At 58.4% G+C, this 51,085-nt stretch carries 55 protein-coding genes and 2 pseudogenes (1 of these 57 running past the window's edge); 24 read left to right on the plus strand and 33 right to left on the minus strand.

The features are described from left to right. The 11 genes in view from virB9 to ASD36_RS31360 are tightly spaced (at most 7 nt apart) and all read right to left on the minus strand, a layout consistent with a single transcriptional unit that may run on beyond the window. Positions 1–505, minus strand: partial view of a P-type conjugative transfer protein VirB9 gene (gene virB9, locus ASD36_RS11755; protein ID WP_060510504.1) — the 5' portion only. 353 nt of this gene lie to the left of the window's left edge; the window shows 505 of its 858 coding nt (coding positions 1–505); the start codon lies at positions 503–505; its stop codon lies beyond the left edge, outside the window. Then, positions 502–1,173, minus strand: a complete 672-nt coding sequence (locus ASD36_RS11760) for a virB8 family protein (protein WP_060510507.1) — start codon at positions 1,171–1,173, stop codon at positions 502–504. Before ASD36_RS11760 ends, virB9 begins: the two co-directional genes overlap by 4 nt. A 1-nt stretch (position 1,174) precedes the next feature. Beyond that, positions 1,175–1,459: a hypothetical protein gene (locus tag ASD36_RS31355; protein WP_082562755.1), complete on the minus strand. Its 285-nt coding sequence runs from the start codon at positions 1,457–1,459 to the stop codon at positions 1,175–1,177. 7 nt (positions 1,460–1,466) lie between these two features. Beyond that, positions 1,467–2,426, minus strand: coding sequence for a type IV secretion system protein (locus ASD36_RS11765; protein ID WP_060510508.1), 960 nt, complete (start codon positions 2,424–2,426; stop codon positions 1,467–1,469). A gap of 3 nt (positions 2,427–2,429) precedes the next feature. After that, positions 2,430–2,663, minus strand: coding sequence for an EexN family lipoprotein (locus ASD36_RS11770; protein WP_060510510.1), 234 nt, complete (start codon positions 2,661–2,663; stop codon positions 2,430–2,432). Beyond that, positions 2,660–3,358, minus strand: coding sequence for a P-type DNA transfer protein VirB5 (gene virB5 / locus ASD36_RS11775; RefSeq protein WP_060510512.1), 699 nt, complete (start codon positions 3,356–3,358; stop codon positions 2,660–2,662). Before virB5 ends, ASD36_RS11770 begins: the two co-directional genes overlap by 4 nt. Continuing rightward, the gene (locus ASD36_RS11780) at positions 3,358–5,724 is read right to left on the minus strand and encodes a VirB4 family type IV secretion system protein (RefSeq protein WP_060510514.1); all 2,367 of its coding nucleotides are present in this window, start codon (positions 5,722–5,724) and stop codon (positions 3,358–3,360) included. The genes virB5 and ASD36_RS11780 overlap by 1 nt, the downstream gene beginning before the upstream one ends. Next, entirely contained in the window at positions 5,717–6,055 is a 339-nt protein-coding gene (locus tag ASD36_RS11785; RefSeq protein ID WP_060510516.1) for a type IV secretion system protein VirB3, read from the minus strand. The genes ASD36_RS11780 and ASD36_RS11785 overlap by 8 nt, the downstream gene beginning before the upstream one ends. Positions 6,056–6,060: 5 nt before the next feature. Next, on the minus strand, positions 6,061–6,360 hold the full coding sequence (locus ASD36_RS11790) for a TrbC/VirB2 family protein (RefSeq protein WP_060510518.1): 300 nt from the start codon (positions 6,358–6,360) through the stop codon (positions 6,061–6,063). Beyond that, complete coding sequence (locus ASD36_RS11795; RefSeq protein ID WP_060510520.1) at positions 6,357–7,019, minus strand: transglycosylase SLT domain-containing protein; 663 nt, start codon at positions 7,017–7,019, stop codon at positions 6,357–6,359. The genes ASD36_RS11790 and ASD36_RS11795 overlap by 4 nt, the downstream gene beginning before the upstream one ends. A 2-nt stretch (positions 7,020–7,021) precedes the next feature. Further along, complete coding sequence (locus ASD36_RS31360) at positions 7,022–7,561, minus strand: hypothetical protein (RefSeq protein ID WP_082562756.1); 540 nt, start codon at positions 7,559–7,561, stop codon at positions 7,022–7,024. 94 nt (positions 7,562–7,655) lie between these two features. Between ASD36_RS31360 and ASD36_RS11800 the strand changes: the two genes are divergently transcribed. Next, positions 7,656–8,012 (plus strand): hypothetical protein, encoded by a 357-nt coding sequence (locus ASD36_RS11800; RefSeq protein ID WP_060510522.1) that lies wholly within the window; start codon positions 7,656–7,658, stop codon positions 8,010–8,012. A 268-nt stretch (positions 8,013–8,280) separates the two neighbouring features. Here ASD36_RS11800 and ASD36_RS11805 read toward each other — a convergent pair whose 3' ends face one another. The 10 genes from ASD36_RS11805 to ASD36_RS11850 form a co-directional block, all read right to left on the minus strand. Then, positions 8,281–8,772 (minus strand): type II toxin-antitoxin system YhaV family toxin, encoded by a 492-nt coding sequence (locus ASD36_RS11805; protein WP_060510524.1) that lies wholly within the window; start codon positions 8,770–8,772, stop codon positions 8,281–8,283. A 1-nt stretch (position 8,773) separates the two neighbouring features. Beyond that, positions 8,774–9,109, minus strand: a complete 336-nt coding sequence (locus ASD36_RS11810) for a type II toxin-antitoxin system PrlF family antitoxin (RefSeq protein WP_060510526.1) — start codon at positions 9,107–9,109, stop codon at positions 8,774–8,776. A 260-nt stretch (positions 9,110–9,369) separates the two neighbouring features. After that, positions 9,370–11,082 carry a dihydroxyacetone kinase family protein gene (locus ASD36_RS11815; RefSeq protein WP_060510712.1) on the minus strand — a complete coding sequence of 571 codons (1,713 nt, stop codon included), beginning with the start codon at positions 11,080–11,082 and terminating at the stop codon, positions 9,370–9,372. Between the two features lie 71 nt (positions 11,083–11,153). Then, on the minus strand, positions 11,154–11,870 hold the full coding sequence (locus ASD36_RS11820) for an amino acid ABC transporter permease (RefSeq protein WP_060510528.1): 717 nt from the start codon (positions 11,868–11,870) through the stop codon (positions 11,154–11,156). Beyond that, on the minus strand, positions 11,867–12,517 hold the full coding sequence (locus ASD36_RS11825; RefSeq protein WP_060510529.1) for an amino acid ABC transporter permease: 651 nt from the start codon (positions 12,515–12,517) through the stop codon (positions 11,867–11,869). Before ASD36_RS11825 ends, ASD36_RS11820 begins: the two co-directional genes overlap by 4 nt. Beyond that, positions 12,510–13,289 (minus strand): amino acid ABC transporter ATP-binding protein, encoded by a 780-nt coding sequence (locus ASD36_RS11830; RefSeq protein ID WP_060510531.1) that lies wholly within the window; start codon positions 13,287–13,289, stop codon positions 12,510–12,512. Before ASD36_RS11830 ends, ASD36_RS11825 begins: the two co-directional genes overlap by 8 nt. Positions 13,290–13,346: 57 nt before the next feature. After that, positions 13,347–14,228 (minus strand): ABC transporter substrate-binding protein, encoded by an 882-nt coding sequence (locus ASD36_RS11835; protein WP_060510533.1) that lies wholly within the window; start codon positions 14,226–14,228, stop codon positions 13,347–13,349. A 46-nt stretch (positions 14,229–14,274) separates the two neighbouring features. Continuing rightward, positions 14,275–15,405, minus strand: a complete 1,131-nt coding sequence (locus ASD36_RS11840) for an FAD-dependent oxidoreductase (protein WP_060510535.1) — start codon at positions 15,403–15,405, stop codon at positions 14,275–14,277. After that, positions 15,402–16,778 (minus strand): FAD/NAD(P)-binding oxidoreductase, encoded by a 1,377-nt coding sequence (locus ASD36_RS11845; protein WP_060510538.1) that lies wholly within the window; start codon positions 16,776–16,778, stop codon positions 15,402–15,404. The genes ASD36_RS11840 and ASD36_RS11845 overlap by 4 nt, the downstream gene beginning before the upstream one ends. Then, positions 16,775–17,080, minus strand: a complete 306-nt coding sequence (locus ASD36_RS11850) for a (2Fe-2S)-binding protein (RefSeq protein ID WP_060510540.1) — start codon at positions 17,078–17,080, stop codon at positions 16,775–16,777. Before ASD36_RS11850 ends, ASD36_RS11845 begins: the two co-directional genes overlap by 4 nt. Positions 17,081–17,191: 111 nt before the next feature. On the opposite strand from ASD36_RS11850, the gene ASD36_RS11855 reads away from it, so the two are divergent. Next, positions 17,192–18,562: an MmgE/PrpD family protein gene (locus ASD36_RS11855; RefSeq protein ID WP_060510542.1), complete on the plus strand. Its 1,371-nt coding sequence runs from the start codon at positions 17,192–17,194 to the stop codon at positions 18,560–18,562. A gap of 61 nt (positions 18,563–18,623) precedes the next feature. Beyond that, the gene (locus ASD36_RS11860) at positions 18,624–19,454 is read left to right on the plus strand and encodes an IclR family transcriptional regulator (RefSeq protein ID WP_060510544.1); all 831 of its coding nucleotides are present in this window, start codon (positions 18,624–18,626) and stop codon (positions 19,452–19,454) included. A gap of 11 nt (positions 19,455–19,465) precedes the next feature. Here the strand turns inward: ASD36_RS11860 and ASD36_RS11865 are convergent, their stop codons facing one another. The 3 genes from ASD36_RS11865 to alr are packed head-to-tail and all read right to left on the minus strand — an operon-like array spanning position 19,466 to position 22,300. After that, a complete protein-coding gene (locus tag ASD36_RS11865) occupies positions 19,466–20,332 on the minus strand; it encodes a TIGR01459 family HAD-type hydrolase (RefSeq protein WP_060510545.1) in 867 nt (288 codons plus the stop codon). A 4-nt stretch (positions 20,333–20,336) separates the two neighbouring features. Further along, complete coding sequence (locus ASD36_RS11870; RefSeq protein ID WP_060510547.1) at positions 20,337–21,206, minus strand: DMT family transporter; 870 nt, start codon at positions 21,204–21,206, stop codon at positions 20,337–20,339. Beyond that, a complete protein-coding gene (gene alr, locus ASD36_RS11875) occupies positions 21,203–22,300 on the minus strand; it encodes an alanine racemase (RefSeq protein WP_060510549.1) in 1,098 nt (365 codons plus the stop codon). Before alr ends, ASD36_RS11870 begins: the two co-directional genes overlap by 4 nt. 137 nt (positions 22,301–22,437) lie before the next feature. Here alr and ASD36_RS11880 point away from each other — a divergent pair, with 137 nt between their 5' ends. Next, complete coding sequence (locus ASD36_RS11880; protein ID WP_060510551.1) at positions 22,438–23,601, plus strand: hypothetical protein; 1,164 nt, start codon at positions 22,438–22,440, stop codon at positions 23,599–23,601. On the opposite strand, the gene ASD36_RS11885 is transcribed toward ASD36_RS11880, so the two are convergent. Further along, complete coding sequence (locus ASD36_RS11885) at positions 23,598–24,659, minus strand: C45 family peptidase (protein ID WP_244489798.1); 1,062 nt, start codon at positions 24,657–24,659, stop codon at positions 23,598–23,600. The two genes, ASD36_RS11880 and ASD36_RS11885, sit on opposite strands and share 4 nt — an antisense overlap. A gap of 129 nt (positions 24,660–24,788) precedes the next feature. On the opposite strand from ASD36_RS11885, the gene ASD36_RS11890 reads away from it, so the two are divergent. The 5 genes from ASD36_RS11890 (at position 24,789) to ASD36_RS11910 (ending at position 28,167) form a co-directional block, all read left to right on the plus strand. After that, on the plus strand, positions 24,789–25,688 hold the full coding sequence (locus ASD36_RS11890; protein ID WP_060510553.1) for a HEPN domain-containing protein: 900 nt from the start codon (positions 24,789–24,791) through the stop codon (positions 25,686–25,688). Between the two features lie 87 nt (positions 25,689–25,775). Beyond that, positions 25,776–26,504, plus strand: a complete 729-nt coding sequence (locus ASD36_RS11895; RefSeq protein WP_060510716.1) for a LuxR family transcriptional regulator — start codon at positions 25,776–25,778, stop codon at positions 26,502–26,504. Between the two features lie 75 nt (positions 26,505–26,579). After that, complete coding sequence (locus ASD36_RS11900; RefSeq protein WP_060510555.1) at positions 26,580–27,206, plus strand: acyl-homoserine-lactone synthase; 627 nt, start codon at positions 26,580–26,582, stop codon at positions 27,204–27,206. Positions 27,207–27,221: 15 nt separating this feature from the next. Further along, the gene (locus ASD36_RS11905) at positions 27,222–27,431 is read left to right on the plus strand and encodes a hypothetical protein (protein WP_244489799.1); all 210 of its coding nucleotides are present in this window, start codon (positions 27,222–27,224) and stop codon (positions 27,429–27,431) included. A gap of 292 nt (positions 27,432–27,723) precedes the next feature. Then, positions 27,724–28,167, plus strand: coding sequence for a helix-turn-helix transcriptional regulator (locus ASD36_RS11910; RefSeq protein ID WP_082562757.1), 444 nt, complete (start codon positions 27,724–27,726; stop codon positions 28,165–28,167). A 279-nt stretch (positions 28,168–28,446) separates the two neighbouring features. On the opposite strand, the gene ASD36_RS30575 is transcribed toward ASD36_RS11910, so the two are convergent. Then, positions 28,447–28,635 carry a hypothetical protein gene (locus ASD36_RS30575; RefSeq protein ID WP_156393837.1) on the minus strand — a complete coding sequence of 63 codons (189 nt, stop codon included), beginning with the start codon at positions 28,633–28,635 and terminating at the stop codon, positions 28,447–28,449. Positions 28,636–28,786: 151 nt separating this feature from the next. Between ASD36_RS30575 and ASD36_RS11915 the strand changes: the two genes are divergently transcribed. Continuing rightward, positions 28,787–29,146, plus strand: a complete 360-nt coding sequence (locus ASD36_RS11915) for a hypothetical protein (protein ID WP_060510560.1) — start codon at positions 28,787–28,789, stop codon at positions 29,144–29,146. Positions 29,147–29,401: 255 nt separating this feature from the next. On the opposite strand, the gene ASD36_RS11920 is transcribed toward ASD36_RS11915, so the two are convergent. Beyond that, on the minus strand, positions 29,402–30,088 hold the full coding sequence (locus ASD36_RS11920) for an ankyrin repeat domain-containing protein (RefSeq protein ID WP_060510562.1): 687 nt from the start codon (positions 30,086–30,088) through the stop codon (positions 29,402–29,404). 173 nt (positions 30,089–30,261) lie between these two features. Between ASD36_RS11920 and ASD36_RS31680 the strand changes: the two genes are divergently transcribed. The 4 genes from ASD36_RS31680 (at position 30,262) to ASD36_RS11935 (ending at position 34,037) form a co-directional block, all read left to right on the plus strand. Beyond that, positions 30,262–30,396 (plus strand): hypothetical protein, encoded by a 135-nt coding sequence (locus tag ASD36_RS31680; RefSeq protein WP_277995996.1) that lies wholly within the window; start codon positions 30,262–30,264, stop codon positions 30,394–30,396. A 382-nt stretch (positions 30,397–30,778) separates the two neighbouring features. Next, the gene (locus tag ASD36_RS11925; RefSeq protein WP_156393838.1) at positions 30,779–31,570 is read left to right on the plus strand and encodes a hypothetical protein; all 792 of its coding nucleotides are present in this window, start codon (positions 30,779–30,781) and stop codon (positions 31,568–31,570) included. A gap of 90 nt (positions 31,571–31,660) precedes the next feature. Then, the gene (gene nspC, locus ASD36_RS11930; RefSeq protein ID WP_060510565.1) at positions 31,661–32,758 is read left to right on the plus strand and encodes a carboxynorspermidine decarboxylase; all 1,098 of its coding nucleotides are present in this window, start codon (positions 31,661–31,663) and stop codon (positions 32,756–32,758) included. A 37-nt stretch (positions 32,759–32,795) separates the two neighbouring features. Further along, positions 32,796–34,037, plus strand: a complete 1,242-nt coding sequence (locus tag ASD36_RS11935; protein WP_060510566.1) for a saccharopine dehydrogenase family protein — start codon at positions 32,796–32,798, stop codon at positions 34,035–34,037. 183 nt (positions 34,038–34,220) lie between these two features. Here ASD36_RS11935 and ASD36_RS11940 read toward each other — a convergent pair whose 3' ends face one another. Both ASD36_RS11940 and ASD36_RS11945 read right to left on the minus strand, forming a co-directional pair. Then, positions 34,221–35,387, minus strand: a complete 1,167-nt coding sequence (locus tag ASD36_RS11940) for an N-acetylneuraminate epimerase (RefSeq protein ID WP_060510568.1) — start codon at positions 35,385–35,387, stop codon at positions 34,221–34,223. Positions 35,388–35,441: 54 nt separating this feature from the next. Beyond that, positions 35,442–36,983 carry a putative N-acetylmannosamine-6-phosphate 2-epimerase gene (locus ASD36_RS11945; protein ID WP_060510570.1) on the minus strand — a complete coding sequence of 514 codons (1,542 nt, stop codon included), beginning with the start codon at positions 36,981–36,983 and terminating at the stop codon, positions 35,442–35,444. Between the two features lie 241 nt (positions 36,984–37,224). Between ASD36_RS11945 and ASD36_RS11950 the strand changes: the two genes are divergently transcribed. The 9 genes and pseudogenes from ASD36_RS11950 to ASD36_RS31365 all read left to right on the plus strand — a co-directional run. Further along, positions 37,225–37,956, plus strand: a complete 732-nt coding sequence (locus ASD36_RS11950; RefSeq protein WP_060510571.1) for a FadR/GntR family transcriptional regulator — start codon at positions 37,225–37,227, stop codon at positions 37,954–37,956. Beyond that, positions 37,953–39,539: an ABC transporter substrate-binding protein gene (locus ASD36_RS11955; RefSeq protein WP_060510573.1), complete on the plus strand. Its 1,587-nt coding sequence runs from the start codon at positions 37,953–37,955 to the stop codon at positions 39,537–39,539. The genes ASD36_RS11950 and ASD36_RS11955 overlap by 4 nt, the downstream gene beginning before the upstream one ends. Before the next feature lie 88 nt (positions 39,540–39,627). Continuing rightward, entirely contained in the window at positions 39,628–40,587 is a 960-nt protein-coding gene (locus ASD36_RS11960) for an ABC transporter permease (protein ID WP_060510575.1), read from the plus strand. 1 nt (position 40,588) lies between these two features. Then, positions 40,589–41,461 (plus strand): ABC transporter permease, encoded by an 873-nt coding sequence (locus ASD36_RS11965; RefSeq protein WP_060510586.1) that lies wholly within the window; start codon positions 40,589–40,591, stop codon positions 41,459–41,461. A gap of 19 nt (positions 41,462–41,480) precedes the next feature. Continuing rightward, a complete protein-coding gene (locus ASD36_RS11970; protein WP_060510588.1) occupies positions 41,481–42,398 on the plus strand; it encodes a dihydrodipicolinate synthase family protein in 918 nt (305 codons plus the stop codon). A gap of 8 nt (positions 42,399–42,406) precedes the next feature. After that, positions 42,407–43,423 (plus strand): ABC transporter ATP-binding protein, encoded by a 1,017-nt coding sequence (locus ASD36_RS11975; RefSeq protein WP_060510590.1) that lies wholly within the window; start codon positions 42,407–42,409, stop codon positions 43,421–43,423. After that, positions 43,420–44,379: an ABC transporter ATP-binding protein gene (locus ASD36_RS11980; protein WP_060510592.1), complete on the plus strand. Its 960-nt coding sequence runs from the start codon at positions 43,420–43,422 to the stop codon at positions 44,377–44,379. Before ASD36_RS11975 ends, ASD36_RS11980 begins: the two co-directional genes overlap by 4 nt. 591 nt (positions 44,380–44,970) lie before the next feature. Continuing rightward, complete coding sequence (locus tag ASD36_RS11985; protein WP_060510593.1) at positions 44,971–45,885, plus strand: HEPN domain-containing protein; 915 nt, start codon at positions 44,971–44,973, stop codon at positions 45,883–45,885. A gap of 98 nt (positions 45,886–45,983) precedes the next feature. Further along, positions 45,984–46,939, plus strand: a pseudogene (locus ASD36_RS31365) (IS630 family transposase); the annotation flags it as partial. A 330-nt stretch (positions 46,940–47,269) separates the two neighbouring features. On the opposite strand, the gene ASD36_RS12000 reads toward ASD36_RS31365, so the two are convergent. From ASD36_RS12000 to ASD36_RS29945, 3 genes are all read right to left on the minus strand, one after another. Further along, a complete protein-coding gene (locus ASD36_RS12000) occupies positions 47,270–48,382 on the minus strand; it encodes an IS110 family transposase (protein WP_060510720.1) in 1,113 nt (370 codons plus the stop codon). 217 nt (positions 48,383–48,599) lie between these two features. Continuing rightward, positions 48,600–49,064, minus strand: a complete 465-nt coding sequence (locus tag ASD36_RS31115) for a hypothetical protein (protein WP_244489800.1) — start codon at positions 49,062–49,064, stop codon at positions 48,600–48,602. Beyond that, complete coding sequence (locus tag ASD36_RS29945; protein WP_082562759.1) at positions 49,061–50,299, minus strand: site-specific integrase; 1,239 nt, start codon at positions 50,297–50,299, stop codon at positions 49,061–49,063. Before ASD36_RS29945 ends, ASD36_RS31115 begins: the two co-directional genes overlap by 4 nt. A 380-nt stretch (positions 50,300–50,679) precedes the next feature. On the opposite strand from ASD36_RS29945, the gene ASD36_RS31370 reads away from it, so the two are divergent. Continuing rightward, the gene (locus ASD36_RS31370; protein WP_244489801.1) at positions 50,680–50,826 is read left to right on the plus strand and encodes a hypothetical protein; all 147 of its coding nucleotides are present in this window, start codon (positions 50,680–50,682) and stop codon (positions 50,824–50,826) included. Here the strand turns inward: ASD36_RS31370 and ASD36_RS31375 are convergent. After that, positions 50,826–51,029: pseudogene (locus ASD36_RS31375) on the minus strand (transposase); the annotation flags it as partial. The gene ASD36_RS31370 and the pseudogene ASD36_RS31375 sit on opposite strands and share 1 nt — an antisense overlap. Between the last annotated feature and the right edge of the window lie 56 nt (positions 51,030–51,085).

The raw sequence follows: 51,085 nt of genomic DNA on the forward strand, positions 1-51,085 counted from the left end.
CGTGGAGGGCAAGCACCTGGTCCGCTTCACCTGCGTGAGCGGCCTGGGCGCGGGCAGCGGACTCAAGCCGCCGGCGCTCTGCCTCGTCGGCCGGATAACGGTACTTCACATAAAAATAGGTGTTCTGTCCCGCCTCAACCGTTCCGTCGCGAACCGTTAGTTCCATCTGATAGCTTCGCGTCGATCCATCGCGTCTGGCCGTCACGACCGATATATTGGTCAATGGCTGATGTTCGCGCGGTTTCAGGAACAGGATATTGCCGGCAGGAGCGACCTCCCACGCTACACTGTTGCCGAGCGCGACATGGACAATCTCCTCGCCGGCGGCGAATTCGACCTGCACCGATGATCGCAATGTGCCGACGATCCTTGTGATGTTGTATGGCTGATAATCCACGAAGCGGACACGGCTGTCCTGTGACGCGCCGCGGGGAATTTGAAGGGCCCGCGCTGCCGAGGAAAGGCCAAGGCTGACGACCAGGGCAATCAGGGCTATTTGTCTCAATGGATGGCCTCCGGATCGGCTCGATATTCACTAACGGCAAAGCCCAGGGGATTGGTCAGGCGGTCGGTGGAAGACAACGGCGCATTGACGTAGGAAAAGGTGAGCGTGGCGACCCAGTGCGTCGTGCGCACATCATCTGCGCGGGTGATCGTGCGCATGTAGCGCACCGAGACCACATGGGCATTGATCAGGGAGATGGACAAAATATTGACGCGGGAGGTAGCGCTGCGGCCATAAACATTTTGCGGAGAGTCCGGATTACTGCCTCGGTAGACGGTCGCAAAGCGAGTCTGCTCCGCCTGTGTTGAGAGGAGTGCCACCGATCGAAAATTCTCCTCGGCCTCGCTCCACACATAGCCTTCTCTGGCACGCACATATTTGGCCGCAAAATACTTCGTTACGGCCTCATCGTATGTGCCAGCGGTTGAGGTTAGCGCAGAAACGACATCGACAATACCGGTCGAATTGTCGACCCGCACGACGAATGGTTCTACCGTTTTCAAGGGAGCAAGCCCGGCAACCGCGAACACGGAAACGACAGCTATGATGCTGGCCGAGATCGCGAGAAACCAAGCAATGCGGGCGGAGCGTTCCACCTGGATCAGCCGATCCTGATCGAACCGGCGCGCCTTGTCAAAATAGCTTTTGAGATTATCGGAGGTCATCACGTCAATTTGCCTCACACCGGGTAGCATGCCCTTTTGCGTCGAAATGTGCGAAAGCAGCCGGGGTGACCGAGGCCGGCTGCTCCGCATAGGACGCGGCATGGCGGGCCGGCTCCGCGGGCGCAACCGCTGGGGCTCGCCGCTTTAGCATCCTGTTGTCCTGCGGCTGCCACATCGACCGGTTCAGAGGCCGCCGGGAATAGCCATCACATTTGGGAAGCGGCTGTGTCATCGCACTGCAGGCGCACAATGCCCCAGCGATAAGAAACAATGAAACGATACGTAGCATTTAGAAACTACCTGTCCATTTTATTGAGGGAAACACTGTCTTTCGGTCTTCCCGATCCGGTGCGGCCTAAGGCGCTGGCTCCTCGCCCGAACGCTCTGGCTGTGCGCGAGGTCACCCGGGTGAGCGTGCTTTCATGGGCATCGCGAGCGGCGCCATATCCGTAGGTCAGGGAAGCCCCGCCTGCCGCGAGCGCCGATGCGATACCGGGCAACTGGTAAAAGACGTAGAATGCAGCAAGGCAGATGGCGCAGAGCGCGATCGGGCGCATCAGAAGGTCGGCGTAGCTTTCGATTGCCGTGAAGGTCGTGTCGATACACGTAATCAGGAGCGACCCGATCGCAACGACCAGAACCTGCAGAATGACGAAATTGACAAGTTGGCCGATCCACGACTCGGTGAAACGGCGGGTCGATTGAAACATCGCCAGCGCGATAAAGATCGGGCCGATCGCAAGCATGATGGCGAGTGCCAGCCGCGCATAGAGGGAAACGATGTAACCGATCGTAGCCACGAGGACGCTCGCGCCAATGACCATCAACCCGCCAAAGCCGGTGACGATATCGGCCGGCCATGAGGCGCGCGACCAGATCTCGAGGGCACATTTCTGGCCTTTATCGAGCAGGCTGTCGAACGTGGATGCGCTCGGTACCATCCCCAAGTTCAGCGCCTGGGAAATTTCGCGGGGCAGCATTTCGAAGAAGACGCTGGCTACATAGGTCTGGTAATCGCTGGCGTTTCTTACCAGCATCACGATGATGGCAAGCTTGATGGCCCGAAATGCAAACTCAAGGATCGGTTCCTGAACGGAACCGCGCAGGACAAGGTAGCCGTAGAGTATGACGTAAAGAGTCAGCGCTGCAGCGAGTGGACCGCTCACCCAGTTGGCGATGTTAGAGGTTCCGGAGGCGATGAAGTTTTCCAGGGGCGCCTTGAACTGGCCATCGACGAAGCTGAAAACCTGATACATGGTTTAGCCTCCAAGCGACTTGCCGATGCGCTCGCGACGCACCTTCCGATCTGCGGCTGCCGGATTTTGGGAATTGGGTTTATCACGTAACGTACCGGGATTGTTGCGGCATTCTCCCATTATTCTCACAAGCAGCGGTTCGTCGGCCATGAGCTCATCGCCGGTGTAGGTTTTTTCGAAGGGGCCGGAGCAAGCCGACGGTGCCGATACGACCAATCCAAAAAGGGCCTGTTTCATTTGAACGCCGCTCCCATAGTATCCATGCGCTTGCGCCAATCTTCGGCTTTGCGCTGTTCATCGATTTTCCCCTGTGTTTGCTGAACCAGCTGTAAACTTTGCATGCGCAGGAAATCGGTTTGCAGAAACGCCGTTTCAGCCTGCAACCGAGCCTGCAGATCGGCGATGTCCTTGGCGTCCTCCGCGCTTGAAATTTGCTGGCGCAGCTGATCGATGCCGTCGATACGTTTGGTGGCTGCATCGTAAATCTGCTGACCGAGGCTCATGTGGCCTGCGTTCTGGGTCTGGGCGCGCGATAATTCCTGCGCGTAGAAGTCGTTGGCGTCTGTGCGATAAGTCGAGTTGTCCTTGAGGAACTTCGCGGCGGAGTTGCCGAAAGCGCCGGTACCCGCTCCGTTGAGCAAGCCTTCGATGGTATTGAAGTCCTGTGGCAGTGCCTTGCGGATTGCCGGGTCGTTCAAAACGCTTGCGACATCCGCCATTCCAGTGATCTTGTTCAGCGACCCGAAAAGCCGCTCAGCCTGCTGGAGCTGCTGGTTGAGCGCATCGAGCTGGGACTTCAGCTGTGTGATACTCTCGATCTGCTTTGCAATCGCCGCCTGGTCGATGACCGGGATGCCTTGTGCGAATGTCATTGCGGCTGGCATCAAGAGCGCTGCAACGACCAGAGGAAACCGTTTCCTGCTCGATTCCATCAAACTCGTCTCCGTCTATGCTGAAACACCGGCAACCAGTCTTCACGCCGGTCGCCCACTTCCGCCCGGATCGCGTCAGCGAGTTCCACGTTGGCGGTGCGGCCGGACAATATGGCGAGCTCGTCATCGAAGCCTCTAAGGTTCAGCTCTGCGACGACACTGTTATGCCCTTGCTTGACGACGAAGCGTCGGCTTTCGACCGAGAGCTCACGTGAGACGAGCTCGAACTCCCGCCCGGTCAACTTGAATCCGTCGACATAGTCGACATGATTACCCCGCGGATTGGGAAGAAAGATTTGCGTCGGGCACTGCTCGATGATGGTGTGTGCGATCGGCGAGACAATGGCATCGCGCGGACTCTGGGTTGCAAACAACATCAGTCCGTTCTGTTTGCGGATCGTCTTGAGCTTGTTTTGTGCGAGGTCACGAAAACCTTCATCCTGCAGGGCCTTCCAGAATTCGTCGATCACGATGATGATGCGACGGCCATCGATCAGCTGCTCGATGCGGAAGAATAGATAGGCCATTACCGGCGTGCGGATTTCCTCATTATCGAGGAAATCCGTCATGTCGTAGCCGATGAGTTTCGCATCGATCCCGATGTCGTCGGTGTCGTTGTCGAAGACCCAGCCGAGCGGCCCTCCCCGCTGCCACCGCCGTAACCGTGAAGCTGTGCCCTCGGGATCGGTGTTGTTGAGGAAGGTGCGCAAGGCTCCGATGGAGCGCCGGTCAGCCGGCAGATCCGCCAGGCCGTCAACGGCGTCGGCGATGTCGCGCAACTCCGCAACTGTCAGCTCACGTTTTGCCGATCCGGCCAGCGTGCCGATCCACCGTGTGAGGAAAACCTTGTTTTCCGCGGTGAGCTCGATTGCCCGCAACGGCGCGCAGCCGGTGGCAAAGCCGTTTTTTAGTGGCAAGTAGCTGCCACCCGCTGCCCGGACGAATAGATCAGCGCCGCGGTCCTTGTCAAAGAAGACCATGTGGGGATCATGCTTTTGGAGCTGGGAAAGCAGGAAATTCAACAGCACGGTTTTGCCCGTTCCCGAGGGGCCGCAGACGAAAGTGTTCCCGAGATCGCTGTGATGGAAATTAAAGTAGAATGGCGAACCCGACGCCGTCTTGAGCATAGCGACGGCGGGTCCCCATTCGTTGCCCTCTTTCTGGCCGGCCGGATAGGAATGAAAAGGTGAAAGGGCTGCGAAATTTCGCGACGCGATGGCGCCCGATCTCGACCGATAACGAAAATTGCCCGGCAACTGTCCCCACCATCCCGCCTCAAGCCCAAGGTCCTCGCGAGCAACGACAGCGCCGCCGTTGGTGAGATAGGCGCGCGCTTTTGCCATGTGTCCGGTAAGTTGCTTCACCGAAGTGGCGAAAACCGCCAGCGCAAGATGGTGCTCGCCAAGCACGAATCGGTTCGATTCCAGATCGTCCATGGCCTCGCCAAGCTCCTCGATCTGCGATGCAGCCTTGTCACCAGCGCTGACCATCTGGTTTTGTTTCCGGCCCATGATGGTGCGGGCATCGGCTTTCGAGACAAACGCGAAGGACTGTGTGAGAATAAGCTCGAATGGCGCGGTCAGGATGCCGTCGAGCATGCCGCTGCGGGTCGTCGCCGGATACTCTTTGAACCCGAACATCCCGGCATAACGGCTCTCTGCCTCATGACGGATCTCGATGGTCTCGCGCCCGAATATCAACCGATCCGAATAGACTGCCGAGGATATCGTGCCCTCTGTCAACGGAACCCGCTCGCGCCGGCCGCCGACGATCTGGTGCAGGACTTCGCTCGGCTCGGAAAACAGGACGCCGTCCTGCTCGTAAAGGGACAGGACGCGGGGCTCGAAGCGGTTTAGGCCGGCCGTGACGTCGCAAACCTTGTCGCGCAGGTGCTTCAGGGCATCCTCGTCAACCTCGGTGCCGGCACGGCGTGCCGTGCGCAGCCGGGAAAGAAAGTTGGCGGCCTTTTCCAGGGGATCTCGACCGGGATGCCAGACAAGCGAAAGATAAAGATCGTTGCGAAACAGATCCTCGCCGATCATGCGCTTACGGTATCTCGCGTTCAGCCTTTCAGAAAAGGGATTGGCGAACTGTCCTTCCGGGTAGCCGTTGTCTCGACGTCGCACGACATGGGTCCAGAGCGCCAAGCGCTCATCGGCGATATTCCGGTAGAGTGTGTTGAGATTGCGGTGCAGCCCGTTGAGGTCCAGGGTGTCCGCGGTTTCGAAGGACACGCCCTCAAGAGCGATGATCACCATCAACGCTCTGGAATCAAGTGCAATCGTTGCGCCGTCGATATGGCGGACTTGCGGAATGAAGGTTTCAGGTCCGAGTTCGCGGGACCGAAGCGTTGTGATGCTAGGCAAGGTTCAGATCCCTTTCGTCGTAGCGTCTGGCGAGCCTCAGCGGAGTGAGCGTGGCGCCGCCCCAATAGGATGTGTTACGCGATCGCCCCCGGGTCTCGATCCACGACAGGAGGATCCGGAACATGTTATGGTCGTGTTTGACGAGGGTGCGGAACACGACGTGAAACACGACGCCGACGAGTGCGTGGGCGATTGATCCCGCGCTGATATAGAGGATGGTCGTCAGCATGATGTTCAAACCCATTGCCTCCATTGTCACACCCGCGATCATCGCCGGGCGCGTGCAAGCAAGGAACAGTGTCTCTTCTTCAAGGGCGGGGTTGCTCGCCATCTCGCTTAGCTCCCGACGATGGTATTGACGAGTTCGGTGGCGCCGAAAATGCCGCCAATGCCTATAATCCAGAAGCCAGCGCGCCGCAGATCCATGTATCCAAACATCCAGGCAATGCAGATGATGATGACGGCGATGACCGCCAGCAGACGCGCAATGTTGCCCGTCAGCATATCGACAATGTTCTGCAATACGGTTTCGATACCGGCGGCCTGGGCAAAGGCCGGTTCGACCATGCAGGCAACGATGTTTGCCGCCATCAGGGACGAGGCCAAAATAGGGCGAAGGCTGATTTTTAAGCTCATTCACTTTGCTCCGATCGTTCATTTTGAAACACCAGAACCGCGTATCCTCGCTGGGTGTTGAAGACATCCCACGATGCAATCTCATCGGTCTGGGGGAGGAATCGTGTGGCAGATGAAGCCTCTTGAGTGCCTGCTGGCTCCTCAATGCGAGGCTTTTGCCCTGGTTCGCCAATGGTGACAGACGCAAGGTTGGGCGACAGGCGAGACATTTCCTGACGGACCTGCACGTCGTAGTTGATCATCTTGCCGACGGACGGATCATCTCGTCCGTAATAGGACTGGAGCATGATGGTTTCGGCTTGCGCGCCGTCGGCGCCCGCGCGCACGGCCAGACGATAGTAGTCGCCGAGGAGAGTGGCCGTTGCCTTGAGATTCAAGCAGGGGTCGAACGCCTCAGATATCGAGAGCTTGAGCCTGCGCAGCTCCTCCTTGCCCATACCGCCAAGCCCGATTTGAATGTCCTGGCGATCGGCCAAGAGAGAGGCGGCAATTTCAATTGCTTGCTCCTTCGATGTGGGTTGGCTTGCAAGCGGCGGGCCGCTGTTGATGCGAATAGCAAGGGGCTCGAAATGGCTCTCGAGGCTGACAACAGCGGCCAGCATCCTGGCTTCCGCTGCCGGTGCGCAGTTCTGTGCGAGTTCTACGAAAGCGGCACCCATCGTCAGTACCAAACCCGCTGCGTTGCCGACCCGTCGATCGTGACATCGACATAATGGGGCTGCGATCGGACATTTGGGAGAGCGGTCGAATATGCCATGCACCGGACGTGCCCTCCCCTCCACTGCCAGTGGGGTGAATGGACAGAATTGGTGCCGGAATCGTAACTGTCCCTGCCACTGGAGCAAAACGCGTGGTTCACGTGCTGCGGGGAGGCCGACACGCAGGTAACCTGTCGGTCGTGGGAACCGTAGTCGCTCAGCAACCTGTAACCGGTATTGCAGTAATAGGGCTCGTAGCCTGGACGCGTACTGCGGAAGCCGACGCCGCTGCATGCCGGGAACGAATGCCCCTTGGCAAGCGCCCGCCACAGTTTCTGGATCGGAGGACGGCATTGGGCAAATTGAGTAGGGCTACCGGGATTGGATAGGCACAGGACGACCTGACATCCCCAATCACTTGCTTGCACTTCACTCTCCGAAATAAGATAGGGTGATAGAACACAGCAAGCGCCCGCAAATGCATTGAGCAGAAGGTTTTTCATGGACATGACCTCCAAAGAAAACGACGTCCCTCACAGAAGGGGTAAGCAGCCTTCTCGCGTCGCCATACTGACTTATATAACACAGTAAAATAGCATGACAAGAGCGCTTACCACCCAATGGCACAATCTCGCCTTCTCAGGATTGATCCTCCATGAGATCCTCGACCATCCACTTGAAGACGAAACGCCTCAGGCCAGACTGAAGCAGGTCGGCATGATGACGATCCTGTATAGTATGAATCAGGGACATCAAAAACTAACCCTCTCAAATATCATGGAAATAACGGCTTTGACGCGCACTGGAGTCAAGGAGACCGTCGATCTTCTGGTAAAGCGCGGGATGCTGAAAGAGACGCTCGTGAAGAACTCGATGGGTCGCGGAACGGCACGTCAGTTCGAGATTTCCCCGAACTTGATCGAGAAGCTTAGCTCCTTTGGAGCCGGCGGATAGTTGAATTTTAAGTGGCTAATTTTTGATTTAATCACCGCCAGAACCGATGATCATTGATCATCGCGTAATTGTGGGCGTCGGGCGGCACTCAACTCCATAAAAGATAGTAACGTAAACGGGCGTCGCCCGGTCCGGCTGCCAACGCAGCCGACGACTGCTTCGGCCCGCCCAAATCGCGGACCGGAGCGGCAAAAACATAGTAAAATCGCGCCATCCGCGCTCGCGGGGAGCCCGGCGCGAAGGGCGACGCCCATGCCGGGACTATCCGTCACGATTTCGAGGGAGAGGCTTTTTCCAACCGCGCAACGGCTTTGGGATCGGACGCCTGATTGTGCAGCGCGTTCCAATCATCGGGCGGATTGCCGTCATCCAGCATTCCCTTGAAGACCTTGTAGGCGTCCGTTTTGGAGCCGTAGGTTCGCAAGCTGTTCTCGTCATTCACCCAGGCGAAGATGATGATCTTGTTGGCGCTGCTGTAGCGGAAGAAGAGCCGGAAGCGGCCATTGCCGAATTTGGCGCGGAACCAGTGCTTGCGATCATCACCGAGGGTGGAGCCTTGGCGATAGATCGCCGCTGTCGGGTCCGATGGGAACGCGACGGTGACGAGCTGTACCAAGGCCGCGAGCAGTCTGGCGTCGGCGGTTTTCTGATAGTCCTCCGGCCTCTTGGCCTTGAGCGCGTCGACGGCCTCAATCAGCTTTCCCCACTGAGCGAGAAAGAGAGGATGTGCGAGGACGGTCCAGCCATTGATCGTCAGCATGTCAGATCGAGACGTCCCCCTCGATCTCGGCATCGAGATCGACCGTGATGCCCGCCGTCAGGGCAACGGCCCTATCAAGCAAGGATTGCGGGAACGGGAGGACAGATTTCTCGGGGTGCTTGGCCATGTCCTGCGCGAGGAATTCGAGAAAACTGTCGATCACGGGATCGGCGGTTTCGTCAAGTTCCGCCTTCTGGACATAGACACGGCGCTGGTCATCGACGAAAAAGGCAATGCGCCCGCCATAGTCAACGCCGAGCGCCTGCCGAACGGACTTCGGCACGGTTGTCTGTCCCTTGGCGGTGATGGTGCTTTCTTCTTTCAGTAGCGCTCCCATGGCGGGCCTCCTAATTGGCTGAGCGAAAAGTAAGGAATAATTCTTACAAAGTCAAGAATTGCCTTGCCCGATGCGCTTTAACCCAGGCGCGCCTGCAAACGACGCTTAGCCCGGATTGGCGACCGGCACTTCTTATGTTGCCCTTACTATCAGGTAACCGCGCGACGTAGCGAGCCCAGCAAACCTCAAGGCGAAATTGCCCGTGGGGCGTCCGCAACGGCTACGAAAGAACTTGGTGCGGATCGGCCGTGTGCCTGTTTTCATGGAGAGCTATTGGCGCAACGCTCGACGGCCTTAAGCCAGGTGACGACCGCGGCTGCCCCGGCATCCGGGCTGCCCATGGCCCGTTCTCCCAGATAACTCGCGCGCCCAAGTTTCGGAAACATTTTGCAGGTGGCCTGCATTCCTACTTCTGCGGCAACAACAGCTGCCTGCCACGCTACGTGCAGGCTGGCACCCGCTAAGATTTGCGCCATCAAAACATCGGCGGTTGGGCGTAATGCGTCGATCATCGTCCGGTCTCCGGGTTTTGCGCCACCAAGGTCGGTGATTGCTTCGACCGCCGAAGAAAAAGCACGAGCGATGTCGATCACAGTCGGCTGGTCATTCTTTTCCAGATGACGAGACGCACGCAGCAGCGCCGTAGCGTAAAACGGGCCGGAACTGCCTGCGATGGTTTTTCTTACGACAACGCTCATCGTAGCTAAGCCACTCGATATGCTCGTAAATGCGCGCTCGTCCAGCGCCAGCAAGCCTTCGGCGCCTCGGCGCATGCTAGCCCCGAGATCGCCGTCGCCGGCGATTGCATCGAGTCTTGCCAAATTATCCTCGGCCTCAATGAGCGCCCCCGCGACGCGGTTGACAATGTCACGGAGCTGTTGCCCTGCAGTACTCATTGTCGGAGTTGAATCTGATGACGTCACCACCTCTAGCCCCATCTCGCCAACGGTAACCGGATTGCGGTTGATTAGGCCGTTTGATGGCCAGGACGGCGCGTTCGCCGGTGTATCGAACAACTCAAGATCACGGTCCACAATACGCATCAGGGAAACAGAGAATCCTGGCATGTCGAGCGCTGACAAGAATGTTCCAGCCCATGCCCTAACGACTTGAATGTTTCTGGAGTCGAGCGTTTTCAGCACCGCACGCGAGACAATGGCAAGCTCCATCGGAGGCGTTGAACCAAGACCATTTATCAGTGCCACGACCTGATCACCGCGCCCCACCTTTCCATCCGCTTGAATCGCATCAATAACGATCGACGCCAGCGTATCGGCTGTCGCGAGTTCCATTCTGCGAATTCCAGGCTCGCCGTGGATACCAAGACCAATCTCTATCTCGTTTTCTCCCACGGAAAATCCACGAGCTCCTGCTGATGGCAAGGTGCAGGAACCAAGCGCTACCCCCATGGAAGCAATCCGTTCAGAAGCCGATCTTGCGACCGCAGCGACGTCATCGAGCTTCAGGCCCAATGCCGCAGCAGCGCCAGCTTGCCGATGAACAAGGATGGTCCCTGCGATACCGCGTCTGCGATCCGCTGGAACAATATCGCTGAGTGCCACATCGTCGGCGACCACAACGATCTCGACGGGAAAGCCTTCCGCCCGGGCAAGCTCTGCCGCCAACCCAAAGTTCAACCGGTCTCCAGTATAGTTCTTGACGATGAGCAAAGCGCCAGCTGATCCGCTCGCCGCCCGGATCGCAGTGAGCACTGCGTCTGCGCTTGGCGATGTGAACACGTCGCCAGCTACGGCGGCCGTTAGCATCCCCGCACCGACATATCCCGCGTGCGCCGGTTCGTGCCCGCTTCCCCCTCCGGAAATGACCGCAACATCGCGCTTGTTGAACTCCGGCAGCCCTGATCTGATGACGATGTTCTCGTCGGAGAGAAGGGAGTTTGCTGGCGAAAGGGCAACGATACCTTCAAGCAGTTCACGCACCGCATGAGCGGGGCTGTTCATTATTTTTTTCAAAGTCCACTCCATGTTTTTTTAAATCGAGAGCCCGTCTGACGAGGGGCGTTACAATGACAGCCCCGCCAGTCTCAACTCAGTGCCATGGCGTGCTTGACATCTGGCATCTTCGACACAGACCGTGGCGGATAACTGCGGAGGCGATGATCGATCACGCGCGCAATCACCGAGGCTGGCCATGCCATGAAAAAGTAGAGCAGCGCCGTGAGCATAAAGACCGGTAGCGGCAGAAAGCTCTCCGACATGATTTCCCGAGATGCCAATGTAAGTTCAGGCACGGCAATCAAGGCGCAGATCGAGCTATCTTTCATCAGCGAGGTCAGATTGATCAGTAAGGGTGCCAACATATGCCGGATCGCCTGGGGTAAAAGCACAAGCCAGAACGTCTGCAGCGGGGTCAATCCACTTGCGAGGGCAGCCTCTCTCTGGCCAGCTGGCAAGGCATTGAAGCCGGCACGAAGCACTTCAGCGATATACGCAGCGTAAACGCACCCGAGCCCGATGATGCCCGCAAGCTTCGCCGGGAGCGTGAGGCCCGCGGCCGGAAGGGCAAAGTACAATAGGTACAGAATGACCAGAATAGGTATACCCCGCGCAAGGGCTAGATAGATGCGGCCGAGAAGACGAACCGCGGCATTTTGGCGGGAGCGCAGATATTCGAGCGCGAGGGCCATTAGCAGAGCGAGGCTAAAGCCGCCCGCAGTCAGTATAAGCGTCAGTTGCAGCCCTGCGATCATTCGCGGTGCCCAGTCGGTAACGTTCTCATAAATGACTGAAAGAAAACTCATCGGACCTCCAAGCGCCGCTCCAGTAACGAAACGCCCTGCGCCACCGACATTGTGAGAAAGAGATAAACAAGCGCCGCGGCGCCGTAGATGAACGCGGTTTCGAACGTCTCGTTGACCAGCTGCCGCGCATTGAACATGATTTCTGGCGCGGCGATCGCCGCAACGAGAGACGTGTCTTTGATGAGAGCAATCGCGTAATTGCCAAGCGAGGGAAGAGCGAAACGCAATCCCTGGGGCAGGATGATTAAGCGGAACGCTGCAAGGGGAGTCAGACCAATGGATGCGGCTGCTTCGGCCTGACCTGATGGAACCGCCTGAAACCCGGAGCGAAAGATGTCAATTGTAATCGCACCGCCGATGAGGCCAAGTCCGAGGATCGCCGCGACCATTGACGACAGCCGGAATCCCAGAGCAGCCAGTCCGAAGTACAACAAGAACAGGAAAGTGAGGCTCGGCACGTTGCGCAACGCCTCGACATAGATGCGAACGGCCGCGTGAACGACGAAATTCGATGTGAGAAACGCGGCTGCGGATAAAGCGATGCCGATACAAAGAGCCACGGCCAGCGCGCCGGCCGTTACCTTAATCGTCGTCACTGCGCCGGAAAGCAATGCGTCAACGACTGCATTCATCAGCGAACTATCCATCGCCTCGCTCCCGTTGTGCAAGACTTGTCAGGAACTGTTTCAAGCGCGGTGCTTGGGGGTCGTCCAGCACCGACTGTGCCGGACCTTCTTCCACGATTCGGCCGCCATCCATGAAGATGATCCGATCAGCGACTTCGCGGGCGAACGCTATTTCGTGGGTAACAAGAACCATGGCTCTACCCTCGCCAGCCAGTTCCTTGATGACCGTCAACACCTCGCCGACAAGTTCGGGATCGAGCGCCGAAGTCGGCTCGTCGAAGAGGAGCAACTTGGGCTGTTGCGCAAGGGCGCGCGCAATAGCGACCCGCTGCTGCTGTCCACCGGATAACCGGTGCGGCATCTCGTCGGCTTTGTGTCCAAGCTGCACCTTTGCAAGCAGCTCATCTGCGAGTTTTGCTGCTTCGTCATGCGAAAGCCCCCGCACCTTGCGCGGTTGGAGGGCGACATTCGAACGCACGCACAAATGGGGCCAAAGATGAAAATGCTGAAATACCATTCCAATCTCTGCCCGTTGCGGCGCAAGTTCAAGATCGCTCATCCGCCTGCCATCGCTGCGACGGCCAATAACCTGCCCATCGAGTCTGACTTCTCCCTGGGTGGGCGGATCGAGATAGTTGATTGCCCTCAGGCAGGTCGATTTGCCTGACCCGCTTGGCCCAATCAGGGCAACGCGCTCGCCGCGGCGCAAGGAGAAGGACACCCCCTTGAGAACAGCAAAGTCGCCATAGGATTTACCAAGATTGACAACATCGAGAAGAATATCGGCGGCCATGGCCACCTCCGTAATATTGTGGGGAGAGATGCGGCCGGTAGCCCGGCCGCGCGAGGACTATTGTCCACAACTGGGTGGGACCCACTCGGCGGGGCGGTCAACGCCCACTCTGAAGCTCTCTTTCGACGGCGTGTAGTTTGCCTCAGCGAGGTTCCCATAACGCTTGCCGACAACCTTGACTTCACAGGAGGTCCATAATTTGCCAACTTCGGCGCTCAGCGCTTTGGCGAGCGTGATATTGTCTTTTGACAGACCGAAGACATATTGACGTCCTAAACCCGTCAGCAGAGGAAAGTCTGGATCGTTGTCGGAAAACGGCAGATTGACCAAGCCCCAATCCTGGTTCTTTGAAAGGGCGTAGTCGATGACGGGCGGATCGCCGACGAGAGCCTCGATGCGACCTGCCAGAAGATCACGCAGAGCTGCATCCGAGCTGTCATAAAGTGACAGTTCCAAACCCTTTATTTTCCGCAATTCGGGGAGGAACGAGAAACCGGTCATTGAGCCGACCTTTCGGTCTTCCAGGTCTTTTAGGGTGTGCCAGCCGGCCGTTTTCTTCGATGTGATGCCGTTCTGGAAGTAACCCGTGGGATCGGTGAGCAACAATGTTTCAGCGCGCGCTTTCGTCCAGGCCACATTGCCGCCAATGATGTCGACGCGGCCCGTTTGCACCGCTGCTATCGCACCTGACCATTCCATCGGTACGGGTTTGATGGCGAGACCGAGGCGTTCAGCGGCAAGTTGCAGGATGTCCCCGTCATAGCCAGACAGCTTGCCATCGCGCGCCACAAGGCCAGGCATATCACCAGTGATCGCAACCGAGAGCACCCCAGGCTCTACGAGTCTATAGCCCGGATCCGTGGCACTGGCCTTACCGGCCTGAAACATGGTGGTGGCCGCCAATGCGCAGCCAAGAACGCCAGAAATGAGATATCGCATGTTGTTCCCTTTCTTTTTTGATGACAGTTACAGTTGCCACCCGACCTCAGACGTGCGTGTTCGCAGCCCTATTGAAGCGGGTGATGGAAAGGCCGTGTAGAGAAGTGGGTGAGTGGCCATCGATGCACAGCTCTGCAAGGACAGCACCAACGGCTGGGCCAAGCTGAAACCCGTGCCCGGAAAAGCCAAATGCATGAAAAAGCCCGGCCGTGTTTGGGCTGGGACCAACGACCGGCAACCCGTCGTCCATCCGGCCTTCGATACCCGTCCAGCTTCGCAGCAGAAGAACATTTGCCAGTTGTGGCACCATGGCGATCGCCGCTGCGGCGGCATCACGCGTTACGTCCGCGATCGGCCGCGCCGACAGCGCGTCGCGATCGGCGGTGCCCAGTCCGCTGCCAAATATCACGCTTCCGTGTGCGGTTTGGCGGATATAGATGCCACCTCCACAGACACCGAGATTGGGACCGATCAGCGGTGCTATGGGTTCTGTGACGCACATATTTGGTGCCATGACCGCCTCATTGACACAGTCACCGAAAAGCGCGGCGATCGATGCGCCCCACGCCCCGGCTGTGTTGACCAACTGGCGGGCCTTGACAGGGGCCGGATCGTTGGCGAGCGTGACTGAAAAAATATCGCCCAATACGTGGATGGCTTCGACCTGAGATTGCTCCCTGATGTCTGCGCCAAGGGCACGTGCCGCCCGAGCAAAACCGGGGGCAACCAGACGCGGATTTGCGTGTCCGTCCTCAGCACACAGGGAGGCGCCGGCATAACCTGGTCCGATATAAGGGAACCGCCGGCGGATATCTGAGGCCCCCAGGAGTTCGGCATGAATACCGTGGTCGCGAAGGACAGTCCGATGCACCGCGAGTTCAGCCATGTCGGCATCGTTGCGTGCAAGTTTCACATGCCCGGTGACGGTGAATTCACAGTCCGAACCGATAAGGGTTTCCAGGTTGCTCCAAATCGAACGGCTGCGTCGAGCCAGGGGAAGCTCTGCAGAGTGACGCCCCTGTTGGCGGACACCACCGTAATTGACGCCGCTTGCCTGTGTTCCGCAGCGGCCGCGCTCCAAGAGGACGACCGATGCGCCTTTTATCCTGGCGTGCAGTGCGGTCGAGCATCCGGCAAGACCTCCACCGATAACAGCTATGTCAAATATCTTGGTCATGTCGGCCCGTTCGTCAAAGTGCCAAGGGCGACCGGTTTAATCGGTGCCTGTCCGCGCAGTCGTCCGACTGCGGCGATATCAATCCCGGCTGATGCCGCAATCAGTTCCGCCGTAGCCGGACCACAAAGCCTTCCCTGGCATCGCCCCATCCCAACCCTACAGAACGCTTTGATCCGATTGATATCGCCTTCTCCGGAAGCATGGACGGCTTGCCGAACGGTGCCTGCCGTCAAGCCCTCACACCGGCACACGATGGTCTCGTCCGCGATCCCCGCAGCGATTTGGGACGGGTAAGGAAAGAGAGTGTCGAGCGCCTTTCGGAATCGCGCTGACATGTCGATTGCACGACGATGACGGACACTGTCGGTCTTGCAGCGATGGCCGGCGTCCTTAAGCAGCGCCGATGCCGCGAGCCTGCCGCTTTCAGCTGCAATTTCGCTTCCGCGAATGGCAAGCCCGTCACCGGCGAGATAGACGTTCGCCCTTGAGGACCGGCCATCCGCATCGGTTGTCGGCAGCCATTGCCTTTGCTGAGCGTCAAAATGAAAATCCAATCCAAGGAGATCGGCGGTTTGCGTCTCCGCTTTGAGTCCGTAGCCGATTGCGAGAGCATCGCAGGATGCCTCGAACGTCTTATCCTTGAACAGATAGGAGAGACCCTTGACGTTGCCGGAGTCGTCGAGCGTTACTGCGAGAGGTGCCACGTCCGTACGGACAGCTACACCATGCATTCGCAGCCAGCCGAGATAATACAGGCCCCTGGCAAAGACCGAACGGCCTGCCATCAGATCTGGTAGCAAGGATAGGTCGGCAAAGGGGCGGCCTGTTTCCAGAACGGCACCAACCTTTGCGCCAGCTTTGGCGTATTGATAGGCAACCAGGTAGAGCAGCGGCCCAGTGCCGACAAACACAACGCGCCGGCCGATGAGCGACGCCTCGGCCTTCAAGGCGATTTGCGCACCACCAAGGCTGAATACGCCAGGGGCGGTCCAACCTTTGGTCGGAACAATCCGGTCCATGGCGCCCGTGGCGATAATCAGGCGAGACCATCGCTGGACATCCGGCTGACCGTGCCTGAGGAGATAGAGCTTACTTTGTTCGGCGCTCCACACCACTGTTTCAGGCCGGTAATCGATAGCAGGCTGGAGGGCTGCGAAATCACTCCGAAACTGCCGTGCCCGGCGCGCGTCAAATCCGTAGAGGGCTTTGTCATCCCGTGAGAGTTCGAATTGAGGACGGCGGAATATCTGTCCGCCCGCTTCACGCGCCTCGTCGATAACGACTGGTTTCACACCGGCTGCGACCAACACCTTTGCCGCATTCATGCCAGCTGGCCCGGCACCTATCACAACGATCGGATCTTGCGCGCTCATCGAGCCGTTCCCGGTATGGTCGAGAGCTGCATGCCCGGCTCGACGAGCGCTGTGCATGCACGAAGACGCTCGCCGTTACTGCGCCACAGCCAACAATCCTGACAGGCACCCATCAGACAGAAGCCTTCGCGCGGCGCGGCGTTTAACTCAAAGTTGTGAACACCGCTGCGCATCATTCGAAGCGCGGTCAGAACGGTTTCGCCCGTCCGCGCTGACACTGCGTAGCCGTCAACGGTGAACTGCGCTGAAGCGCCATTGCCTGCGGGCAGCCTGTTTGGTGCCAAACTTCGCCAAGCGATCATGTTTTCGTCCTCGCTTTCCAGTTTCGTATTGACAGGCTATTGGTCCATATTATGGATGTCAATTAGACTTTAAATCCAAATAGCAAGATTCTAACGAGGGATGCTCGAAACATGAATACAACCCCAAAGAGTATGCAAGGAGAGACGAAGGCACCGTTCGTATTGTCAGAGCTCGCCGCTTTTTGCCACAGCATGGCCTTGGCTCCCGAAAGCGCGCATGCGGCGGCGAGAAGAACCCTTCTTGACACAATAGGCGTTGCCGCGGCCGGCGCGGAGACCGTCGGCGGATTGGCATCAAGACGCGCGGCCGTGGAGATCTGGGGACGGGGCGGGTCGGCGATCTGGTTTTCTCAATCTGTCACGACGCCGGCTGGTGCGGCATTTGCGAACTCAACGTTTGCTGCAGCTCTTGACCTGGACGACGGACACCGGGCCGCGTCAGGGCACCCCGCGGCCGCCATTGTGCCGGCTGTCATCGCAGCCGCAGAGCAGTTGGGCTCAAGCACGGATCGAATTCTGACCGCCCTTGTGCTGGGCTATGAGGTTGCGGTTCGTATCTCCTCGGCAAGAGATTTTAGCCGGCTTCGGACGACGGATAGCGGGCTTTGGTGCGGGTACGGCGTGGCAGCCGCGACGGCATGGCTTGCCGGACTTGGCGCGCCAGCGATGGCGCATGCGATGGCGATCGCCGGACAAACGGCGACATCTCAGGCAGGGACGGGTTGGACCCGCCTTGGACACTCGGTCAAAGAGGGAATTCCCTGGGCGACTGCCAATGGGTTGCAATCAGTATCTCTTGCTGCTTCAGGTCACTATGGCCCGCTGGATTTGTTGGATAATCCAAGCGTTTACAACCGGGAACGGTTGCTTGGAGGTTTCGGGCGGAAATGGGTGATTGAGGATGCCTACTTTAAAATCTACAGCTGCTGCCGTTGGGCTCACGCCGCAATCGACGGCAGTCTGGCGTTGGCAGCAGATATGTGCATGGCTCCTGACGACATCGATGAGATTCTGGTGGAGACCTTTGATCGCGCGTTGACGCTCCCAAACCAGTTTGATCCGCAGTCGAGTGAAGCAGCCCAGTATAGCGTCCCGTTCTGCCTTGCGCTTGCCCTCGTCAAGGGCCCCACGGCACTACTTCCACTCAAGCCGGAATCACTGGGCGACGCTTCCGTCGTTTCTCTTGCCCGCCGGGTGAAAATGGTGCGTGCACGCGATTACCTTGACGCATTTCCCAAGTCCACACCCTCCAAGGTCACAATTTCCGCGGGAGGGCGACGCAAAACCATCGAAGTGCTGGCACCAAAGGGGGAGCCGCAGAACCCGTTGACATCTGACGAGTTGCAACAGAAGTTTCTAACGCTGACCGCTGAGCTCTCGCTGAACCCGCCCCAGGTTCAGGCATTGCAACGAGCTGCGTCTGGTCTTGGCATTGAACAGACATCAACAGAGCTGTTCAGAGCACTGAGGTGCGTGCCATGACCGTTTACAATACCATCCGGTCGTATAAGGAATCCCCCTGAGGCATGAAACGGGGACAAGCATGGACAAGGACGAGACTGCGCCAACCGGAACTCAGCTACTCGATAGGGCAGTCGCGATCCTAAGGTTGCTTGGCGAGGTTGGCCAGGCTGGCGCTACAATGGCTGCCATTGGGGAAGCCATGGATTTGAAGCAACCGACCGTGCATCGGATCGTCAGCTCGCTCGAGCGGCATGGGTTCGTCGACCGCGAGCGGGAAACCAAGCGGTACAGGCTCGGGCTGGCGCTCTTTGCCATGGGAGCGGCAGCCGCCGATGGGACGGGTCTACGTCAGATTTCCAGGCCGGCATTGCTGCGGCTTGCGGCAATGACGGGCGATTCCGTGTTTCTGATGGCGCGCGCTGGGTTCAACACCGTTTGTGTGGATCGCCAGCAAGGAACGTATATAATTGACAGTCTCACAGGCCATATTGGCGGACAAATTCCAATGGGCGTCGGACCGGCAAGCCAAGCAATTCTGGCCTTTCTTCCAAACTCAGAAGTCGATGTCATTTTGGCGACAAACGCACCTCTTTACAAGTCGTTTGGGGGCCTCTCCCCCAACCGGATCAGGGACAGCCTTGCGCGCATTAGGACAGATGGCTACGCACTCGACGAAGGCGATCTGGTCGCAGGCATTTCGGCCATTGCCGTTCCCATCCTCCCACCGGCGCGCGACGCAATTGCTGCGATCGCGATCAACCTGACGAGCGCGCGCCTTTCGGCGGAGCGAATTCCTGAGCTATTCAGGCTGCTGAAAAAGGAGGTGGGCGAAATCGAGACCCAGCTCAATCCTCTCGAAGAACAGCGCCTTGGTACTGCGGCTGCGGCTATGGTACCGCCACGTCGGTGAGGAGCGGCTCCCTATGCCAGCGATGAAAGGACAAATGTCGGTTCTGCGCCGTGAATTTGGTAGAGCTGTTCGAGCCGCTGCCACCTCACCGCACCCCCGTTTGCTACACAATCCTGGTGCATCCCGGTCACTATCAGGGCTGAATCGATGCCCATCCGATTCGCACCGAGAATATCCGTGGCAAGACTGTCTCCAACAGCAAGGACCTCTTGAACCGGCACATCCAGAACTTTCATTGCCTGGATATATGCCGAAGAGAAGGGTTTCCCGTAGCGAATTACGTGCCCGCCATGCGCCTCGTATTGTAGCGCCACCGTTCCGGCACAAAGCACTTTTTGAGCACCTATGTAGACCTCGAGGTCTGGATTGGCACAGATCATAGGCAGTTCGCACGTCTGACCGCTTACGAGAGGGTTGGGATCTATACTGAAGGCGCCGTCCTGCGGGCTCCCTGTCGCAAGAATAAAATCAGCCTCGGACAGGGTAAAAGCCTGTTCAATGGCCAAGCCTTTGAGGAGGCAGGAGAGCTCTGCGGGTCCTACATGGAAGAAGCGGCGGCCATTTAATCCCTCCATAGGTGGGTTAGGACCGGCGAAGGCTTCGTAGACCATTTCGCCGGATGTGATCAGGCCATGGTAGAGATTGCGACCGATGCCCATGGACGCCAGCCGAACGGCAACACTGTGCGACCGCCTCGGAGAATTGGAGAGAAGGCAGGTTCGAATGCCCCTCGCGCGCAGATGGGCGAGAACCTCGAGAGCGCGAGGATAGGCGGTCACCCCGTCGTGCAGCACGCCAAAAAGGTCAAGAATAACGCCGCGATATGAACCGACAACGCCCATGAGGCTCGTTGCAGCCTGTGAAGATGGATTCGACATCGATCTACTCCTTTCGGTTTTCCCGGCGCGCTGATGAAGCGAGCATAAAAGCGAGATGGACGAGGACGGCGATCAAGATAACCCCGCCGCCGGCGATCGTTTGGAATGCAGGCCGCTGGTCAAACGCAAGCCACACCCAAAGGCCTGCGAGCGGCACTTCGACGAGTGACAACATTGCGCTTTCGGCTGGAGCGAGCAGCCGTGAACCCTGCGCATAAAAAAGCAGTCCAAACGTCATCTGGAATAAGGCAAAACTCGCGAGGATCGCCGCCTCCACGACGGTGACCGCCAGGGCATTGGTGAAACTCACCGAAACCGCCGTGACGAGTATATTGGAGAGCGCCACCACACCCAGGACGGAAGGAATAGCCGATTGACGGAAGGCCACTGTCATCATTGCCATGAAAGCTGTCATCAACAACGCTAATCCATCACCCAACATTCCGGTGCTGGAGGAGGCGGAACCGGCAAAAATGACGACCGTGCCGAAACTGAGAAGGCAGCAAAGCGCAAACGTGAGGCGATCGACCGGCTCGCGAATGAACAGGGCGGCGGCGGCGACAGTCAACAAGGGAAGCGCACCGTGGATAGCTGCAACATTGGCAACGGATGTTAGATCAAGCGCCGGGATGAAGAGGATTGTTGCACCTGAAGAAAAGAAAATCGCCAGAAGGCCTGCTCGATCAAACCGGAATGCCACGCCGATGTCGCGGTGGAGGCTGATCAAAAGCAGTGTGAAAACAGCCGCGAAAAGACTGCGCCAAAACAGGATCGTCCAGACGTCGGAATGGAGCAGACCCATGAACAGGCCCGCCGTGCTGAACATGCAGGCTGACGTCAGGATTTGGATGCGGGCTGAGCGACATCCCTTCATATGCGCGCCAGCGGCTGTTTCTTAAGATAGCTGCTGAGATATTGGCGTGTGTTTGAAGTCCCTATCCGTATCAACGTTTCCTGCGGAATTGTGCCAGCCAAGCGAGCCATGAGCTCAGTGGGTAGCCTCTCGTTCAAAAGCTCGACCCATCTCCCCGCGACGCGAAGCGAAGCCGGCAAGTCGGTCATGTCGATCGCGGCATATTCCATCGCGATGCGGCCAACGACGGGTACCTGGTGGGACCCAACGTCTGCAAAGAGCTGGTTCGAGGCCGACCAAGCCAGGCCGTGGGAGTACCCGATAGCGAGGATTCCCAGCCACGTCGGCCGGCACGCGCGAAAGGTACCCATGTATCCGACGGACTCTCCCGTGCGAACCAAGCGAATATCGGCAACCTGCGCCCTGAGCCTAACAACATTGACAAAGGGGCTGGGATCAAGTGAGGCATTGTTGAGGCCATAAAGGGCCGAACCGATGCGCACCAGATCAAAATGATAAGCCGAGCCAAGGGAGATGCCTGCTGACGCAGCGAGGCTTCGCGGCGCCGTCGCGGTCAGTTCGCACATTGCCATAAACCGGTTCTTTTGTAGCGAATTGATCGAATTCCCGGGGTCGTCGGCGCAAGCGAGGTGACTCATAACCAGCGCCGGCGCGTTCAACTTGCAGTGGATTAGGGTTCTTAACTCACCAAAGGAAATGCCAGAGCGCGAAAATCCGGTTTCAACATTCAGCGCATAGAGGCAGCCACGCGGAACGAGGGTCGCCGCGTCTTCCAGCGTGTTGCAAACCGGTATGAAATCATTCTTTCGATAGAACCTGGCCATGGAGGGTTTGGGGCTGCTGAGAATGTATATTTTTGCTGCCGCTAGCTGATTGCGCACGCGGATTGCTTCCTCGAGATCTGCAACGAAGAAGCTATGACAGCCGACGGCAGCGAGAGGTCCAACGACCTGATCGATGCCCAGCCCATAAGCATCACTTTTGACAACAGCACTTACCTCGACATTGGAGCCCACGATCAACTTCGCTGCGAGGAAATTTCGCTGAATCGCTTCGAGATCGACAAATAGCTGAGGACTACTGATACCAGTCATTTCATTTGCTACCATTAGGGGTGAACGACAACGCAATTTATTCTTAGTTGCAATTTACATCGAGGCGAGACATAATACAATCTCCCGATGTGCATCAGATTGCATAATCGCCATACGAGTATTATGGAGGAACCGCGATGGCTCGCGATACAAGTCCCTGTAAGATATTGATCATTGGGCAAGGTGTTTTGGGCGGTGACGTTCTCGACTTCCTACTGCAAAGCGGCGCAAACATCGCCCTTTCGGTCGGTGCGCGAAATCCGGAAAAGGCTGCGCATCGGGTCAATCTTGCCCGATATACGGCGATGAACCTTGGGCATACCGCGCCTGTTGACATCCTACCGGCCGACCTGATGAACATTGAGGCGACGGCGGAACTGATTGACCGACTAAAACCTGACATCATATTCAATGCCACGACGCTCCACAGTTGGTGGGTGATCACAAAACTGCCAACCGAGGCGTTTAAAAAACTCGATGACGGGCGTGGGGGAATATGGACGCCGTTGCATCAGGTTCTCATTCGTCGCCTGATGACGGCCGTAAGGCTTGCGAACAGTCAGGCAACGGTTGTCAATGCGTCCTATCCGGATGTGGTCAATGCAACGCTTGCCGCCGAAGGTCTGGCACCTGCGGTTGGCATCGGTAATATCGCCAACGCTGTCCCGGGCATTCGCCTGGCGGCGGCGCATATGCTGGGGGTAGACCCTATAGCGATCGAGGTCCGCTTCTTCGCGCAGCATTACGTGAGTTATCGTATGCCAAGCACGGGCGGTACAGATGGTGCACCCTATCACCTGACCGTCTATGTTAACGGACGAGAGGTTCAGCCATCTGAAATCGACCATGACACATTGTTTTCTCTGGTTGCCGGACGCTTCCGCCGGATCAAAGGGCTCGCCGGCCAGTCGGTCACAGCCTCCTCAGCGACAGCCATGTTGCTTGCGCTCTCAGACAGGACGGGACAGGTCGTGCATGGACCAGGACCGATGGGGCTTGTCGGGGGATACCCGGTGCGAATATCGCCGAAGGGTTTGCTGATCGACCTTCCGTCGACACTGACTTTAGACGAAGCGATTGATATCAATAGGCAATGCCAAAGATTTGACGGAATTGAAAGTGTGGATGAGGATGGCACGGTGCGTTTTACGCAGAAGGCTGCAGGTGTCCTGCGGGACGTTCTCAATTACGACTGTGACGCCTACCGGCCCGAAGAGTGCGAGGCGCGGGCAGAAGAACTCGCAGCGCGTTTTGCGGAATATGCCCGCGCAAACGGCATGCCCCAAAACGACGCCGCTTAGTGATTACCATTTTGGAGGCGGATACGGTGGAAGGGCTTTCTGTCCGGCTGGCCGATGGCGATCAGGGCTTCCCGTTCAGCGCAGTTAAATATGACGGAGAATGCCGTTTGAGTTTTCTCGCGCAGCGACCAGGATTTACATATGGAATCCGGGGTACCGGTTGTATCCCGCAGAAGGGCCTTGATATCATCAATACTGCTCAAGGAGTGCCGACGAGCGGCTCGAAGACGCTCGCGACTGGAAGGGTAAAACCGCGCCGCGGCCTCGATATCCTCCCACATGGCGATAGGCTGGGAAAGAGGGTGGTTGGTATGGGAAATGCTACATGGATCATTTTCGCAGATGCCGGCTGCAGGCGAGATTTCGACTGTTCTAAGGATGCCAGAAGCATCGCCGAAGAGGTAATGCCTACCCGACATATGACGATGGCCGCGAAGAACGGCCACCGCATCCTCGGTGCTGGATTGCGCGAGCATCATTCGCCGGATAGCGAGACTGGGCAAACCGGCCCCCGCTCGGTCAAGGAGAAGGTCGTTGTTGACGAAGGCCAGACCGTGGCCGTTCATGCCAACCCATCCCAGCGTGCCGGCAGACGCAATCGTCACGAGCCGCTCGTTTTCGTCCTCGTGGATCAGCACAGCGAGGTGTTCGAGGCTATCGACAGGAGCGTCCCAGTTCTGCGCAATGATCGCACCTTGTGGGCCTGTTATGCCTGCCGATGTGCACCCGGTCTGCCCGTCGGCAAAATATTCGAAACACGACAGGAGATAAATATCGAGGGTCGCAAGGCCCGTCGAGAGGGCAATTCCTTCAAGTTCCTCGGTTAGATACGGTGCGATGCCGGATAGCTGCTGAAAGGACTTTGCCGCTTTGGACGTTGCCTTCGACCAGTCGTCGGCGTCGGTGGAACGCTTAAGCCGGGCCAGGGCTGCATGAATTGCCAGCGATAGCTGGGCACCGTGCTGACAGCCTCGCTCCTTCGGATTCCCCGTCAATATAATCAGTGGCAAGGTCTGCGCGCCCATACGGAATATCCCGATAATTCTGCCTTCATCCATATTGTGGATGTTCGGGACGATCTAGTGACTACACCCCTCGATTGTGCGAAAGTTGAGTACATGGCAGCGTGGCATACAGGTGATTCACATTTAGTGGCCGACCGGCCGCGACACGACAGGATATCGGCAATGCAGACTGACGGGCTTGATCACCTGCCACCGCGAAAGCAAGACGAACTGGCTGAAGTCGCCCGTATTCTTTTTGAGGAATTCGACTTGGCTCAAAAGGGGAAGTTGAAGGACGAGCACAAGAAAGCGCACATCCTGAAAATCATCCTCTTCGGCTCTTACGCGCGGGGCGGTTGGGTCGAGGATCTCAAGAGTGGATATCGGTCCGATTATGATCTGCTCGTGGTCGTTAGCGCCCACTTTGCCACGGAGACCAGCGAGTACTGGGAAAACGCCGCGGACCGTTTTGTCCGTGAGCTGACAATTACAAGGCATCTGGAAACACCGGTGAATTTCATCGTTCATTCCCTTCACGATCTCAACGACCAGTTGGCGAGGGGACGCCCATTTTTCGTCGACATCGCTCGTGATGGAATTGCCTTGTACGACGCGCCAGGTCACCCGCTTGCCTCCCCAAGACAATTGTCGGCCGAGGAAACCAGGAACGAGGCGAAACGCCACTTTGAGCAATGGCTCCCCAGTGCGCGTAATTTTTTTAAGCATGCGCAGATCGCAATTGCCGATCGCACTATCAATGAAGCGGCGTTCTTTCTCCATCAAACCGTCGAGCGCCTTTACCACTGCGTTCTTCTGGTTTCGACGTTGTACAGCCCGAAGTCGCATCGCCTTTCGGTGCTCCGTTCGCATGCGGAGCGGGTCGAGCCTCGCCTAATTGATGTCTGGCCGCGCGACAAGAGATCCGCGCGCCGGAGTTTTTCGCGCATTGATCGCGCCTATGTGGAAGCAAGATACTCGCCGCAATATACGATCACCGATGAGGAGCTTGCGTGGGTCGTTCAACGGGTGAAAGCGCTGGAAGAAATTGTTTCGGCTGTTTGTCGCGAAAAACTACAGGAGTGAACCGCGCGCTCAGCAGCATAATCGAGGCTGGGCAACGCGCCGAAGCACGGCGCCCTTTTCAAGGCTTTTTGGAAGAGGATATTGTTTTTGGAACGCCTTCTGACGGACATTCTATTTGAATTTCTCGCGGCGTGCGACGTAGCCGAAAACAAAGCGGATATGGCGGGAGCGGTCAGAAACGTAAGCGAGCAACTTGGCTACGATCATTTTGCTATGACCTTTGTTCCTCTCGCACATGAGAAGCTCGATACGTATTTTATCTGGGAACACTGGCCCCCTGGCTGGCGGGAGCGCTATCTTGAATTGAACTATTTTCATTCCGATCCCGTCGCAACTTTTGTCCGGCAGTCCGATCAGCCGGCAGTGTGGTCCAAACTCATCGACAGACAGCCGCTCAAATCGAAGGCTTGGCGCATTATGGAGGAAGCTGGCGACTTTGGCATGGCCGACGGCGTTACGGTTCCCCTCCACTCGCAAGCGGGACTTACCGGGCTTTTTGCGGTTGCTGGGAAGCGGGAACAAATGACCCCGAACGAGGTCAGGCTTTTTCAGATCGTTGCGTCGAGTGCCCATAACCGGCTGACCGAGCTCGGATCACCGAAATTGGCTCGCTCCTCCCTTACCCATATCACAAGAAGCGAAAGCGAATGTCTGTCCTGGTGCGTGGCGGGAAAGACAGACAAGGAAATCGGAGTGATCACCGGGCGATCGCAACGCACTGTGCAAGCGCACATCTCCAATCTCCAACGAAAGTTATCGGCCGCAAACCGCGCTCAATTGATTGCCGAAGCCTTCCGACGCGGGCTGCAGCGCTAAACATTACGACAATTTACGAATAGATTTTGATTATCGCAGGTTGCATTGTGCATGCGTGCATCCGGAGTCAAAGCCATGTTGCGGATTTTGTACGAACATGAAGATCGCGAATTTATGGAACGCGTATGGTCCTTCCGATATGTGCGCTTTGTCGAGCAACTTGGATGGGCCAACCTGAGGCGCCCAGATTGCCGTGAACGAGATCGATTCGATCACGATCACGCTCTCCATGTCGCCCTCCTGCTTCACGACGAGATCATCGGATATTCGCGCCTACTGCCGACGACGATCTCTTACCTCTCCGCTGAAGTCTCGGGCGCCAAGGTCAATCTCCCCAGCGGACCCGAGATATTCGAGTGGACCCGCTGCGCGACAGCGCTGGACGCACCTTGCGTTGCTGGTGTTGCCGCGTCCGATATATTGATGACAGGCGTACTCGAGTGCTTGCTGCACCTCGGCGCCAAGAGGATCCTTTTTCTAACGCACCCCTCGCTCATCCAAATGATGAGGCGCAGAGGATATCCTGTTGAAATATTAGCAACGTTAGCTGCAGATCACAGCGGGCCTGTTCAGATCGCTTCTGCAGAGGTCTGCTTCAAACTGCTGTGCTTACAACGCAAAGCGTACGGCATAAACGGTTCACTTGTCTCCTGGGGAAATGTTGGAAACTCTTTCCTGAACCTTTGCCCAAAAGCAGCTTAACTGGAGGGCAGTGTTGTGGCCCGTCGCAGCAAATCGCTGATGGAAGCGGCCGGTGCCCGCCGGTTCGTCCTGACAACCGTCAACGTCGAAGCGACGAAATTGCTCAGGGTCGTTGAAGAAATTTGTGATCGTTACCCGCCGGATGGGGACCTGCGTTTCGTACGATATCTTCTAAGAATGGTGGTGCTGGCAACCGGAGAGAAGCATAAGCAGGACGAGATATAACGCCCCATCCGCCGTCTCGTGCAGATGTTAAGATCGAGGTCTTAAAGTTCTTTGCAATTGTGAAACGAATTGATAGAGTACAACTCAGGCGACGTAATCGCCTTGGGGCGTCGAAACCCCATTTGGTTTTTTCTATTCTGTGAGCGACTTCTTCGCGACCCTCATTGGTCGGGGAGCCCGTGGAGAATGCAAGAGGCTTTCGCGCTAAAGTCCATGGGGGCTGTAACCAACGGCTTTTCGAACTCCCCGGCTTCTGATCGCCAGGCAACTGGCCAGCGGGAGCTCTATTGAAATGCAACAGGCTATTTTGGTCAGCGGCCAAGACGTTGATACTAACAACCACAGCACAAGCGGCCGTCACCATTTGGTCGACAAAGAGGTGGGCAGGAGAATAAGAAAGCGGCGCCAACAACTCAGAATATCGCAAACCGCACTTGGCGCGGCCGTTGGCGTTTCTTTCCAGCAGGTTCAGAAATATGAGCGCGGCGCCAACCGCGTCAGTTCGTCTATGCTTTATGAAATGGCGCAAGTGCTCGGGGTCTCGATCGCGTATTTTTTCGACGGCTTATCGACAGCCTTCGCTGTGGACAGTAGCGAACTAGACAGCAAGGCGATCATCCGCGAGGAATTTGTTGCTACAGAGGAGGGGCAACGTCTTGTCGATGCCTTCATGACCGTACCCAAAAAGATGCGGCCAAAATTCATCTCGCTTCTCAACACGTTTGGTGATGACTGAGCACTCGGTTGTGCTTGTCTCGCCGACGAATTTCAGCTGCACGCTGATGCGGCTGAAACGACATCAATTCTCCGCACTTTTCCATTTCGGTCTAAAAATCGCGAGAGGCATCGCCGAAGAGGTGAAGATCGGCTTCCGCATTCATTCGCCGTCGAAACAAGTGGCAGGCAATCAGGCAACCCCACCCTTCTTCGCTCTCGGCCCGTGCGCTCACTTCTGGATAGTCACTTCACTAAATCAGCAATCGCCTTTCGGGTCATGAAAGGCTCGTTGTATTCATCAGCCAATATCACGACTATCCATTCCAAACACGCGGCTTGCAAAAGGGGGCACCGCAGGTTTTTCATTTGGCTGTGAAAAGGTCTTGCGGATCGGTTCTGCCTGACACGCCCGATCGAGACACGCACCTCCAGCGTCGGTATGGGGCTCCAGCAGTTTTCTAAAGCCCGCACGGTCGTGGCCGATCATCGGGCGCTCCTGCCCGGAAATACCCCGCATAAAAAACACCGCTATTTCTTGCCAAATCGCCGCGCCCTTTTCGTGGGCATTAGCCACTTTGGCTGTGCCACATCAAGACCGTGGCGGACAAATCGTGACCCAAGCCCAGGAGGGAATTCAAATGAACATATTTGTCGCCGAGGCTTACGTCGCGACTGCCAACCCACACTATGTCATGGAGAAAATCTGCTCACGGATCCGGGACGTCTTGCTATTCATCGACGTCAAAGGATCTGAACGTTTACTGAGCTTTGAAGACGGGTACGCCGTCATCACGCAAATGAACGCCGGTCTATTCTTTCGAATTTCCGCAAAGACCGTCGTGATTTTCTACGGGATTCGGACACTCCTGGAGGGCGCTCTTCTTATTGCTGACACCGCTACTGACGTAATCGAATGGACGTCCGCAGAGGAGGCGGAATTTTCGCTCCATTCGCAAATGCGGACAGAACGACAAGCGAGACAACATGAGATGCCTTAGCCCCAGCTCAGGCAGCTCGACCCAGCGGTCGCTATATTACTGGACGTCATAGGATGTCGCGCGCTTCGGGCAGGAAGCTCGGAGCGGCCGTCTATTCGGCATGCGCGGTCGGATCGCAATCAACCTGCATACAATTGACGCATGTGGCGATGGCTTTGCCGTTCTCCACGATCACCGCGCCGGAACGGCTGGGCGCTTTGTGCAACATTATCGACTGCGAAACTTATGGCCTGATCGAGAAATGTGCTTCTCCTGCTATGTCGCACCGGCCCTTTCCAGCATGGCCACCATAGATGCATAACCGCGGCTGCGGGCATGCTGAAGCGGCGTGGCGCCGTTATTGTCTCCCAGATTGATGTCAGCACCGGCATCGATGAGAAGCTTCACGATATCGACATGCCGCTGGCCACCATCGCCAAGTATGATTGCCTCGAGGAGTGCGGTCCAACCAAGATTGTTGACGTGATCGACGTTGATGCCTGCCTCGATCAGCGTGCGCACCGTTTCGACGTGCCCGCGTTCGGAGGCGGGAATGAGTGCTGTTCCACCATACCGATTGGTGCTCTTCAGGTCCGCCCCATGGGCGAGCGTCATCTTGAGGATTTCGAGATGGCCGCGCGCGCCTGCATAGAGATAGGGGCTGTCCTTGATCGCATCTTTAGCGTTCACGTCCGCCCCCGCATCGATCAGCGCGCGGGCAACATCGATCCTGTTGGCACGGGTTGCCGCGAGAAGTGCCGTTTCACCATTCGTGCCGCGTGCCTCCAGGTCCGCTCCTGCCTTGATGGCCGCGTAGATGGCGGCCAGATCGCCAGCTGCTGCGGTCTGAAGAATAGAAGTTTCGGCTGCTGCGGTGTGGTGGCCGGGCAATGTTGGTTCGATCACAATTGTTGCTCCTGCAATCACCGCAAAAACACTTAAGCTGAATATCGTTCGACGCATCGGCTGGCTCTCTGCTTCTTCCGCACACGCAAGCAGGATATCGCATTCGGAAAGTAAATGTTGCACTGGCGCCCAGTCGATTTGTGAAATTTCTCAATCTTGACTTTCTACGAGCCTTCGTGGCTGTCGCTGCCAGGGACAGTTTCACCGCTGGAGCCTGGCGACAATGATGCGTGACATACGTGATCGGCGCGCAAAAAATTGCCACGGAATATGGTGCCGCTGGCGATTATGTGCTTGGCGCTAACATCGGCGGATTTGTACGAGGTGCCGAAGCGATGGCTGCGCTCGGCGTTATATCAAATTGAATTTGGGTGACTTTCTGTTCACGAGAACGTTTGTCGTCCAAGATATCGATCGAAAATCAGGGCCTTTGACGCCAAAATTCCTGGCGCTGGCTGCCATGAAACGAAACTTGACTTCCTGGCTTCGGCATCTACGATAGGGTCATGATGCCACTCAACCATCATCCGAGACGGGAGCCTCTACGTCTCAAAGCGGGAATTTAGCCCGGACGGGGTAGCCTCGTTCGGGTATCGCTTTTTCGTATCGCATGCTCCGGCATGTTGACCACATGAGTGCGGCTGATTGGAATGTCCTTCTGACATCACAGCCGATTGAAGGCTAAGAAGCCCGAAATTGCAGGTTCACATGGGATGCTCTCACGAAGGTGCTAGCTGGCACGCTGGCGTGCTCAGCCAATCGCAAATTTCCGAAGCTTTGGGGGAAGACGTTGACGCGCTGAGCGAGCTCCTGGCATATCCGCCTTTCAACCAGTTCGCCCGCCAGGAACACGAGGGCAGCACCCGTTGCCTTACCCTTTCCGCCGCAATGAGAGCAAATCTTGCGATCGCTCATGCGCTTTGGAGACAGGCGAAACTATCGAGCGAAGTCGCTGCCCAGGTCGTGTCCAGCTGCCCGCAAATCGGTGCCTCCGTCGCGGCGATCACCGATTTCGAGCACAATCAAGGTCCTGCGGTTGCTTCGCATTATCATGAGAGACCTGATCCCTTCCGGCTTTTCGATCCCGTAGCCGACGAGATGCTGCCCATGCAGGTGACGGATGAGTATCTGGACCTTGTCGATGACCGGTTTCTTTTGTGGCGCAGGCCTGAAGTCGAGCCGGTGTTGACTGCGGCAAATCTCCACGCGCGTTCACGACGCGTTGCCAGCGACCCGCATGACTGTGTTGCCCGTCAAGAACTCCTGCAGCAATTGGCGGGACTAAATCGATCTGTATGTCACTATCGCGTCTGGCTTGGACGGGTTGCCGACCGGACTTTTCTGCCACAAGCGCACGATAACGGCAAAGATGCTCGCTTACCGAGCTCTGTTTTCGAAAGGCCCTCTTCCGCGGCCTCGACACTGGAGATGAATTACAGGACCAAGATATCTGTCAATATATCCCTGGCTGCACGCATCATGAAACGGCGAGCGCTTGGACTCAGGGTACGCATTGCGAATGCGCCGCGGCCCTGGTGATTTTCCTCCGCATGTTTCGAAACCAGGGCATCACAACTCGGCCCCGTGTTTTCGTCCCCCTTCCCTTTTCACCTCAACGCCGGAATGCCCATGATTAAAACACCATACTATCTGATCGACGCCTCAAAGCTCATCCACAATCTGGAGAAGATTGCCTATGTAAGAGAACAATCCGGCGCCAAGGCACTGTTGGCGTTAAAGTGCTTTGCGACGTGGTCGGTCTTCGACGTCATGTCCCCCTACATGGACGGAACGACGTCGTCGTCCCTGTTCGAGACCCGCCTCGGTCACGAGCAGTTCGGTGGAGAGACACATGCCTACAGTGTCGCCTATGACGACAATGAGATAGACGACGTCATCGCGCATGCCGACAAGATCATCTTCAACTCGATCTCCCAGCTTGATCGCTATGCCGCAAAGGCGGCCGGCATACCCCGCGGCCTGCGTCTCAATCCGCAGGTCAGTTCGTCCAGCTTCGATCTTGCAGATCCAGCCCGGCCGTTCAGCCGGCTGGGCGAATGGGATACCGGCAAGGTCGAGGCGGTCATGGACAAGATCAGCGGGTTCATGATCCACAACAATTGCGAAAACAAGGATTTCGCGCTGTTCGACAGTTTGCTGGCGCAGATCGAAGACAAATTCGGCTCGCTGCTAGGCCGCGTCGATTGGGTGAGCCTTGGCGGCGGCATCCATTTTACTGGAGACGATTACCCGATCGACGCCTTCTGCGCCCGCCTGAAGGCATTTTCGGACCGCCACGGCGTGCAGGTCTATCTGGAGCCCGGCGAAGCCTCGATCACCGGCAGCACGACGCTCGAGGTGACCGTGCTCGATACGCTTTACAATGGCAAGCATCTCGCAATCGTCGACAGCTCGATCGAGGCGCATATGCTCGATCTGCTGATCTATCGCGAGAGCGCCAAGGTCTCGCCGAATGAAGGCCCGCACAGCTACATGATCTGCGGCAAGTCGTGCCTTGCCGGTGATATTTTTGGCGAATTCCGCTTTCCGGCCGAATTGAAGGTTGGTGACCGCATCTCCTTCCAGGATGCCGCCGGCTACACCATGGTCAAGAAAAACTGGTTCAACGGCGTCAAAATGCCGGCGATCGCCATCAAGGACCTCGACGGAAACGTCAGGACGGTCCGCGAATTCACTTACGCGGACTACAAGCAAAGCCTCTCCTGAGGCCATTCAACACACTACCAAGGAGATATCCCCGGAAATGAAAAAGAACGTTCTCATCATCGGCGCCGGAGGCGTGGCTCAGGTTGCGGCACACAAGTGCGCACAGAACAGCGATGTATTGGGAGACATTCACATTGCATCCCGCACGGTGGAGAAATGCCGTAAGATCGTCGAATCCATCCATGAGAAAAAGAGCCTGAAGACGGGCGTGAAACTCGAAGCGCATGCGCTCGACGCAATGGATGTGGAAGCAACGAAGGCTCTCATCATCAGCACCGGATCCAAGATCGTCATCAATGTCGGCTCAGCCTTCGTCAACATGTCGGTGCTGCGCGCCTGCATCGACACGGGCGCGGCCTATCTCGACACGGCGATCCACGAAGACCCCAGCAAGATCTGCGAGATGCCGCCATGGTACGGAAATTATGAATGGAAGCGGGCGGCAGAATGCGAGGAGAAGGGCATTACAGCCATTCTCGGCATCGGCTTTGATCCCGGCGTCGTCAACGCCTATGCGAGGCTCGCAAAGGACGAGTATTTCGACACGATCACCGATATCGATATCATTGACATCAATGCCGGCAGCCATGGCCGATATTTCGCCACCAACTTCGACCCCGAGATCAACTTCCGCGAATTCACAGGAACGGTCTACTCCTGGCAGAAAGGGGCCTGGCAGACGAACAAGATGTTCGAGGTCGGTCAGGAATTCGAACTGCCTGTCGTGGGCAAGCAGAAGGCCTACTTGACCGGTCATGACGAAGTCCACTCGCTGTCCAAGAACATGGATGGTGCGGATGTACGGTTCTGGATGGGTTTCGGCGATCACTACATCAACGTGTTTACCGTGCTGAACAGCCTTGGACTTCTCTCGGAACAACCGGTGAAGACCGCCGAGGGACTTGAGGTCGTGCCGCTCAAGGTCGTCAAGGCCGTACTGCCCGACCCGACGTCCCTCGCCCCGGATTATGCCGGCAAGACCTGCATCGGCGATCTCGTCAAGGGCATGAAGAATGGGGCGGAGCGCGAGATATTCATCTACAACGTCGCGGACCACAGGCAAGCTTTCGAGGAAGTTGGCTCGCAGGGCATTTCCTACACAGCGGGCATCCCGCCGGTCGCTGCCGCAATGCTGGTCGCCACCGGAGAGTGGGATGTCAGAAGGATGGCAAACGTCGAGGAACTGCGCCCTCGGCCGCTGCTTGAACTCCTGCACGGCATGGGGCTTCCGACACGCATACGCGACGAGAGCGGTGATCGCGCTTTAGCGCCGCTTTAAAGGCGGTGAAAGGCGCTCGATTGCCTTAAAGAGAATGACGGGATGATCACCGGTCCAACCGGTGATCATCCCGTGCGTCGCGCCGTGACTTGCAGGTTGCAGTGGTGAACGCCTGCCGAGCCAGGTCAGACCGTTCTTGCGGCTTGCAAGGGAAAGTCAAGTGTCCGCTGCGCCCGAACTGGCTCAGTTCTCGACCGACAGGTTCTTGCCATCCCATCTGAGCAGGAAGACCTCATTGCGGGGCTTGCCTTCGCTGTCTTCCCCACCCACGAGAAGAACGCCGCCGGGCAAGGCAAACGAAGCGCCATAGGCCAAGCCGTGCGGCAGCTTGCCCACCTGCTTCCAGTCGTTGCCACTGAAGGCGTACACCTCGTCGCGCCAGCTTTTTTTCAGGCCCTCATGGGCAAACCACTTCCCCGCTGCAGCATTGGCTTGTGCGCCTCTGAAGTTGGCGCCGCCGGCCACAAGGACGTCATCGCCGGCAACTGCGGCATAGGCACCTGCCACCCCCTCCTGAAGCTCCGACGCGGAAATGGCCGGTAGATCGGCGAGTTTCTGCCAGGAGGCTTCTTTCTCCTTGACCTGCAGCAGCTTGACCTCGGGGGTGCGCAGCCCGGGCTTGATTTCACCGCTCACGACCATGAAGCGGCCGTCGCCTTCGACGACGACTGCGGGATCGCAGTTGGGCAGGAACGGATTGTTGCCCAACGTGCCCCAGCTATTACCGGCCGTGTCGTAGACCAGCACCTCGTCGTTCCAGCGATAATCCTTCGGGTGCATGCCCATGTAGGAATCGACGAGTTTCTTGAAACCCTCTGGGTCCTTGTCCTTATCAATTGCGCCCACGTCGGCCAGATATTTGTCGAACAGATCCTTGTTGTAGCCCCCGACGATCGCAATGCGCCCGTCGCTAAGCGGCACGGCCTTCGCACCCGAAAGGCCGACAGGCGTCTGCGTATCCAGCTTCGACCAAGTGTCGGACTCGGTATCGTAGGCATAGACCGTGTCGAATATGATCGGTGATTTGGCCGAAGCGTCGGCTTTGCCATTGCCGCTGAAGGCAAAGATTTTCTTGCCGGAGACGGCCACCGCCGCGCCATTCACCGCCGGTCCGGCAAAGGCGGCGCGCTTCACCCATCCCTTAGTCGGATCGGCCAGATCGAGCGCATAGAAATCGGCTCCGGCCGAGCCGAGCCCGACATAGGCGGTATCGCCAACACGCGCGGCAACGCCGTTCTTGACGCCGACAGGCAGATCCGGCCAGGTTTCAGCGGCCATGGCCACACCGGCCGATAGCGTTATCGCTGCGACGCTCGTCGTCAGTCGCTTTCCGAAGGTCGATCCAGGCATTCATAGTCTCCTCTCCATTGATTTCAAAGTTTGGGAAAGCACAGCAACCGCCCGTCACCACGATGTGACAGCCATGTCAGCCACACCGACAATGCCGGCATCGGACCCGAGTTCGGCGATGACAAGGTCAGGGACGACAGCCTGCGGATGGACAGCGAGGGCCTCGCGCAGCATTTCGATGAACCCGCCAGCCAGGCCGACGCCGCCACCGATCACGATGCGTTCGGGGTCCGCGACGGCCTGCAGACCGGCAATCGCGACAGCGAGCCGCGCCGCCGCCGCATGCAAAACGTCCCGGGCCCAGCTTTCACCGGCGTGAGCGGCTGTAAAAACCGCGCGAGCATCGCCGTCATGGCCGATACCGCGCGCGGCCTGCGCGATCCCGAACCCGGATGCCAGCGTTTCCAGGCGGATAGAGCCCTCCGCCCCGCTGACTGGAATTTGTCCGAGGCTGCCCGCGATACCTCGTGCGCCGCGATGCAGCCGGCCACCCAGAACGAGACCTCCGCCGATACCGCTGGAGATTGTCAGGAACGCCATGTCGCGGCCCTGTCCTGCGCCGAACCGATATTCGCCCCAGGCAGCCGCCTGTGCGTCATTGACCGCCACAACCCGCATACCGAGCGAAGCGCCGAGCGCGCTGGCCAGGGTAAATCCGTGTGGGATGGCCAGCGTCCCGGGGTTGAGCGCCGACCAGACGCCGCCGTCGATGCGGCCGGTCACCGCTGCGGCGGCGCGATCGTAACGGCCGCCCCAGCCACTGGCGAGGCCGGCCATAGCCGCCAGCCAGCTTTCGCTGCCCACATCCGCCGGTGTCGGTATGACACGGCGCTCGATGACGATTCTTCCCTGCACCAGTGCGGCGATGGTCTTGGTTCCGCCGATGTCAAAGGCGAGCACGGCCGGGATCGGCCGGGCCGCCGTCGCGACAGCCTGCCGGAACCAATCCGTAATGTGCTCCGGGCGCGTGATCGCCGAACCGACGACCACAGCGCCAGCACCTGCCCGGATTGCTGCACCGGCCATCTCGGGGCTGTTGTAGCGCCCTTCCGCAAACACCGGCGCGCCCAACACGGCGCAGAGCCGCACGAGGTCGAGGTCCGGCTCCTTCGGCGTCGGAGCATCACTGGCATAGCCCGACATGGTGGTTCCGACGATGTCGGCCCCAGCTGCGAGTGCGCTGCGGGCTTCCGCTTGCGTAGAAATATCGGCCATCGCCACCCGGCCGCGCCGCTTTATCTCGCCGAGCAACTCGCCGACTGGCACCGGACGTGGCCTGTCAGTGGCATCGACCGCAACGATAGCGGCGCCCGCCTCGCAAAGATCGATGACATCACTCAGTAATGGCGTGATGCGCACCGAACTGTCTTTAAGGTCGCGCTTGACGAGACCGATAACGGGTAACGCACTTGCCTGCACGACTGCGGCGACGTTGGCGCTCCCTTCGATGCGCAGCCCGGCCGCCCCTGCGGCTTCGGCAGCGCGCGCATAGGCAACGACCGTTGCAACATTGTCAAACGGGCCATCGGGAACCGGCTGGCAGGAGACGATGAGCTTGCCCCGCAAGCCTTCGAGAATATTTCGTTCGCCGCTCACAACGGACCTCCCCTATTCAAGTGGCTGGTAATCGGAGCTTGCCCATTGATGTTTCGACCAGAGCAAACAGCCGCTGCTATTCTCTCAAACGCGTTTTCCTATTCGCGAAGGCGCGCGTTTCAGATATCTCCTGACAGGACCAGCTATTGGTGATTTCAATATCCGATTGACAGATATCCTACAAGTGGATAAATGTGGCGACACTGTCTTTTCGGAGTCAAAAAGGCAACCGGAGACGAACATGAACGTGAAGTCGATTAAGCCCCTGAAGCGAGCCCCTCTCCTGCACGTGTCCGTTCAGGAGAGCCTGCGCGCCTATATCGAAGACAATCACCTCGATGCAGGCGCACCGCTACCGCCCGAAGGTGAACTCGCCACCCAGCTGGGTGTGAGCCGCAACTCGGTGCGCGAGGGCATCAAGGCCCTGGAATCGGTCGGCGTGTTGGAATCGCGCCGCGGCATTGGTGTTTTCGTCAAGGCGTTTTCGTTTGAACCGTTGCTGGAAAACCTTGCTTATGGCTTGGGCGGCGCACTCAAGCAGATTGAAGAAGTTATCATCATCCGCCGCACCCTTGAGGTCGGGCTGATCGAGCAGACCATTGCGCTTATCGGACCAAGCGACATCCGGGAGTTGCGCGAAACCTGCGACAAGATGAAAGCTCGCGCCGAGCGCGGCGAGAGTTTCCCCGACGAAGACCGGTACTTCCACCAGTTACTTTTCCGCTGCCAGAAGAACGAGGTGTTGTTGCGCCTGATCGAGGTCTTCTGGTTGGCTTTCTACAAGGCGTCCGACTTCGTCAATCTCGAGAATGCGGACCCAATGCAAACCTGGCGCGACCATGCTGCGATCGTCGACGCGGTCGAAGCTCGGGATCTCGCGGCCGCCAAGGACCGGCTCGACAACCATTATGCCGGAATCAATCGCGTGATCGCCGGCAACAAGACAACCACACCTGTAGGGAGGACTACATGAACTTGAAAACCACGATTTCGGCGCTCGCATTGTCGGCGGCGCTTTTCGGCGGCTTGGCCGCCACGGCCGTGCCAGCCCTCGCCGAGGGCGGCACGATTTCCGGCGGGTTCGATGTCGGTCCGGGCGGTTTCCAGGGTAATTTCAACCCGCTCGCAGCAACCAGCGGCTTCACATGGCTCGTGACCTATTTCGAACCGTTGGTTATCTACGACGGCAAACTCGAAAAGATCATCGGCGATCTGGCCGAATCTTACGAAGCAAGCGCCGACCAGAAGGCCTATACCTTCAAGCTCGCCGAAACCAAGTGGCACGACGGCAAGCCCTTCACCTCCAAGGACGTCAAATTCACCCTCGATCTGGCCAAGAACGACAAGGCAGGCTCTGTTTTTGCCGCCCGTCTTGGCGCTATCGAATCTGTCGAGACCCCGGACGATCGCACGGTCGTGATCAAACTTTCTGCGGCAACACCGAGCATTCTCGACACGCTGACCAAGGTTATGATGCTGCCCGAGCATGCGCTGGCCTCCATCCCAGTCGAACAGATAGCCAAGAATGCCTGGTGGTCGGCCTCGCCGATCGGCACCGGCCCGTTCAAGTTCACCAAGTATGTTGCCGACCAGTATGTCGAGCTCGCGGCCAATCCCGACTATCGCGGCGGCAAGCCTGCTGCAGAGAAGCTGATCAACCGCTATTTCGCCAATCCTGCTGCAGCCATCGCCGCTTTGCGCTCAGGCGAAATTCAGTTCACGTATGTCGATTCCAACGACGTCTCGACATTCAACAACGACAACGCCTTCCGGGTGATCGAGGGCGATTCCTATGTCGTCAACTATGTCGGCTTCAACCAGGAAGTGGCACTGTGGAAGGATTTGAAGGTCCGTCAGGCTTTCATGCATGCCATCGACCGTGACGCCATCATCAAGAGCCTTTATGGCGGCGCCGCCAAGCCGGCAAACTGCGTCTATGTCGCCGATCGCCTTGTGCCGCAGGGCATCGACGCCTACGGCTACGATCCCGAGAAGGCCAAACAACTGCTGGCTGAAGCAGGATGGGACAAGATCAACGGCGACAAGCCGATCACGATCCTGACCTACTACACATCACCACTGGCGACCAACGTGCTTGCCGCCATGCAGGCAATGCTCGCCCAGGTCGGCATCAACATCGTGCCGCGTGCGGTCGATACCCCAACCTACAACTCGGTTGTCTACCAGCAGGAGGGTAACGCCGGCGAGTTCCCGCTGATTTATGCAGGCCTGCAGAACGGCCCCGATGCATCCAACATCAACATCGGCCTGAACGAGAAACAGATTCCTCCGGCAGGCGCCAACCTCATGCGCATCCGCATGCCGGACGTAACCAACGCCCTCGACGCCGCTCTTGCGGAAACCGACGCGGACAAGCGCGATGCCCGTTATCAGGATGTGTGCAAGGCGACGAACGCCAACCTGCCCTGGGGCACCATGTGGGTCGCCAACCGCTACGGCGTGGTCTCCGCGACGCTGAAGGACTTCGTATGGACGCCCGCACCCGCCGGCGGCCCCTATCAGGCCCTCCCTGAAAAGTGGTCGATCGCCGAATAGGCCAATTTCCTCCCCGGGGGTGGCCATCACATCGGTCACCCCATTTTTTGGAAACTTCCGCAACTCCTGGAAAGGGTGCTGGTCTCCTATGCTTCGCTACTGTCTCCATCGCCTTTTAATCGGGCTCGGCATGCTGCTCGCGCTGACCGTACTGATCTTCGTGCTGTTGCAACTGACGCCCGGCGACCCGATCGACGCCTATATCGATCCCAATGTCGCCATGTCGAAGGAGGCGATGGATGCCTTGCGTGCGCAGCTCGGTCTTAATCAGCCCTTGCCCGCACAGTACCTGGCCTGGCTCTCCCAAGCTGTCCAGGGCAATCTAGGCCATTCGCTGCAACGTTTCAACGAGACCGTCGCAGGCCTGATCGTATCTCGCATCGGCCCCACCCTGCTGCTCATGGGCGCTGGGCTTGTTATTGCCATTGTCATCGGCATCGCCAGCGGCATCATCAGCGCTGTGCGCCGCAATACGCTGCCGGACTATTCCTTTTCGGTGCTCGCTCTGCTTGGCATATCGAGCCCGGCGTTCCTGACCGCGCTCTTGGGTCTCTACGTCTTTTCCGTGCGGTTGAAATGGACGCCTTCGGGGGGCATGCTGACACCTGCGACCGACTTCTCGATCGGTGATCTGTTGCACCACCTGATCCTGCCGGCAACCGTGCTTTCGATCGGCCATGCGGCGTTGATCATGCGGTACATGCGCGCTTCGATGCTGGAGGTCCTCAACCAGGACTACGTGCGCACGGCGCGGGCGAAGGGCGTCAAGGAGTTCTGGGTCGTCACCAAGCATGCGTTGCGCAACGCGCTTTTGCCGGTCGTCACTCTTATCGGCTCGACCATCGGGCTTGCCGTCGGAGGCGCCATCTTCATCGAAAGTGTCTTCAACTGGCCGGGCATGGGACTGCTGCTCATCAGCGCCGTCGAAACCCGCGACTATCCCGTCATCATGGGCGCGACGCTGGTCATCGGTGCCTGCGTTATCGTCGTCAACATCCTGACCGACCTTGCCTACGCGGTCATCGATCCACGCATCGAGGTGGTCTGATATGAGCCTGTTTACACTCTCTTCCTCCGGCCCGCTGGCACGTGCGACCAGCCGCTTTACCCATAACAACGCAGCACTGTTCGGCATCGTGCTGCTGCTTCCTCTGCTGCTTGCAGTCCTGACCTATCCGCTTTGGCTGCCCTACAGGCCCAACGATATCGATCTGCTGGCCATGAATGCCGGGCCGTCTCTCAAGCACTGGTTCGGCACCGATGGAGTCGGGCGCGATGTGCTCGCCCGCACCCTCGAAGGCGGCCGCATTTCGCTTCTGGTTGCAGTTTCCTCTGTTGTCCTGTCGACGGCCATCGGCTTTCTCGTCGGTGCGATTTCGGCCTTTGGCGGCCGCTGGGCCGATGCTTTTGCCATGCGCTCGGTCGATCTCGCCATGACGCTGCCGCCGGTCATTTTCCTGCTGGTGCTGGCCTCCATCGTCGGCTCCGGCATCTGGTCGACTGTTGTCGTCATAGCATTGCTGTCGTGGCCGGTGCTGTCGCGCATGATCCGCGCCCGTCTGCTGGAATTGCGCGAGCGTGAATTTGTCATGGCTTCGCGCGGCATGGGGGCTGGCATTGGCCATCTGCTTTTTCGCCACGGCCTGCCCAACTCGATCGACATCCTGGTCGTCTACGCCACCCTTCAGGTTGCCAACGCGATCCTGCTGGAGGCCGGGCTGTCTTTCCTCGGTCTGGGCGTGCCACCCCCGGCCGCGAGCTGGGGCAATATGCTCAATGCGGCGCGCTCGACGGCGGTCCTGGAGCAATTCCCCTGGCAATGGCTGTTCCCCGGCGGGGCCCTCGTGCTCGCTGTCCTTGCCATCAACTTCATCGGCGACGGTCTAAGGGATGCCTTCGACCCCCGCTCCGAACTCAACTAACCTTAAAAGAGAAGCAATCATGTCCAAATTCTTCGGTGTCGTTCCTCCCGTCGTCATCCCTCTCAACGAAGATTTCTCGGTCGACTACGCCTCCTACACCCGTGTCCTCGAATATCTGATCGACAATGGTTGCCACGGCCTGTTCGCCCTTGGATCGACCAGCGAGGTGGTGTTCTACGACGACGCAGAACGCCGCAAGATCCTTGAGCACACCGTCAAGATCGCCAACGGCCGCGTGCCCGTCATTGCCGGCGTCATCGACCCGACAACCGACCGCGTCATCCGCCATGCCCGCACGGCCAAGGATGTTGGCGTCGATGCGGTGGTCGCCACCGCTCCCTTCTACACCCTGACCAACCAGGCCGAGACGATCGAGCACTTCCGCGCCATCCGCACCGAAGTCGATGTCCCGCTCATCGCCTATGACATCCCGGTCTGTGTCCACACCAAGCTGTCGCGTCAGACCGTAACAACCCTGGCCAATGAAGGCACGATCATCGGCCTGAAGGATTCGTCCGGCGATGACGGCAATTTCCGCTACGCGCTGAACGATCTTGCCGACAACAAGGATGTGTTTCTGATGACGGGCTCGGAGATCGTCGTCGACAGCGCCCTGCACATGGGTGCACATGGCGTCGTCCCGGGCCTCGCCAATGTCGATCCCGCGGGCTACGTGCGCCTGTGGAACCACGCCCAGAGCGGCGACTGGGAGGCCGCCCGCAAGGAGCAGGAACGTCTGTGCCGCCTGTTCGAGATCGTCTGGGTTGCCGCAGGCCGCGTCAGTGGCGGCGCCACTGGCGTCGGCGGGTTCAAGACTGCCATGCGCAGTCTGGGCGTCATCTCCACCAACGTCATGGCGCGCCCGCGCGCGCCGCTCAACGACGCCGAGGCGCGCAAGGTCGATGAGATCCTGCGCTCCGTCGGCCTACTTAGCTGAGGATACCGATGACACCCGAACCCATTCTCGAGATCAAGGGCCTTAAAACAGTCTTTCGCACCCGCGCCCGGGAGATCACCGCTGTCAACGGCATCGATCTCGTCATCCATCCCGGCGAGACGGTGGCGCTGGTCGGCGAGTCGGGTTCGGGCAAATCGGTGACCAGCCTGTCGGTCATGCGACTGCTGGCCCGCAAGGTCGGTTTGATCGACGCAGGCTCAGTCCTCTTTCGCGGCAAGGACGGCAACGTCAAGGACCTAGCCGCGCTCGACGAAGAAGAGATGCGCCATGTCCGCGGCAACGACATCGGCATGGTCTTCCAGGAGCCGATGACGAGCCTCAACCCGGTCTACACGATCGGCGACCAGATTTCCGAATCGCTGCGCGTCCATCGCGGTACCGGCAGACGCGCGGCCCTAGAAGCCGCGGTCGGCCTCTTGGAAAAGGTGGGCATTCCCGATGCCCGCCGCCGCGCGAGCCAGTATCCCCATGAGTTGTCGGGCGGCATGCGCCAACGCGCCACCATCGCCATGGCGCTCGCCTGTAACCCGACGCTTCTGATCGCCGACGAGCCGACAACCGCGCTTGACGTTACGATCCAGGCGCAGATTCTCGATCTGATGCAGACGCTGCAGCGCGAGCGCGGCATGGGCATGCTGTTCGTCACCCACAATCTCGGCGTGGTTGCCGAGATCGCCCACCGGGTCGCAGTCATGTATGCAGGCCGCATCGTCGAGAGTGGCCCCGTCGCAGAAGTCTTCCGTGACCCGCGCCACCCCTACACGATGGGTTTGCTCAGATCGATGCCTCGCCTCGGTACGGCAACCGAGATGAAACGCAGCGGCAAGACGTTGCCCGCCATTCCCGGCATGGTGCCGAGCCTGGCCGAGATGCCAGCCGGCTGTGCCTTTGCTCCCCGGTGTGCCTTCGCCACTGATGCCTGTCGCGCCGCGATGCCCGAGCTTGTGGCCGTCAATGCAGGCCATGGCACCCGCTGCATCCGCTGGCAGGAGATCGCCGCATGACCGCCACCCCCCTTCTATCTGTTCGCGGCCTCGCCAAGCACTACCAGACGCGCGGCGCCACGTTGAAAATCCTGGACAATATCTCCTTCGACATCGCCAAGGGCGAAGTGGTCGGTCTCGTCGGCGAATCCGGCAGTGGCAAGACCACCATCGGCCGCTCCGTGTTGCGGCTCATCGAACCAACTTCGGGCGAGGTCGTCTTCGACGGCACGGACCTGACCAGATTGTCGCCCGGAGCGATGCGACGTCAGCGCCCGCGCATGCAATACATTTTCCAGGATCCCTATGCCTCGCTGTCACCGCGCATGACAATCGGCGAGGTTTTGACCGAGGGCCTGAAAATCCAGGGCATCGGGACCAAAGCCGAGCGGCTCGATCGGGCAAAAAAAGCGCTGGAGCAAGTCGAGCTGCCACCGGACGCCATCGACCGCTACGCCCACGAATTCTCGGGCGGCCAACGCCAGCGTATCGGAATTGCCCGGGCATTGACGCTTGCTCCTGACTTCATCGTCGCAGACGAGCCGGTCTCGGCTCTCGACGTTTCGATCCAGGCACAGGTGGTCAATCTGCTGCGCGACCTGCAGCAGCGGCTCGGGCTGACCATGCTGTTCATCTCGCACGATCTCGCTGTTGTCGAGTATATCTGCGACCGCGTCATCGTTCTCTACCTCGGTCGGATCATGGAGATCGCCACCGCCGAAGATCTTTATGCCCGGCCGCAGCATCCCTACACGCGGGCGCTGATGTCGGCGATCCCATCCACCGATCCCGGCGCCAGGACGACGCGCCAGATCCTGAAGGGAGATATTCCAAGCCCGGCCAACCCGCCAAGTGGCTGCGTCTTCCGCACGCGGTGTCCCAAGGCGCTCGACGCCTGCGCCGCAGCTGTGCCGCAGCTCCGCGAGGTGGCAAAGGGACATTTCAAGGCGTGCATCCGCGATGATTTGATAGACTGAACCGTGCAAGCAGAGACTCGTTGTTGAACAAACTTCCAAACGAAATCGTTCGCGAAACGCATGAGACACCAGCAACTGTCAGGCGACTAGTCCAGCGCCACATCACGGGTATTGGCAAGGCTGGGCAATGTATCTCGGGCACGCCGCCGCCGCTCGCCGCGCCTTCGAGCGGCTCTTCCGACCATGCTGTGGATTACCAGTGCTGTCAAACAGGTGCCGCCCAGTCTGATCCACCACGGTCCAATGCTGGCGAACGCTCGGCGACCCATTTCTTCAATACCATGAACCAGTTCCGCAATTACGAATGGATGGGCGCTCATTCGCCTTTCGGTCATTTGGGACTTGGAGTTGCGCGCTGTCCAACCTGCCCACTGTAGTGCCCTTCCCCCACGCAAGCGCGGACCAACCAACGGAATGGAAACCGGGTCGAAACAAGCAAAGCGTCAGTGCCGGCCTTTCGCGCGGTCTGTAGAGTGATATTGTCGCCATAGTTGCGTGTGAGCGGCGCCTGCCCCTTGCACTTTTACCGGCGGCAGCGGAGACTCCGGCTATAGAATCTCGAATTTCAGGCTAATTTATAAGGCGTCCCTCTTGATCAACCCCGACCAGCTCGATCATCTTCCAGCAAAAAAGCAACGCGAACTGGCCCGCGTCGTGAAGCTCATCTTTGATGAATTCGAAGATGCCCAGAAGACCAAACTGTCGGACAAGGCCAGATCCGGCCGCATCCTGAAGCTGATCCTGTTCGGGTCATATTCGCGTGGCGACTGGGTCGAGGACCGTGTGAGCGGCTATCGCTCGGACTATGATCTGCTTGCGGTGGTGAATTCGGAGGCATTTGCCGAAACCAACGAGGTGTGGCTGACAATCGACGAGCACCTGACACGCGAATATGCAGTCACCCGGCATTTGGAAACGCCTGCCAAGGTGATTGCCCACAGTCTCGCCGACGTCAACGACAAGCTAGGCCGCGGCCTGCCTTTCTTCATCGATATCGCCCGCGACGGCATTGTGCTGTATGAAACGCCCGGCCATCCGTTGACCGAGCCGAAGCCACTGACGCCGGATGCCGCGCGGCAGGAAGCACAGAAGCACTTTGATCAGTGGCACAGGTTATCGGAAGATGCGCTTGCATTCGCCGAATTCGGCCTCGCCACGGACCGATGGCGTGACGGCGCCTTCATGCTGCACCAGGCGACCGAACGGGCTTATCACTGCGCCTTGCTCGTTCTCACCCTCTACTCTCCCAAGTCGCATCGTTTGAGTGTGCTCAGAACGCACGCGGAACGGGTTGCACCCCGGTTGATCGAGGCCTGGCCAATCGATACGAAATTCGCGCGGCGATGTTTTTCCCGGCTTGATCGCGCCTATGTCGATGCCCGCTATTCGGCACACTATGTGATCACTGCAGAAGAACTGGCCTGGCTGGTGGAGCGCATCAAGATCTTACAGCGTCTGGTGCAGGTTGTTTGTATCGAGCAGCTGGAAAATAAAGGGCACAATTAGGAACTTGTACCGCTTTATACCAACCTTCATTGATGCTGACTCTCGGGGTTCCCAAAAGCCGACGAATCTGAATCGATAGCGCAAACAGGAGGTTTGCGATGGGTTCAGCAATTTCTTTGCGATCAGACTTTGGTGGGGACGGGCTGCGGATTCTGGCCCGACAGACAAAGGATGCCGACCAGGCGCGGCGGCTCCTGGCGCTTGCATCGATCTATGATGGCGGCTCTCGCGCTGATGCTGCGCGGCTCGGCAGCGTCACGGTGCAGATCGTGCGCGACTGGGTGGTGCGGTTCAACGCGCGCGGTCCCGATGGGCTGATCAACGGCAAGGCTCCGGGCAAGCCGTCACTGTTGAACGAAGATCAGCGCACGGCCTTGGCGCAAGCCATTGAGCGAGGCCCTACACCCTATCTCGACGGCGTCGTGCGCTGGCGTTTGTGTGATCTGGCCCAGTGGCTTTGGGAGGAATTCCGTGTCTCGGTGAGTGAGCAGACTTTGGGCCGCGAAGTGCGCTCGATGGGCTACCGCAAACTCTCGGCTCGCCCGAGACATCATGCGCAGGATGCCGAGGCAGCCGAGGCGTTTAAAAAAACTTCCCCGCCGCAGTGGCAGAGGTCGCCGTCGGTCCCGCCAAGGGCAAGGTGATCGAAATCTGGTTTCAGGACGAAGCGCGTATTGGGCAGAAGAACAAGATCACCCGCCGCTGGGCCAGGCGTGGATCAAGGCCATCCGCACCGCACGACCAGCGAACCCGCTCGGCCTATATCTTCGGCGCGATCTGCCCCAAACACGGCAAGGCCGCCGCTCTCGTCATGCCTTGGTGCGATACCCATGCCATGAACCAACATCTGATCGAAATCTCTCGAAACGTCGCCGACAATGGGCACGCCATTCTGATCATGGACCAGGCAGGATGGCACATGTCCAACAACTTGGCCGTCCCCGAAAACATCACCATCCTGCCATTGCCGCCGAAGTCGCCGGAGCTCAACCCGGTCGAAAACCTCTGGCACTTCATGCGAGACAACTGGCTCTCAAACCGCGTCTTCAAATCCTCTTATGTTCGTTGTCAAGTGGTCTAGGTATGGCTGTGTCCCTTCCATCAGTAATGATGAAGCCGTGTACGATAAAGCTGATATAGAAAGTTGGAGGCAGGGCTTTCGACGACGGTTGGCATACTCTTATGCGCGGGTTGTTTACCGCATTTCCGTAGGTTCGTCTGGGGCTGCCTCTGTCTACGATCGGGCATGAGCTCAACGCTTGCCACGTGGATTTGTCGAGGATTCCCCCACCGGGGCTCTGCCCCCAAGTTTATACATCAGCAGATGTATACGAATGCTGATTCGCTGCTTCCTTTCATGTGTTGGGTTTGGCGTTGATCATGCTTATGCGGCGGGAGCGACCTCTTGACCGATAGCCCACAGGAACGCCGCCATTTCCCGAGCGATCGCGATGATGGCGACTGCCTTGAGCTTCCCCGCACCGATAAGTTGACGGTAGCGTGCGCATAGCCGGATCTGAGCTTTCCAGGCGATTTCGCGTACCGGCCTTGGCAGCCCCTCCAGTCTTGCCTGAATGGCCCGACTTACCCGGGCCGGGTATCGATACGTCCACGCGCCCTCGATCAAAACACGGCGGGCCCGCGTACTTCCCGCCTTGGTGATACCCTTTCGTTTCACACGTTCGCCCGTCGAGCTCTCGGACGGCACAAGCCCCAGATACGCCATCAGCTGCGGAGCCGTTTCGAAGCGCCTGACGTCGCCGATTTCAACCACGAAAGTCACCGCAGTGAGGAGCGCGACGCCGCGCATCGCCTGATAGGCTTCGACGACTGGCGCCATCGACCAGGAGGCCACAGTCGCAGCGACCTGTTTGGTCAGCCGCTCTACCCGGACCTCGGCGTCTTCGATGGCCTGAATGTATTCTGCCAGAACGATGTGGTGGGCGGGATGGGTGAACGACAGCTCTGCCAACCATCGCCGATGGATTTGTGTCCAAGGCGAGCGGCCGCTGTAAATATGACCGCGACGCAGCAGAAAAGCCTGCAACTGCTGGCGGGATTTCTTCAGGGCTTCGTTTGCAGCCTCACGAGCCCGGACCAGATCGCGGATCGCCTCATGGGTCTCGTCTGGAACCCAAACTCCCGTCAGTTCCCCCGCCCGGTGCAATCGCGCCAGGCTCACTGCGTCGCGCCGATTGGTCTTGACCCGATCGCCCGATCGCTTGGGAATGAGCGATGGCGCAACAACCTCGCAAGCATGGCCAAGCTCAATGATCTGCCGATAAAGCTCGTATCCGGTCGGCCCCGCTTCGTAGCAGAAATGCAACCGCGAAGCTCGCTTCGCGAGCTTCTCCACCATCGAGGCGACCGATCCCGGGTCCGACAAGATGTCTCCGTAAAACCTCACCTCACCGTTACGACCGCCGTCGGCGACCGCCACTGAGATCTTCAATTTCGATGTATCCATTCCGATGAAAAGTTCGCTATCCTTATCCACGGTCCGTCCTCGCTTAAGCATGGGGCTCGGTACCGGCCCGTCCGGTGCGACCGCCGTTTCATGCTTACTACGAAGGCGGATACGAGGATATCGTCGACCACTGCTGCCACGCTTGGCGAACACTGCAGGACCGACCTTGGAAGATCATGTCCATCGGTAAGCGGCAATGGGCTCATAGGTTCTGATCAATGAGGGTTGGTATAAGAAGTGAGGCGAACTAGATGACCACTTCGCCCGATCGCAGTCCCGAGCTTGCCAACAATCCGATCAGCGTTGCCATCGTCCGTCCCCTGAGAGGGATGTCTGGCGAAATGCGGGCGCATGCGTCGATGAGCGACGCCAACTCTGACTCGCTGAGGATACGCGGGGGCGGAATCGCCCTGGATCTGGGGAAGACTCTCCGCTCCAAGGCCTCGGTTTGGGCGTCATAGACGCCGAGAAACTCGTAGAATCGGCGGAGCACGCCGTGACGAGTGGCGCGGCTGTTGGCAGCGCCGTCAAACGACAGGACGAAATCCAGCGCCATCGTCCGGGTGGCGGGCGCATCGAACTGAGCGCACTCAACGTAGCGGACGAAAGCCCGCAACGTGCCGGCTTGTTTGCTGAAGGCGTAGCCGAGGGAGTGGCGCAGTTCGATGTAACGCTCGGCTTTCTCGCCGATGAATCGGGCAAAGGCGGTCATGCCACGCCTCCCGGAAAGGGGAGTGCGACCTCGGCGAGCTGCGAGGCCGCAACCTTTACGTACAGCGCCGTTGTGTTGATGCTCCGGTGCCCAAGAAGATCGGCGACCTCGTTGATCGGTATTCGCTGCCTGACGAGCTGGGTGGCAAGGCTGTGGCGCAGGAGATGCGCACCTCCGACCCGCCCAAGTTCGACCCCACCATGCCGCAACCGCTTTCGCACGATTCTCGAAACAGGCGACGCGCACTTGAACGGTCCCACGGGCGGCGTGAAGGACAGGAATAGATACGGACTATCCACCTTTGGTCGAGCGCCCAGGATGTAGTCGGCGAGCGCGGCGCCGGTCTCCTCGAGGAGTGGCGCCACCCGATCACGCTTGCCCTTGGTGCGCCGGACAAAAACCTCGCCAGCGCGCCAGTTGATATCCTGCAGCCGAATGGCGCGCAGCTCGCCGTTGCGAATGCCCGTGGTAGCGAGTAGCAGCAGGACGGCCCGATCGCGGATATCGACCGGCGTCGTTGCGCTGATCGCATCGATTGCGCGCCGAACGTCATCCCATGCAAGGCGCGGCGGCAAATGCGCCAAACGCCAATAGGGCGTCCTTGGGACGACGCGGGCGAGATCTTGGTGATGGTGGCCAGCCCAATATAAAAACCGAAGAAATGTTCGAATGTGAGTAGTCGCTGCCGTGCGGCTACCGGAGGTCGCCGATAGCGACAGGCGATGTTCGACAGCAGCGAGGACGTGCTCAGCCGACAACGCCTCGAGGGTTTGGCCGGGATGGTGATGGCGGAACCAATCCAGAAAGCGGCGGCCACCCAGAAGAACGCCTTCGCGGGTATTCGGCTCCAGGCCCCGTACCTTATGCAAATAGTCCGAAAAGGAGGCCAGAAGCGGAGCATCCGGATCATCCTCTTTACTAGAAACGGAAAAAATGAACCGCTCTGGAGCCACTCGCCGTGCGTGTCCCAGCGCCGACACTGCCCCAATGCGCGGAGAATCCGCAGTAAACGTGCGCAAATAGCTATCGACGACATCTTGATGGATCGGAATCGGACCGAAGCGCGTCCCGGCAAACTGGCTGAAGCGCGCAATCCGGCTCAGATAGATCTTGGCCGACGCTCGCTTGTAACCAAGCGTGAAGAAATGCTCCGCGAGGCGATCCATCTCATCGCCGAGCGCACCACTACGCAGGCGCTTGAGCACCCCACCATACGAAAAATAAAACTCGAGCATGTTGCCCCCCGGGATAAAGGCGCAGGGGAATCCCGCGCCCATCCGAAAGGTACGAAATATTATGTGGTGAAGGATTCCAGACTTGGAAGGTCCCAGCTGGCGACATGTCGGCTCCGCCACATAATCTCGCCCGACACATAAGAAAGGATCGAGACCGCCATCCCTGACCAAAGCCATCAACGAAGCCGCTCCCTTGCGAAAGTCGACCGGTTGGCAGGAGACGTAAACGACAACGCCAGNGAAAGGATCGAGACCGCCATCCCTGACCAAAGCCATCAACGAAGCCGCTCCCTTGCGAAAGTCGACCGGTTGGCAGGAGACGTAAACGACAACGCCAGACGCAATCATGCCTTGCGCACCGCCCGGAGGATCTTGGCAAGATGATCCGGCTCGATATCTCCGGCCACACGCACCACGACGTCACCCATGACGATCTCCACCGGCGCGCGAAACTAACCCTTTCATTAGCCTCTTTCGAAAGGGGCACCACCGATCCCGAGGCCAATGCCTTGCGACGCCAGCCGTAAAGCTGCGAGGGATCKAGCCCCTCAGCGCGGGCGATCGCTGATACATTCGCCCCCGGCAGCAATGTCTCCGCAATCAGCCGAGCCTTCTCAGCATCCGACCAATCTCGTGGCGTGCGCCWCGTCCGTATTGGTGTCGCCGTCAGAACCTCAAAGGCACGAGCCTGATTCACACTGTCGCTCATAGGTTTCTCCGCATGATTCATGCCGAAGATGAGCGATCTTGCGTTACCGCGCTACGTGGGGTGGCCTACCCGCTTAC

Source organism: Rhizobium sp. Root1334 (assembly GCF_001426665.1).
Taxonomy (GTDB): domain Bacteria; phylum Pseudomonadota; class Alphaproteobacteria; order Rhizobiales; family Rhizobiaceae; genus Pararhizobium.

Excerpts from the sequence above, each read along its gene's own strand:
- ASD36_RS11870 (WP_060510547.1), bottom strand. The coding sequence starts at position 21,206 with ATGAAGGGATGTCGCTCAGCCCGCATCCAAATCCTGACGTCAGCCTGC.
- ASD36_RS11825 (WP_060510529.1), bottom strand. The coding sequence starts at position 12,517 with ATGGATAGTTCGCTGATGAATGCAGTCGTTGACGCATTGCTTTCCGGC.
- alr (WP_060510549.1), bottom strand. The coding sequence starts at position 22,300 with ATGACTGGTATCAGTAGTCCTCAGCTATTTGTCGATCTCGAAGCGATT.
- ASD36_RS11915 (WP_060510560.1), top strand. The coding sequence starts at position 28,787 with ATGAACATATTTGTCGCCGAGGCTTACGTCGCGACTGCCAACCCACAC.
- ASD36_RS11865 (WP_060510545.1), bottom strand. The coding sequence starts at position 20,332 with ATGTCGAATCCATCTTCACAGGCTGCAACGAGCCTCATGGGCGTTGTC.
- ASD36_RS11785 (WP_060510516.1), bottom strand. The coding sequence starts at position 6,055 with ATGGCGAGCAACCCCGCCCTTGAAGAAGAGACACTGTTCCTTGCTTGC.
- virB5 (WP_060510512.1), bottom strand. The coding sequence starts at position 3,358 with ATGGAATCGAGCAGGAAACGGTTTCCTCTGGTCGTTGCAGCGCTCTTG.
- ASD36_RS11845 (WP_060510538.1), bottom strand. The coding sequence starts at position 16,778 with ATGAGCGCGCAAGATCCGATCGTTGTGATAGGTGCCGGGCCAGCTGGC.
- ASD36_RS11900 (WP_060510555.1), top strand. The coding sequence starts at position 26,580 with ATGTTGCGGATTTTGTACGAACATGAAGATCGCGAATTTATGGAACGC.
- ASD36_RS11800 (WP_060510522.1), top strand. The coding sequence starts at position 7,656 with ATGACAAGAGCGCTTACCACCCAATGGCACAATCTCGCCTTCTCAGGA.
- ASD36_RS11860 (WP_060510544.1), top strand. The coding sequence starts at position 18,624 with ATGGACAAGGACGAGACTGCGCCAACCGGAACTCAGCTACTCGATAGG.
- ASD36_RS11970 (WP_060510588.1), top strand. The coding sequence starts at position 41,481 with ATGTCCAAATTCTTCGGTGTCGTTCCTCCCGTCGTCATCCCTCTCAAC.
- ASD36_RS11770 (WP_060510510.1), bottom strand. The coding sequence starts at position 2,663 with ATGAAACAGGCCCTTTTTGGATTGGTCGTATCGGCACCGTCGGCTTGC.
- ASD36_RS11935 (WP_060510566.1), top strand. The coding sequence starts at position 32,796 with ATGAAAAAGAACGTTCTCATCATCGGCGCCGGAGGCGTGGCTCAGGTT.
- ASD36_RS31355 (WP_082562755.1), bottom strand. The coding sequence starts at position 1,459 with ATGCTACGTATCGTTTCATTGTTTCTTATCGCTGGGGCATTGTGCGCC.
- ASD36_RS11855 (WP_060510542.1), top strand. The coding sequence starts at position 17,192 with ATGAATACAACCCCAAAGAGTATGCAAGGAGAGACGAAGGCACCGTTC.
- ASD36_RS11880 (WP_060510551.1), top strand. The coding sequence starts at position 22,438 with ATGGCTCGCGATACAAGTCCCTGTAAGATATTGATCATTGGGCAAGGT.
- ASD36_RS11960 (WP_060510575.1), top strand. The coding sequence starts at position 39,628 with ATGCTTCGCTACTGTCTCCATCGCCTTTTAATCGGGCTCGGCATGCTG.
- ASD36_RS31115 (WP_244489800.1), bottom strand. The coding sequence starts at position 49,064 with ATGACCGCCTTTGCCCGATTCATCGGCGAGAAAGCCGAGCGTTACATC.
- ASD36_RS11830 (WP_060510531.1), bottom strand. The coding sequence starts at position 13,289 with ATGGCCGCCGATATTCTTCTCGATGTTGTCAATCTTGGTAAATCCTAT.
- ASD36_RS31370 (WP_244489801.1), top strand. The coding sequence starts at position 50,680 with ATGATCCGGCTCGATATCTCCGGCCACACGCACCACGACGTCACCCAT.
- ASD36_RS29945 (WP_082562759.1), bottom strand. The coding sequence starts at position 50,299 with ATGCTCGAGTTTTATTTTTCGTATGGTGGGGTGCTCAAGCGCCTGCGT.
- ASD36_RS11975 (WP_060510590.1), top strand. The coding sequence starts at position 42,407 with ATGACACCCGAACCCATTCTCGAGATCAAGGGCCTTAAAACAGTCTTT.
- nspC (WP_060510565.1), top strand. The coding sequence starts at position 31,661 with ATGATTAAAACACCATACTATCTGATCGACGCCTCAAAGCTCATCCAC.
- ASD36_RS30575 (WP_156393837.1), bottom strand. The coding sequence starts at position 28,635 with ATGATCGGCCACGACCGTGCGGGCTTTAGAAAACTGCTGGAGCCCCAT.
- ASD36_RS11805 (WP_060510524.1), bottom strand. The coding sequence starts at position 8,772 with ATGCTGACGATCAATGGCTGGACCGTCCTCGCACATCCTCTCTTTCTC.
- ASD36_RS11940 (WP_060510568.1), bottom strand. The coding sequence starts at position 35,387 with ATGCCTGGATCGACCTTCGGAAAGCGACTGACGACGAGCGTCGCAGCG.
- ASD36_RS11790 (WP_060510518.1), bottom strand. The coding sequence starts at position 6,360 with ATGAGCTTAAAAATCAGCCTTCGCCCTATTTTGGCCTCGTCCCTGATG.
- ASD36_RS11885 (WP_244489798.1), bottom strand. The coding sequence starts at position 24,659 with ATGGATGAAGGCAGAATTATCGGGATATTCCGTATGGGCGCGCAGACC.
- ASD36_RS11795 (WP_060510520.1), bottom strand. The coding sequence starts at position 7,019 with ATGGGTGCCGCTTTCGTAGAACTCGCACAGAACTGCGCACCGGCAGCG.
- ASD36_RS11910 (WP_082562757.1), top strand. The coding sequence starts at position 27,724 with ATGCAACAGGCTATTTTGGTCAGCGGCCAAGACGTTGATACTAACAAC.
- ASD36_RS11820 (WP_060510528.1), bottom strand. The coding sequence starts at position 11,870 with ATGAGTTTTCTTTCAGTCATTTATGAGAACGTTACCGACTGGGCACCG.
- ASD36_RS11835 (WP_060510533.1), bottom strand. The coding sequence starts at position 14,228 with ATGCGATATCTCATTTCTGGCGTTCTTGGCTGCGCATTGGCGGCCACC.
- ASD36_RS11955 (WP_060510573.1), top strand. The coding sequence starts at position 37,953 with ATGAACTTGAAAACCACGATTTCGGCGCTCGCATTGTCGGCGGCGCTT.
- ASD36_RS11890 (WP_060510553.1), top strand. The coding sequence starts at position 24,789 with ATGCAGACTGACGGGCTTGATCACCTGCCACCGCGAAAGCAAGACGAA.
- ASD36_RS11920 (WP_060510562.1), bottom strand. The coding sequence starts at position 30,088 with ATGCGTCGAACGATATTCAGCTTAAGTGTTTTTGCGGTGATTGCAGGA.
- ASD36_RS11850 (WP_060510540.1), bottom strand. The coding sequence starts at position 17,080 with ATGATCGCTTGGCGAAGTTTGGCACCAAACAGGCTGCCCGCAGGCAAT.
- ASD36_RS11810 (WP_060510526.1), bottom strand. The coding sequence starts at position 9,109 with ATGGGAGCGCTACTGAAAGAAGAAAGCACCATCACCGCCAAGGGACAG.
- ASD36_RS11980 (WP_060510592.1), top strand. The coding sequence starts at position 43,420 with ATGACCGCCACCCCCCTTCTATCTGTTCGCGGCCTCGCCAAGCACTAC.
- ASD36_RS11765 (WP_060510508.1), bottom strand. The coding sequence starts at position 2,426 with ATGTATCAGGTTTTCAGCTTCGTCGATGGCCAGTTCAAGGCGCCCCTG.
- ASD36_RS11965 (WP_060510586.1), top strand. The coding sequence starts at position 40,589 with ATGAGCCTGTTTACACTCTCTTCCTCCGGCCCGCTGGCACGTGCGACC.
- ASD36_RS11950 (WP_060510571.1), top strand. The coding sequence starts at position 37,225 with ATGAACGTGAAGTCGATTAAGCCCCTGAAGCGAGCCCCTCTCCTGCAC.
- ASD36_RS31360 (WP_082562756.1), bottom strand. The coding sequence starts at position 7,561 with ATGAAAAACCTTCTGCTCAATGCATTTGCGGGCGCTTGCTGTGTTCTA.
- ASD36_RS11840 (WP_060510535.1), bottom strand. The coding sequence starts at position 15,405 with ATGACCAAGATATTTGACATAGCTGTTATCGGTGGAGGTCTTGCCGGA.